Origin of the sequence: Microbacterium gorillae (assembly GCF_000826185.2) — a bacterium.
Classification (GTDB): Bacteria; Actinomycetota; Actinomycetes; order Actinomycetales; family Microbacteriaceae; genus Microbacterium; species Microbacterium gorillae.
The window spans coordinates 169,279-225,541 of sequence record NZ_LN648872.1 but is presented as its reverse complement, the minus strand read 5'-3'; the positions used below and the strand labels follow the sequence as shown (position 1 = coordinate 225,541).

50 protein-coding genes, 1 tRNA gene and 1 other RNA gene (1 of these 52 cut by a window edge) are annotated in these 56,263 nt (G+C 68.6%); 20 read left to right on the top strand and 32 right to left on the bottom strand.

Features of this window, described 5'->3' with window-relative positions; all coding sequences use genetic code 11:
* Positions 1-76: 76 nt before the first annotated feature.
* The 6 genes from BN1193_RS02985 to ffs all read right to left on the bottom strand — a co-directional run bounded on the left by BN1193_RS02985 (position 77) and on the right by ffs (position 8,733).
* Positions 77-1,468: an HNH endonuclease signature motif containing protein gene (locus tag BN1193_RS02985; RefSeq protein WP_052460367.1), complete on the bottom strand. Its 1,392-nt coding sequence runs from the start codon at positions 1,466-1,468 to the stop codon at positions 77-79.
* Between the two features lie 338 nt (positions 1,469-1,806).
* The gene (locus BN1193_RS02980; RefSeq protein ID WP_040163920.1) at positions 1,807-4,320 is read right to left on the bottom strand and encodes a glycoside hydrolase family 65 protein; all 2,514 of its coding nucleotides are present in this window, start codon (positions 4,318-4,320) and stop codon (positions 1,807-1,809) included.
* A gap of 51 nt (positions 4,321-4,371) precedes the next feature.
* Entirely contained in the window at positions 4,372-5,097 is a 726-nt protein-coding gene (locus BN1193_RS02975; RefSeq protein ID WP_040163919.1) for an HAD family hydrolase, read from the bottom strand.
* 98 nt (positions 5,098-5,195) lie between these two features.
* Positions 5,196-6,422, bottom strand: a complete 1,227-nt coding sequence (locus tag BN1193_RS02970) for an acetate/propionate family kinase (RefSeq protein WP_040163917.1) — start codon at positions 6,420-6,422, stop codon at positions 5,196-5,198.
* 37 nt (positions 6,423-6,459) lie between these two features.
* A complete protein-coding gene (gene pta / locus BN1193_RS02965) occupies positions 6,460-8,565 on the bottom strand; it encodes a phosphate acetyltransferase (RefSeq protein ID WP_040163916.1) in 2,106 nt (701 codons plus the stop codon).
* A gap of 71 nt (positions 8,566-8,636) precedes the next feature.
* Positions 8,637-8,733, bottom strand: an RNA gene (ffs, locus tag BN1193_RS02960) — signal recognition particle sRNA small type.
* 86 nt (positions 8,734-8,819) lie between these two features.
* On the opposite strand from ffs, the gene BN1193_RS02955 reads away from it, so the two are divergent.
* From BN1193_RS02955 to BN1193_RS02930, 6 genes are all read left to right on the top strand, one after another.
* A complete protein-coding gene (locus tag BN1193_RS02955) occupies positions 8,820-9,821 on the top strand; it encodes an AAA family ATPase (RefSeq protein ID WP_040163915.1) in 1,002 nt (333 codons plus the stop codon).
* A gap of 2 nt (positions 9,822-9,823) precedes the next feature.
* Positions 9,824-11,065, top strand: a complete 1,242-nt coding sequence (locus BN1193_RS02950) for a DUF58 domain-containing protein (RefSeq protein ID WP_040163914.1) — start codon at positions 9,824-9,826, stop codon at positions 11,063-11,065.
* Positions 11,066-11,105: 40 nt separating this feature from the next.
* The gene (locus BN1193_RS02945; RefSeq protein WP_195907784.1) at positions 11,106-13,424 is read left to right on the top strand and encodes a transglutaminaseTgpA domain-containing protein; all 2,319 of its coding nucleotides are present in this window, start codon (positions 11,106-11,108) and stop codon (positions 13,422-13,424) included.
* A 26-nt stretch (positions 13,425-13,450) separates the two neighbouring features.
* Positions 13,451-13,537: transfer RNA gene (locus tag BN1193_RS02940), tRNA-Ser, on the top strand.
* Positions 13,538-13,913: 376 nt separating this feature from the next.
* A complete protein-coding gene (locus tag BN1193_RS02935) occupies positions 13,914-14,339 on the top strand; it encodes a GIY-YIG nuclease family protein (protein ID WP_040163913.1) in 426 nt (141 codons plus the stop codon).
* A 24-nt stretch (positions 14,340-14,363) separates the two neighbouring features.
* A complete protein-coding gene (locus BN1193_RS02930) occupies positions 14,364-14,747 on the top strand; it encodes a DUF1304 domain-containing protein (RefSeq protein WP_040163912.1) in 384 nt (127 codons plus the stop codon).
* 64 nt (positions 14,748-14,811) lie between these two features.
* On the opposite strand, the gene BN1193_RS02925 is transcribed toward BN1193_RS02930, so the two are convergent.
* Positions 14,812-15,207 (bottom strand): YccF domain-containing protein, encoded by a 396-nt coding sequence (locus BN1193_RS02925; RefSeq protein ID WP_040163911.1) that lies wholly within the window; start codon positions 15,205-15,207, stop codon positions 14,812-14,814.
* A gap of 151 nt (positions 15,208-15,358) precedes the next feature.
* On the opposite strand from BN1193_RS02925, the gene BN1193_RS02920 reads away from it, so the two are divergent.
* Together BN1193_RS02920 and BN1193_RS02915 are read left to right on the top strand one after the other, a co-directional pair.
* Positions 15,359-15,718 (top strand): PadR family transcriptional regulator, encoded by a 360-nt coding sequence (locus tag BN1193_RS02920; protein ID WP_040163910.1) that lies wholly within the window; start codon positions 15,359-15,361, stop codon positions 15,716-15,718.
* Positions 15,715-17,073 (top strand): permease prefix domain 1-containing protein, encoded by a 1,359-nt coding sequence (locus tag BN1193_RS02915; RefSeq protein ID WP_141396608.1) that lies wholly within the window; start codon positions 15,715-15,717, stop codon positions 17,071-17,073. The genes BN1193_RS02920 and BN1193_RS02915 overlap by 4 nt, the downstream gene beginning before the upstream one ends.
* 145 nt (positions 17,074-17,218) lie before the next feature.
* On the opposite strand, the gene BN1193_RS02910 is transcribed toward BN1193_RS02915, so the two are convergent.
* Positions 17,219-17,857, bottom strand: a complete 639-nt coding sequence (locus BN1193_RS02910; RefSeq protein WP_094770235.1) for an NADPH-dependent F420 reductase — start codon at positions 17,855-17,857, stop codon at positions 17,219-17,221.
* A 98-nt stretch (positions 17,858-17,955) separates the two neighbouring features.
* Between BN1193_RS02910 and BN1193_RS02905 the strand changes: the two genes are divergently transcribed.
* The 5 genes from BN1193_RS02905 (at position 17,956) to cydC (ending at position 24,474) form a co-directional block, all read left to right on the top strand.
* Positions 17,956-18,585, top strand: a complete 630-nt coding sequence (locus BN1193_RS02905; RefSeq protein ID WP_040163907.1) for a helix-turn-helix transcriptional regulator — start codon at positions 17,956-17,958, stop codon at positions 18,583-18,585.
* 145 nt (positions 18,586-18,730) lie between these two features.
* On the top strand, positions 18,731-20,143 hold the full coding sequence (locus tag BN1193_RS02900; protein WP_040163905.1) for a cytochrome ubiquinol oxidase subunit I: 1,413 nt from the start codon (positions 18,731-18,733) through the stop codon (positions 20,141-20,143).
* A gap of 12 nt (positions 20,144-20,155) precedes the next feature.
* The gene (gene cydB / locus BN1193_RS02895; RefSeq protein WP_040163903.1) at positions 20,156-21,166 is read left to right on the top strand and encodes a cytochrome d ubiquinol oxidase subunit II; all 1,011 of its coding nucleotides are present in this window, start codon (positions 20,156-20,158) and stop codon (positions 21,164-21,166) included.
* Between the two features lie 9 nt (positions 21,167-21,175).
* Positions 21,176-22,819 (top strand): thiol reductant ABC exporter subunit CydD, encoded by a 1,644-nt coding sequence (gene cydD / locus BN1193_RS02890; protein ID WP_040163901.1) that lies wholly within the window; start codon positions 21,176-21,178, stop codon positions 22,817-22,819.
* Positions 22,816-24,474, top strand: coding sequence for a thiol reductant ABC exporter subunit CydC (gene cydC, locus BN1193_RS02885; RefSeq protein ID WP_040163899.1), 1,659 nt, complete (start codon positions 22,816-22,818; stop codon positions 24,472-24,474). Before cydD ends, cydC begins: the two co-directional genes overlap by 4 nt.
* 628 nt (positions 24,475-25,102) lie before the next feature.
* On the opposite strand, the gene BN1193_RS02880 is transcribed toward cydC, so the two are convergent.
* The 12 genes from BN1193_RS02880 to BN1193_RS02825 form a co-directional block, all read right to left on the bottom strand.
* On the bottom strand, positions 25,103-26,494 hold the full coding sequence (locus tag BN1193_RS02880; protein ID WP_040163897.1) for an HNH endonuclease signature motif containing protein: 1,392 nt from the start codon (positions 26,492-26,494) through the stop codon (positions 25,103-25,105).
* Positions 26,495-27,104: 610 nt separating this feature from the next.
* Positions 27,105-28,109, bottom strand: coding sequence for an SIS domain-containing protein (locus BN1193_RS02875; protein WP_040163895.1), 1,005 nt, complete (start codon positions 28,107-28,109; stop codon positions 27,105-27,107).
* A gap of 9 nt (positions 28,110-28,118) precedes the next feature.
* Positions 28,119-28,964 carry a carbohydrate ABC transporter permease gene (locus BN1193_RS02870; RefSeq protein WP_040164003.1) on the bottom strand — a complete coding sequence of 282 codons (846 nt, stop codon included), beginning with the start codon at positions 28,962-28,964 and terminating at the stop codon, positions 28,119-28,121.
* Positions 28,965-28,969: 5 nt separating this feature from the next.
* Positions 28,970-29,899 (bottom strand): carbohydrate ABC transporter permease, encoded by a 930-nt coding sequence (locus tag BN1193_RS02865; protein WP_052460374.1) that lies wholly within the window; start codon positions 29,897-29,899, stop codon positions 28,970-28,972.
* Positions 29,900-29,986: 87 nt separating this feature from the next.
* On the bottom strand, positions 29,987-31,288 hold the full coding sequence (locus BN1193_RS02860; protein WP_052460365.1) for an extracellular solute-binding protein: 1,302 nt from the start codon (positions 31,286-31,288) through the stop codon (positions 29,987-29,989).
* A 49-nt stretch (positions 31,289-31,337) separates the two neighbouring features.
* Positions 31,338-32,237, bottom strand: a complete 900-nt coding sequence (locus BN1193_RS02855; protein ID WP_040163893.1) for a BadF/BadG/BcrA/BcrD ATPase family protein — start codon at positions 32,235-32,237, stop codon at positions 31,338-31,340.
* Between the two features lie 128 nt (positions 32,238-32,365).
* Positions 32,366-33,571, bottom strand: a complete 1,206-nt coding sequence (locus tag BN1193_RS02850) for an ROK family transcriptional regulator (RefSeq protein ID WP_040163892.1) — start codon at positions 33,569-33,571, stop codon at positions 32,366-32,368.
* A 105-nt stretch (positions 33,572-33,676) separates the two neighbouring features.
* Positions 33,677-34,282, bottom strand: a complete 606-nt coding sequence (locus tag BN1193_RS02845) for a GNAT family N-acetyltransferase (RefSeq protein ID WP_040163891.1) — start codon at positions 34,280-34,282, stop codon at positions 33,677-33,679.
* A 26-nt stretch (positions 34,283-34,308) separates the two neighbouring features.
* Entirely contained in the window at positions 34,309-35,538 is a 1,230-nt protein-coding gene (locus BN1193_RS02840) for a multidrug effflux MFS transporter (protein ID WP_040163999.1), read from the bottom strand.
* Positions 35,539-35,822: 284 nt separating this feature from the next.
* On the bottom strand, positions 35,823-36,791 hold the full coding sequence (locus tag BN1193_RS02835; protein ID WP_040163890.1) for a carbohydrate ABC transporter permease: 969 nt from the start codon (positions 36,789-36,791) through the stop codon (positions 35,823-35,825).
* A complete protein-coding gene (locus BN1193_RS02830; protein WP_040163889.1) occupies positions 36,791-38,128 on the bottom strand; it encodes a carbohydrate ABC transporter permease in 1,338 nt (445 codons plus the stop codon). Before BN1193_RS02830 ends, BN1193_RS02835 begins: the two co-directional genes overlap by 1 nt.
* 101 nt (positions 38,129-38,229) lie before the next feature.
* Positions 38,230-39,570, bottom strand: a complete 1,341-nt coding sequence (locus tag BN1193_RS02825) for an ABC transporter substrate-binding protein (RefSeq protein ID WP_040163887.1) — start codon at positions 39,568-39,570, stop codon at positions 38,230-38,232.
* Between the two features lie 262 nt (positions 39,571-39,832).
* Between BN1193_RS02825 and BN1193_RS02820 the strand changes: the two genes are divergently transcribed.
* Together BN1193_RS02820 and BN1193_RS02815 are read left to right on the top strand one after the other, a co-directional pair.
* Entirely contained in the window at positions 39,833-40,846 is a 1,014-nt protein-coding gene (locus BN1193_RS02820; protein ID WP_040163885.1) for a LacI family DNA-binding transcriptional regulator, read from the top strand.
* Between the two features lie 57 nt (positions 40,847-40,903).
* A complete protein-coding gene (locus BN1193_RS02815) occupies positions 40,904-41,893 on the top strand; it encodes an NAD-dependent epimerase/dehydratase family protein (RefSeq protein ID WP_040163884.1) in 990 nt (329 codons plus the stop codon).
* A 49-nt stretch (positions 41,894-41,942) separates the two neighbouring features.
* On the opposite strand, the gene rplL is transcribed toward BN1193_RS02815, so the two are convergent.
* The gene (rplL, locus tag BN1193_RS02810; RefSeq protein ID WP_040163881.1) at positions 41,943-42,323 is read right to left on the bottom strand and encodes a 50S ribosomal protein L7/L12; all 381 of its coding nucleotides are present in this window, start codon (positions 42,321-42,323) and stop codon (positions 41,943-41,945) included.
* A gap of 51 nt (positions 42,324-42,374) precedes the next feature.
* A complete protein-coding gene (gene rplJ / locus BN1193_RS02805) occupies positions 42,375-42,863 on the bottom strand; it encodes a 50S ribosomal protein L10 (RefSeq protein ID WP_040163997.1) in 489 nt (162 codons plus the stop codon).
* A 321-nt stretch (positions 42,864-43,184) separates the two neighbouring features.
* Here rplJ and BN1193_RS02800 point away from each other — a divergent pair, with 321 nt between their 5' ends.
* The 4 genes from BN1193_RS02800 to BN1193_RS02785 all read left to right on the top strand — a co-directional run bounded on the left by BN1193_RS02800 (position 43,185) and on the right by BN1193_RS02785 (position 46,735).
* Complete coding sequence (locus tag BN1193_RS02800; protein WP_040163880.1) at positions 43,185-43,853, top strand: YqaJ viral recombinase family protein; 669 nt, start codon at positions 43,185-43,187, stop codon at positions 43,851-43,853.
* A gap of 223 nt (positions 43,854-44,076) precedes the next feature.
* Positions 44,077-45,747, top strand: a complete 1,671-nt coding sequence (locus BN1193_RS02795) for an MDR family MFS transporter (RefSeq protein WP_052460364.1) — start codon at positions 44,077-44,079, stop codon at positions 45,745-45,747.
* Between the two features lie 7 nt (positions 45,748-45,754).
* Entirely contained in the window at positions 45,755-46,255 is a 501-nt protein-coding gene (locus BN1193_RS02790) for a MarR family winged helix-turn-helix transcriptional regulator (RefSeq protein ID WP_052460363.1), read from the top strand.
* A gap of 9 nt (positions 46,256-46,264) precedes the next feature.
* Complete coding sequence (locus tag BN1193_RS02785) at positions 46,265-46,735, top strand: MarR family winged helix-turn-helix transcriptional regulator (protein ID WP_040163878.1); 471 nt, start codon at positions 46,265-46,267, stop codon at positions 46,733-46,735.
* Positions 46,736-46,793: 58 nt separating this feature from the next.
* Here the strand turns inward: BN1193_RS02785 and BN1193_RS02780 are convergent, their stop codons facing one another.
* From BN1193_RS02780 to BN1193_RS02770, 3 genes are all read right to left on the bottom strand, one after another.
* Positions 46,794-48,497 carry an AMP-binding protein gene (locus tag BN1193_RS02780; protein WP_040163991.1) on the bottom strand — a complete coding sequence of 568 codons (1,704 nt, stop codon included), beginning with the start codon at positions 48,495-48,497 and terminating at the stop codon, positions 46,794-46,796.
* A gap of 78 nt (positions 48,498-48,575) precedes the next feature.
* The gene (locus BN1193_RS02775) at positions 48,576-48,926 is read right to left on the bottom strand and encodes an iron chaperone (protein WP_040163877.1); all 351 of its coding nucleotides are present in this window, start codon (positions 48,924-48,926) and stop codon (positions 48,576-48,578) included.
* Positions 48,927-48,961: 35 nt separating this feature from the next.
* Positions 48,962-49,858, bottom strand: coding sequence for a LysR family transcriptional regulator ArgP (locus BN1193_RS02770; protein ID WP_040163876.1), 897 nt, complete (start codon positions 49,856-49,858; stop codon positions 48,962-48,964).
* A gap of 70 nt (positions 49,859-49,928) precedes the next feature.
* Here BN1193_RS02770 and BN1193_RS02765 point away from each other — a divergent pair, with 70 nt between their 5' ends.
* Positions 49,929-50,573 (top strand): LysE/ArgO family amino acid transporter, encoded by a 645-nt coding sequence (locus tag BN1193_RS02765; RefSeq protein WP_040163875.1) that lies wholly within the window; start codon positions 49,929-49,931, stop codon positions 50,571-50,573.
* A gap of 14 nt (positions 50,574-50,587) precedes the next feature.
* Here the strand turns inward: BN1193_RS02765 and BN1193_RS02760 are convergent, their stop codons facing one another.
* The 7 genes from BN1193_RS02760 to BN1193_RS02730 form a co-directional block, all read right to left on the bottom strand.
* On the bottom strand, positions 50,588-51,370 hold the full coding sequence (locus BN1193_RS02760) for an amino acid ABC transporter ATP-binding protein (RefSeq protein WP_040163874.1): 783 nt from the start codon (positions 51,368-51,370) through the stop codon (positions 50,588-50,590).
* Entirely contained in the window at positions 51,357-52,025 is a 669-nt protein-coding gene (locus BN1193_RS02755; protein WP_230206386.1) for an amino acid ABC transporter permease, read from the bottom strand. The genes BN1193_RS02760 and BN1193_RS02755 overlap by 14 nt, the downstream gene beginning before the upstream one ends.
* On the bottom strand, positions 52,025-52,837 hold the full coding sequence (locus BN1193_RS02750) for an amino acid ABC transporter substrate-binding protein (RefSeq protein ID WP_040163873.1): 813 nt from the start codon (positions 52,835-52,837) through the stop codon (positions 52,025-52,027). Before BN1193_RS02750 ends, BN1193_RS02755 begins: the two co-directional genes overlap by 1 nt.
* Positions 52,838-52,989: 152 nt before the next feature.
* Positions 52,990-53,676 (bottom strand): 50S ribosomal protein L1, encoded by a 687-nt coding sequence (gene rplA / locus BN1193_RS02745; RefSeq protein WP_040163871.1) that lies wholly within the window; start codon positions 53,674-53,676, stop codon positions 52,990-52,992.
* A 14-nt stretch (positions 53,677-53,690) separates the two neighbouring features.
* Positions 53,691-54,122: a 50S ribosomal protein L11 gene (rplK, locus tag BN1193_RS02740; protein ID WP_040163869.1), complete on the bottom strand. Its 432-nt coding sequence runs from the start codon at positions 54,120-54,122 to the stop codon at positions 53,691-53,693.
* A gap of 156 nt (positions 54,123-54,278) precedes the next feature.
* The gene (locus BN1193_RS02735; RefSeq protein ID WP_040163867.1) at positions 54,279-55,910 is read right to left on the bottom strand and encodes an AMP-binding protein; all 1,632 of its coding nucleotides are present in this window, start codon (positions 55,908-55,910) and stop codon (positions 54,279-54,281) included.
* Between the two features lie 27 nt (positions 55,911-55,937).
* Positions 55,938-56,263 carry the final stretch of an MFS transporter gene (locus BN1193_RS02730; RefSeq protein ID WP_230206385.1) on the bottom strand. Its footprint extends 925 nt past the window's final position, so only the last 326 of its 1,251 coding nucleotides appear in the window; its start codon lies off the right edge, out of view; its stop codon occupies positions 55,938-55,940.

Genomic DNA, 56,263 nt, shown 5'->3' with positions numbered 1-56,263 from the left:
CTCTCGCAGCTGCCGCACTGACAACCCAGCGGCTGGCGCTCGCTCAACGACCGGGAGGGCGTTGTGTTCGAGTGGTTCAGAAGGGTGGTGGGGTGTCGTCGGGGGTGGTGAAGACGACGGTGCGGGGTGGTTTGTCGGTGTAGGTGATGCCGAGGGGGCTGGTCCAGCGGATGAGTCCGCCGGGGAGGTTGTCGGCTCTCCACCTGGTGTGGTGTTTGAGGGTGTGGTGTCTCCGGCAGAAGTGGCCGAGGTTGCTGATCGCCGTCGGCCCACCCAGGGCGGCGTCGATGGTGTGGTCAGCGTCCGAGCGGGTGGCCGGGTACCGGCATCCGGGGAACCGGCAGTGCTCATCCCGAACCCGCAGGATCCGACGTTGGTCGGCGGAGGGCTGATACCGGTCGATCTCCAACACATGCCCCGTCGTCGGGTTCACGAACAGGCGGTCCCATCCCGGCGCGGCCCCGGCGAGCGCACGGGCCGTGTCCGAATCGATCGGACCATGCCCGACCAACTCCGCCACACCAGGAAGACCACCCTCAGGAGGAGCACCCCCTCCCTCGGCCCCGGTGCCGGTGCTGGTGCCGGTGAGGATGCTGGCGGGGATGTTGACCTGCACGTGTGCACGGATGGTGGCCAGGCCGTCGCCGGCGGTGGTGGGGTCGGTGGTCAGCAGGAGGTCGGCGAACACGTCGGCTTGGATCTGCGCCAACGTCCGCTCATCCCGCACCCCATCCCCACCCGAGCCCCCACCGGAGCCGGGGTCCGTGGGGTGGTTTTTGATGCGGCGGGCGTACCGGTGCAGGCGGTCGGCGATGCCGTGGGCCTGCACGGTGGGCAGGTGGGCGTACAGGTCGCTCATCCCGTCCGCCCCGTCCCTCACCTCCACACACCGCGCCGCGCGGGCGGCCTGGTGACGTTCGTCGATGCTGTCGGTGCGGGCCGCTTCGGCATCCATCACGATGCGATGCCGCAACCGTCCCGCCGACTCGTGTTCCGCGATCGTCACCGAGGACGCTTCGAACTGCCCCCGGGCGGTGTCATCACTGATCGGGCACCCGGCATCCATGATGGCCCGCACATGCGCCCAACTGATCCGCCCACCCGCCAGCGCGGCATGAGCGGCGGGGAACCGGTTCACCAGCTCCCAAGCATCCGAGATCCGAGACTGCACCGTCCGGTCACTCACCCGCAGGGCCGCCCCCACCTCCGCTGACAGGTCACGGATCGCCAGGTCGCGATCCCGCACCCGGGTCGGGGAGTCGGCGGTCATCTCCTCCGCGAGCTCGGACACCGCCGACAGCACACTCGCCTGCCGCGCCTGAACCCCCGCCAGCTGAGCCGCCAGAGCGACCGCCGCGTCAACCAGGGCCCGACGCCGCGCATCAAACCCCACCGGAACAGACCCATCCGACCGGTCCGGCTGGTCCGGTCGGTCGGGTTCGTCGGGTGCTTCGCCATCGAATGCCATACCCACATTCTCCCACGAAATGGGAACATAACTACGAAACTCAGTACGGAGACGGCCCGTGACACCCGAGCCCTGCGCGCCAGATCTCACCCCCGAGCCGGCCACCACACCCGATCACCGATGACCGCCCAGCCGCCCCGTCAAAACCACCCCACAACGCATTCCACCCGTAAAGAATGGCGCAGAAACGCGACCCGCGCCGAATTACGGGACCATCCGCGGAATCCGCCCATATCCAGCGCTCTGAACCGGATCACGCCGGAAGGAGGCCGAAAACAAAACTCTCGACTCGAATAACTATTCGATAGGGAAGCGACAGATCCGCGGACCCCGCGGTCTCACTCCCCCGAGGGCTCGTCCTCCACGAGTGGGACGGATCCGGTGACCACCGGCAACGTGGAGGTCGAGGTCGGCACCGACGCCGTGACGACACTGCCGTCGTCGCGACGCGTGTCGGTGATGTCACGCACCGACGGACGGCCCGCGAGCGCCGGACCCTGACCGTCCAGCGCGACGACCGCGTCCGAATCGACCGACGCCGTCAGGCGCTGCCCGCGCACCGCGAACGACACCGGTTCTCCGGAGCGGACGTGCACGCGCAGCTGATCCGGAGTCACGGTGACCTCGAGCATGGACCCGTGCCACTGCAGCGGGAACACCAGCTCGGGCCAGCCGTCCGGCAGACGCGGGTCGAAGGTGAGCTCACCGTAGTAGTCGCGCATTCCTCCGAAGCCGGACACCAGCGCCGTCCACACGCCGCCCGCTGACGCGACGTGCACACCGTCGGAGGCGTTGTTGTGCAGGTCTTCGAGGTCCACGTTCAGGGCGTGCAGGAAGTACTCCATCGCGAGATCGCGGTAGCCGACCTCGGCCGCGAGGATGGACTGCACGACCGCGGACAGCGTGGAGTCCCCCGTGGTGAGCGGGTCGTAGTAGTCGAAGTCGGCCAGCTTCTCCTCGTCGGTGAAGTGGTTGCCCTGCAGGAACAGCGCGAGCACGACATCCGCCTGCTTCAGCACCTGGAACCGGTAGATCACCAGAGGGTGGAAGTTCAGCAGCAGCGGACGCTGCTCCGGCGGCGTGTTCTCCAGGTCCCACACCTCACGGGAGAGGAACGCGTCATCCTGCGGGTGGATGCCCGACGCCTCGGAGTACGGAATGTGCATCGCGTCGGCGGCGGCGTCCCACCCCGCGGCCTCCTCGACGGTGACACCCAGTCGCGACGCCATCACCCGGAAGGCCTCGGGGTCGTCCGCCGCGAACTCGCGGATCGTCCGCGCCGCGAAGCGCAGGTTGAATCGCGCCATCACGTTCGTGAAGAGGTTGTCGTTGACGACGGTGGTGTACTCGTCCGGCCCCGTCACGCCGTGGATGTGGAACGATTCCTCCCCGTTCGTCCGCCAGAACCCGAGGGTCGCCCACAGGCGAGCCGTCTCCACCGCGATGTCGACGCCTTCACGCCGGAGGAAGTCGATGTCCCCCGTCGCCCGGACGTACTTCGCCAGGGCGTAGGTGATGTCGGCGTTGATGTGGTACTGCGCGGTGCCGGCGGCGTAGTAGGCCGACGCCTCCTCACCGCTGATCGTGCGCCAGGGGAACAGCGCGCCGCCCTCGTTCAGCGCACGAGCGCGCGTGCGCGCGGCCGGCAGCATCATCGAGCGCATGCGCAGCGCGTTGCGCGCCCACTGCGGCGAGGTGTAGGTCAGGAACGGCAGGACGTAGATCTCGGTGTCCCAGAAGTAGTGCCCGCTGTAGCCCGAGCCCGTGAGTCCCTTCGCCGGGACACCGGCGGCGTCGGCCCGCGCGGACGCCTGCGCGAGCTGGAACAGACACCAGCGCGTGGCCTGCTGGATGTCGTCGTGGCCGGTGATGCGCACGTCCGACCGCTCCCAGAACGCGTCGAGGAACTCGCGCTGCGCCGTGAACTGCTTCGCCACGCCCTCGGCCTGCACGCGGTCCAGCGTGCGGCGTCCGCGGTCGACGAGCTCGCGCGGAGGAACCCCGTGCGAGGTGTGGTACGCCACGACCTTGGTCAGGGTGATCGGCACACCCGCGCGGGCGCGGACGCGGTACACGCTCTTGGCGATGTCCCCCTCGACGAGCCCGCGTGCGGAGAAGTCGTTCTCCGTCTCCAACTCGTGGTCGGCCACCACGGCGATCGTCATTCCCGACTCGGTGACACGGTACGCCAGCGCCATCCGACCGTGCTCGTCGCGCCAGTACTCCTCCGGGTTCAGGACCCGCTCCGCGATGCGCTCGGTCTTGCGCGGGTCGAACGCCGCGCCATCGCCGGGCGCCGCCCCGCCATAGACGTCCTCGCCGTCCTGCCGGTTGACGACCTGACTGGAGATCGCGACCGGCACGTCCGCGTCCTCGACCGTGACGGTGAGGCGCTGGACGGTGAGGTGGCGGTCGGTGAAGGAGACCAGGCGTTCGAGGTCCACCCGCACGTGCACGCCGGCGGGGGTGCGCCAGCGGACGTGGCGCCGGAACACGCCGTCGCGGAAGTCGAGCTCACGCTGGTACTCCAGCAGTTCCGAGACGTCCAGGGCGAGCGGCTCATCGTCGACGTACACGCGCATGACCTTCGCGTCCGGAACGTTCACGATGGTCTGACCGGTCTCGGCGAACCCGTACGCCTGTTCCGCGTGCCGGATCGGCCAGGTCTCGTGGAAGCCGTTGATGAACGTGCCGTGCTCGTCGGCGCGGCGTCCCTCGGGGTGGTTTCCGCGCAGGCCGATGTAGCCGTTGGCGACGGTGAACAGCGTCTCCGTCAGCCCGGCGTCGACGTCGGAGGGGTGGGTCTCGATGAGACGCCACGGGTCAACGGGAAAGCGGTCGCGATCAAGCATGGGCAGGCCTTCGTGGAGAAGTTCGGTGTGGGGGGCGTTGGGTTGGGAAAGTCAGGCGAGGAAGTCGGCGAGGTCGTCCACGACGACGGTCGCACCCGCGTGCCGCAGGACGTCGGCTCCGGCACCGCGGTCGACACCGACGACGAGGCCGAAGGCCCCGGCGGCGGCGGACTGCACGCCGCTGACGGCGTCCTCGATGGCGGCAGCGCGTTCGGGTGCGACGCCGAGCTCTGCGGCACCGCGCAGGAAAACGTCCGGCGCGGGTTTGGACGGCAGGTGGTCGCGCTCGGCCACCACGCCGTCCACCACGACGGTGAACCGGTCGGCGATGCCCGCCGCGTCCAGCACCTCCCGGGCGTTCTTGGAGCTGGACACCACGGCCAACGGCACGCCCTGTCCGCCGAGCACATCCAGCAGTGCGATCGACCCCGGGTAGGGTTCGATGCCCTCGTCGCGGAGGATGCGGGTGAACACCACGTTCTTCCGGTTCCCGATGCCGCACACGGTGTCCGCGGACACGTCGTCGGACGGATCCCCCCAGGGCACCTCCACGTCACGCGAGCGCAGCACGGCGGCGACGCCGTCGTAGCGCTTCTTGCCGTCGACGTAGGTGAAGTAGTCCTCGCTGGTGTACGGGGGCTGCAGATCCCAGTCGGCGAAGAGCTCATCGAACATGGTCTGCCAGGCGTGCATGTGCACGGCCGCCGTCGGCGTCAGCACGCCGTCGAGGTCGAACAGCACCGCGCTGTACTCGGACAGATCGGGCAAGCCTGCCACTGCGCCTCCGTGTCGGGAATCCGGATGTGACTTCGTGCCACTCCACGAGCGTAATCGCCCGAGGGGACGGACACCACCGGAGCCCGACGGATGCCGTGTCATCCGACCGCGCGCAGCGTCTGACGCGCGATCTCCAGTTCCTCGTTCGTCGGGACCACGAGCACGGTGACTGGAGAATCGTCCGCGGAGATGATCCGGGTTCCACCCCCGCGAGCCTCATTGCGCTGCGGGTCCAGGCGGATGCCCGCCCACTCCATCCCGAACAGCGCCGCCGCGCGCACGGGTGCGGCGTTCTCGCCCACCCCGGCCGTGAACGAGACCACGTCCACGCCGCCGAGTACGGCGAGATAGGCACCGAGGTAGTGCCGCAGCCGGTGCACGTAAACGTCGAACGCCAGCGTCGCGGCGCGCTCACCCCGGCTGCGTCCGTCCAGCACGTCGCGCATGTCCGCGTGGCCGGCGAGTCCGAGAAGCCCCGATCGCTTGTTCAGCAGCGCGTCCAGATCGTCGATGGACATCTCGTGCCGCCGGGCGAGTTGGAACAGCACGGCCGGGTCGATGTCTCCTGACCGGGTGCCCATCACGAGTCCTTCGAGCGGAGTGAACCCCATCGAGGTGTCCACCGAGACGCCGCCGTCGATGGCGCAGGCGGAGGCACCGTTGCCGAGGTGGAAGACGATCTGCTTCAGCTCGGTGGTGTCCCGCGTCAGGAACGCGGCCGCGGTCTCGCTGACGTACTTGTGGCTCGTGCCGTGAAAACCGTAGCGACGGATGCGGTGCCGCTCGGCGAGGTCGTGATCGATCGCGTACGTGTACGCCGAGGGCGCGAGAGTCTGGTGGAACGCGGTGTCGAACACGGCGACGTGCGGGACCGTCGGGAACGCCTTCTTCGCGGCGATGATGCCGGACACGGCGCCGGGGTTGTGCAGCGGCGCGAGCATCGACAGGTCGTCGATGTTGATCTCGACGAGCGGCGTGATCACCGTCGGCTCGAAGAAGCGCGCGCCGCCGTGCACCACGCGGTGGCCGACCGCCACGGGCGGGTCCTCCGCGAGCGCCGGGCCGTAGATCGCGAACGCGTCGAGCATCGCCTGGAAGCCGGCGCTGTGGTCCGGGATCGGCAGTTGCCGCTCGTGCGTCGTGCTCGCGATGGCGGGGGCGACCTCGCCGGGTGCGGTGTGGCGGAACACGGTGTGCTTGCTCACGCCGAGCGGTTCGCCGATGCGCTCCACGAGTCCGGATGCGAGTTCGATCTCGCCGTCCATCTCCAGGAGCTGGTACTTGAAGGAGCTGGACCCGCTGTTGATGACCAGAACCGCGCTCATGAGGTGGCCTCCGCGGGCGTCGGGATTCGGGACACGCTCACTCCCCCTGGGCCTGGATCGCGGTGATCGCGACGGTGTTGACGATGTCCTGCACCAGGGCACCGCGGGACAGGTCGTTGATCGGCTTGTTGAGCCCCTGCAGGACCGGTCCGATCGCGACCGCGCCCGCGGAGCGCTGCACCGCTTTGTACGTGTTGTTGCCGGTGTTCAGGTCCGGGAAGATGAACACCGTCGCCTTGCCGGCGACATCGGAGCCGGGCATCTTCGCGGCGGCGACGGCCGCGTCGGCCGCGGCGTCGTACTGGATCGGACCCTCCACCGCGAGCTGCGGAGCGCGCTCACGCACGAGTGCCGTCGCTGCCCGCACCTTGTCCACGTCCGCGCCGGATCCGGACTCCCCCGTCGAGTACGACAGCATCGCCACGCGCGGGTCGATGTCGAACTGCGCCGCCGTCGCCGCTGAGGAGATCGCGATGTCGGCGAGCTGCTCGCTGGACGGGTCCGGGATCACGGCGCAGTCGCCGTAGACGAGCACGCGGTCCGCGAGCGCCATGAGGAAGACGCTGGAGACGACGGAGGTGTCCGGACGCGTCTTGATGATCTCGAACGCCGGCCGAATCGTGTGCGCGGTCGTGTGCGCGGCGCCGGAGACCATGCCGTCGGCCAGGCCGAGGTGGACCATCATCGTGCCGAAGTAGGACACGTCGGTGACGGTGTCGGCCGCGCGTTCCACCGTCATCCCCTTGTGCGCCCGCAGCCGGGTGTACTCCTTCGCGAACCTGTCGACGAGCTCGGGGTCGAACGGGCTGAGCACCTGGGCGTCGGCGAGATCGACGCCCAGTTCCGTGGCGCGCGAGCGCACCACCTCAGGGTCACCGAGGATCGTGAGGTCCGCCACTCCGCGCGCGAGGAGGGTGTCCGCCGCGCGCAGGATCCGATCGTCCTCGCCCTCCGGCAGCACGATCCGCTTCCGATCCGCCCGGGCGCGCTCGATCAGGCCGTATTCGAACATCAGCGGCGTCACCACGCTCGTGTGGGCGATGCCGACGACGTCCGCGAACACCGTGGGGTCGATGTGCCGACCGAACAGCGCCAGCGCCCGGTCGTACCGGCGGCGGGAGTCGGAGGCGATGCGACCGCGCGCCGACATGACCCGGACCGCCGTCTCGTAGGTGCCGAGGTCGGTCGCGATGATCGGCAGCGTCGAGGACAACCCGTCGATCAGCCGCGTGATGTCCTCCGGCAGGGGGAACGGACCGTTCAGGATGATCGCGGACAGCCGCGGAAAGGTGCCCGATGCGTTGGCGAGGAGCGTCGCCAGCAGCACGTCAGTGCGATCCGCGGCGATCACGACGGCGGCCTCCTCGGACAGCCGCGGCAGCACGTTGACCATGGACATGCCGGCGACGACCACCGAGAGCACCTCACGCGTGACCAGTTCCGGGTCCCCGCCCACGAGCGTCCCGTCGACGGCGCGCATGATCCCCCGGACGGACGGGGCGACCAGCGCGCGGTCCTCCGGGATCGCCCACACGGGCGTGTCCGGCGTGATCGCGGCGACGGCCGCGACGATCTCATCCAGGTGCTCCGCGTCGGCACGGTTGACGATCGTGGCGAGCAGGTGCGCGCGGCCATGCGCGAGCTCGGTCAGCGCCGTGGTCGCGGTCGCGACGATCTCCGCCGGCGTTCGCGACGTGGTAGTGCCCAGCTGCTCGCCCTGGTCCAGCTGCGAGCGTCCGCCGAGGACGAGCAGCACGGGAGCGCCGAGGTTCGCGGCGATGCGGGCGTTGTAGCCGAGCTCGGTGGGGCTGGCGATGTCGGTGTAGTCCGAGCCGAGCACGACGACCGCGTCACAGGCGGCTTCCACCGCTTTGAAGCGCTGCACGATCGTGGCGAGCGCCGCCTCCGGGTCCGCGCGCACGTCGTCATAGGTGACACCGCGGCACTGGTCGTAGTCGAGGTCCACGCCGTCCAGGTCCAGCAGCATCTCGAGGATGTCGTCACGCTCGGTGGCCGAGCGGGTGATGGGGCGGAAGACCCCCACCCGGGGTGTGGACCGGGACAGCAGATCGAGCGCACCGAGCGCGATCGCGGACTTGCCGGAGTGACCTTCGGCGGACGTGATGTAGATGCTCTTCGCCACGGCCCCAGCCTAGGCCCGCGTCCCGGCGGCAGTCCGGGACGACGGCCGTGGGAAAACGCCGTCCGGGCAAAAGAAAAGACCCTCCGCGCACCCGACAGAGCCTGGTTACCCTTGCTACGTTTCCGTCCTGGGGGAGTTGGCCTGGGTGTCGCCACGCGGAGAGCCGTCGAACAGTCTAGCAAGACCCCGGCCGTGCTCGGACCGGGGCGGGTTAGTGTGGACGGATCGACACCGCCGTCACCGGGAGGACAGCCGTGCAAGAACCGTCAGCGCAGCCGGAGCAGAGCATCACTGCAGAGGCCTTCAGCGAGGCGATCCGCGACCTCACCGGCGCCATCGAGCAGGTCATCGACGGCAAGCGCGGGGCCATCAACGCCGCGCTGGTGTGCCTCCTGGCCGAGGGACACCTCCTGCTGGAGGACGTTCCCGGCGTCGGCAAGACGATGCTGGCGCGCGCACTCGGTGCGTCCATGCACGCCGACGTGCGGCGTATTCAGTTCACGCCGGATCTGCTCCCCGGCGACATCACGGGCGTGTCGGTGTACGCGCCGCAGACGGGCCAGTTCGAATTCAAACCGGGAGCCGTGTTCGCCAACGTGGTGATCGCCGATGAGATCAACCGGGCCTCCCCCAAAACCCAGTCCGCCCTGCTGGAGGCGATGGAGGAACGCCAGGTCACCGCGGACGGCCGCACCCACCCGCTGCCGGATCCGTTCGTGGTCGTCGCCACGCAGAACCCGCTCGAGATGGAGGGGACGTATCCGCTGCCGGAAGCGCAGCGCGACCGCTTCATGATGCGCCTGTCGATGGGCTATCCGGACCTGGACGCGGAGCGCGAGATGCTGCGGCAGCGCGACCACGACAATCCCCTGACACGCGTCCGTCCGGTGCTCGGCGCGGCCGACATCCGCGCGCTGATCTCCTATGCCCGACGCGTCCACGTCTCCCCCCTCGTCGAGGAGTACGCGGTCCTACTGGCGCGCCGAACCCGCGAACATCCCGATCTGCGCCTCGGCGCGAGCCCCCGCGCGACCCTGCAGCTGGTGCGCGCCGCGAAGGTGTGGGCGGCCATCGACGGCCGCGACTTCGTGATCCCGGACGATCTCACCGACCTGCTCGAACCGGTCTTCGCCCACCGCCTGAGCGCCACGAGGACCTCTGCGGCGACGCGCGGCCGCGGCGGGACGGACGTCGTCTCCCACGTCCTGGAGCGCATCGTCGAATCGGTGCCGGTGCCGATCGCGACCCACGGCTGACCATGCGTCGCCGGTGGCCGCTCACCCTTCGCGGCACCCTCTCGCTGGTGCTGGCGTTCGTGGTGCTGGTCGTGTCCGCGCGGACCGGACTGATCCCGCTCGCGATCGCCGGCGTCGCCCTGCTGGTGCTGCCCGTGCTCGGGTTGGCGACGCTGTGGTGGGGACGCGGATCGGTCACGATCGCGCGCCGCATCCGGAGCACATCACCCTCCGTGGGCGATGAGGTCCCGGTCGACCTGCGTGTGAGCACGACGGTGGGCCTCGCGGCCGGAACCGCGCGCTGGGTCGACGGCCATGACGAGGGCTTCGGCGGCGCGGCATCGGGCGCTTTCCGCGGTGGCGAGCGGCTCGTCGGGCAGCAGACGTTCTCTGCGGGCTACGAGGTGACCGCTCGTCGGCGCGGCGTGCACGCCCTCGGCCCGCTCACGATCATCACCGAGGACGCGTTCGGACTGAGCCGGCGCGTGTCGGTCTACGGGGAACCGCTCATGGTGACGATCGCACCGGCCGTGGTCGAGCTCGTCGGTCTGCCGATGCGCGCCGCGGAGGCCAGCGGAGCGCTCAACTCCACGACCTCCCGCCTCGGCGAAGGCATGGACAACCTCATCGCCCGCCCGTACGCCGCCGGCGACTCGATGCGCCGCATCCACTGGCGCGCGACGGCTCACCACGGGGAGCTGATGGTGCGCCAGGAGGAGCGGGAGACGGCTCCGGAGGCGACGGTCGTGCTGGACTGCTCCGAGGCGCACTGGGATGCGGCCGCGCGCGCGTCTCCCGGCTCGGACCCGGAGTTCGAGGCGGCGGTCTCGCTGACGGCGTCGGCCGCGATCCGCCTCCTGCGCGACGGGTATCGCGTGCGCGTCCTGGATGCCGGTGGCGCAGCGTTCGTCCCCTTGCTGGCGGTCGAGGACGACGTCCCGGACATGCTGCTGACCCTGTCCACCGTCCGCGCGCACGGTGGCGCGGGTGCCGCGGAGCTTCGCACGGTGATCAGCGGCGCCGCACGTGGGCCGGTCATCCTCATCGTCGGGCGCATGGCCGAGGCGGACCGCGACGCCGTGGCTCGACTCGCCGGCGCCTCCGGGCTGCCCGTCCTGATCTCGGCCGGTATGCGCACCGCCGAACTGGCCCCGTTCCGCGCGCACGGTTGGCGTGTCGGAGCGTGCGCGCCGGCCGATCCGGACGGCGTTGCGAACGCCTGGGAGTCCGCCCGAACAGACGAGGGTCTCGATGACGCCCCGTGAACCCCGTGCCGCGACGACGCACCGTGAGACGGAATCCGCAATGACGTACCGCGAGCCCCGTGCCGCGACGACGCACCGTGAGACCGCCGCCGCGACGACGCGCCATGAGCCCGGTGCCGCGACGACACGCCGTCGCCCCCGGCCGGACGGACGCATCGCCGCGCTCACGGCGCTCGCGGTGAGCGTCTCGATCGCGCCGCTCACGACGGTTCTCAGCGGGGGCGGCTGGGAGCCGGTGACCGTGATCGCCATCGTCCTGGTCATCGTGGTCGGCTACCTGCTGCGCCGCACCCGGTTGCCACGCATCCTCGTCCCCATCGCGCAGCTCCTCTCGGTCGCCGCGCTGCTGATGCTGCTCTCCGGCGGGACGACCACGCTGTTCGGGGTGATCCCCACACCGCAGACGCTGCCGCTGTTCAGCGGCTACGCCACCGAGGCGGTGCAGCAGATCCGCGCCGGGGTCGCCCCCCTCGCGCCGACGCCCGCCCTGACCACGATGCTGGTGGCGGCGTTCGGCGTTCTGGCGGTCGCCATCGACGCGGTCACCGCCGTGGCACGCCTGCCCCTGGCGGCCGGCGCTCTCCTGGCCGTCGTGTGCTCGATCCCCGCGGTGTTCATCCCGGGGCCGACCGCCGGAGTTTCCGTGGTGGTCATCATGGTGCTCGCGCTGCTGATGGCGCGACGCGGCACCGTCGTGCGGGCCGAGGCCGACGACCCCGACCGAGTGCGCCGCGGCGGCACCCTGACGGCGGTGGTCACCGGAACCGTCGCTCTGCTGGTCGCGGTTCTGATCGCTCCGGCCGTTCCCGGGGGCACCGCGGCGGGAACCGGGTTCGCCCGATTCACCACGGTGGACGCCAGCCTCGATCTCGGCCGTGACCTGCGCCGGCCGGACGCGACACCGGTCCTGACCTTTCGGTCCGATCTGACCAGCGCGCCCTACCTTCGCCTGACCACCGTCACGGATTTCACCGGTCGCCAGTGGCAGCCCGATGAGTCCGACAAGACGGCGCTGGGCGTCCTCGCCCTGCCGGTGGACGGCGCCGACCACGTGTCCGCCCAGGCGCACGTCGGGACCGTCGAGGTCGGCGATCTGAGTTCGCAGTGGGCACCGGTACCGTACGCCGCCACCGCGGTGACGGGGATCTCCGGTGCTTGGCTGGCGCGCGGTGACAGCCGCACGATCTCGTCCGAGACTTCGGACGCGTCCGGCCAGCACTACGGGGTCGACTTTCTGACGTTGACACCGACCCTCGAGCAGATCGAAGCCGCCCCGGCCACGCGCTCCGGCGTGGGCGCGGATCCCGCGGTGTCGGCCATCCCGGCGGAGACCCCGCGAATCATCGCTGACACGGCCGCCGAGGTCACGTCCTCGGGCAAGACGGACTACGACAAACTCATCCTGCTGCAGTCCTGGTTCCGCGACGATTTCCAGTACTCCCTGACGGCGCCCATCGACGATGGCTTCGACGGCACCGGAATTGCGGCGATGGTGGCGTTCCTGCAGAAGCGCGAAGGCTACTGCGTGCACTTCGCCAGCACGTTCACGCTGATGGCTCGGACGCTCGGCATGCCCGCACGTGTCGTGGTCGGCTTCCTTCCCGGGGAGGCGACGAACGACAAGGTCGACGATCAGACGGTGTACCAGGTCACCAGCGACCAGCTGCACGCCTGGCCGGAGGTGTACTTCACGGGCATCGGGTGGGTGCCCTTCGAGCCCACCGCGACGCTCGGCACGCCGACGGCCTTCACCCCCGCGACCAACAGCACGGCCGGCCCGGAGCCGACGACCGGCCCGGCACCGGCACCGACGCGGTCGGTGAAGGACGACGCCGCGAACAACCCGCAGCCGACCGCGGGCTCCGGCACGGAGTCCGGCACCGTTTCTCCCGTCGTGTGGATCGTCCCTCTGGTCCTGCTCGGACTGGCGCTGCTGGCTCTCGTTCCGGCTCTTGCGCGCATCGCGATCCGCGCACGCCGGCGCGCCCGCGCCCGCGCCGGTGATGCGGTGTCCGCCTGGCGCGAGGTCCTCGCACAGGCACTGGACCTCGGTCTCGGCGTCACCTCCGCCGAGACGCCGCGGGCGTTCGCCGAGCGCATGTCGGAGCGCCGCGAGACCGCGACCGCACCGCTGCGGACCCTGGCCACAGCGGTGGAGCGCACGAGCTACGCCCACCCGGACGCGGATCGCCCACGGGTCGATCTGACCGCCGAGATGGACGCGGTGCGCGCCGCCTGGAGGACGATGGTCGATCCCGCGGATCGGCGACGGGCCTTCCTCCTGCCCCGCTCCCTGTTCCGGCGACCGCTGGGCGTGGATACCGCCGAGGCGTCACGAGCACCCTCTCGCACAGGGTAGGATTCTTGATGGCCCTTCGCGGCCGAGGAGAATTCGCCTAGTGGCCTATGGCGCACGCTTGGAAAGCGTGTTGGGTGTGAAAGCCCTCGGGGGTTCGAATCCCCCATTCTCCGCAGCGAGAGCCCCTGGTGCACACCGGGGGCTCTTTTGCGTCCCCGCCTCGTCCGCGTCACGGCGGCGGGAATGCGATGCCGCGGCTCACGAGGCGCGTGCGGGACCCAGCACCGTAGACGGGGGTCCCGCACGTCCCGCCGTGGGATCGGGCGGGAGAACATCGCCGACACCCAAGACAGGGTGGGGGATTCGACGATCCGTTCATCCGACACCTAATCATGGTCGGCAGATTCTTTCGCCGACTGATGTCGTATTTCCTCGCCAATGGTCAGGGAATGGCAGAAATGTCCCCCGAATGCCGGAAATCGGCATCTCCGACGGCCGAGCGGGAGAACTCGCGAAGCCGATGTCGGCACCCGACGCTACCCTCTCCGGGTGCCCCCTTCCACCGACGACCGCTCGCCGTGCCGACTGTGTGGGGCGACTACCGCCATCCGCACGCCGGACGGCCCGGCCTGCAGAGTCTGCGGTTGGCGGGTCGGCGACGCCCCTGATCCGGACCTCCCCCTCCCCCGCGTCGATGTCGTGTACTACCTGCGCTACGCGACGCGCGTCAAGATCGGCACATCCGGCACCCCGCGACGACGGCTCGCCGCGATCCGGCACGAGGAGCTGTTGGCGTTCGAACTCGGTGACCGTTCGGTCGAACAGCGCCGTCACCGCGAATTCGCCGCTCTGCGCGAGGGCGGCGAGTGGTTCGCCCTCACCGAGCCGCTGACCACGCACATCGCACGCCTGCGCGGAGACCGCGATCCGTGGCACGACTACGCCCGCTGGTTCGCCGACGCCCTGTGCCGCTGACCGTTCCGGAACTATGTTCAATACATGCTCGGCATCGGATTGATCTTCGCGGCGCTGGCCGCGGCGCTGCATGTGGCGATCTTCGTAATGGAGTCGTTCACGTGGACATCGCCACGCACGCGCCGCGTCTTCGGACTTCGACCGGAGCAGGCCGAGGCCACTGAGGAGATGGCATTCAATCAGGGCTTCTACAACCTGTTCCTCGCGGTGGTCACCGTGATCGGTCTGATCCTCGCCGCGCTGGGCCTGTTCTACCCGGGCGTCGCGCTCATGCTCGCGGGGACCGGTTCCATGCTGGCCGCAGCCCTCGTGCTCTTCTTCTCCGCGCCGGCCAAGCGCCGGGCCGCCGTCACACAGGGCGCCCTTCCCCTCATCGCGGTCGTCTGCACCGCCGCCGCGATCGTCTGACGCGCGTTCTCACTTCTCCGCGAACGGACCCCGACGCGTCGGCACGATCACGCACCCAGCACCCTCAGTTCTCCGCGAAAGGACCCCGACGAGTCGGAACGATGTCCTTGCCGAGCGGCATGAGCGAGACCGGGACCAGCTTGAAGTCGGCGATCGCCATCGGAATGCCGATGATCGTCACCGCCAGCGCGATCCCCGAGACGATGTGCGCGATCGCCAGCCACCACCCGGCGAGCACGACCCAGATGACATTGCCGAGGGCCGCCCCGAGCCCTGCCTTCGGCTTGCTGACGATCTCGCGTCCGAAGGGCCACAACGCGTAGACGCCGATGCGGAACGACGCGATCGCCCACGGGATCGTGACGATCGGGATGCACAGCAGCACGCCCGCCAGCATGTAGCCGAGGAACAGAACCCAGCCGGAGAGGATGACCCAGATGACATTGAGGATGAAGCGCACGGCCCCATGATGACATGCGAGGACCGCCGAGCGGCCGGACCGACGCCAGCCTGCGAGTGCGCCGGGAACGGTTTGCGGATGTTGACGAGGATGGTCCGTGGGACATACCTTGTGGTTCTAGGTACATAGCACCACAAGGGTTGGAGACCACATGCAGGTCGGCAAGGATCTGGTCGCGGCGACCGCGACACCCCTCGTGCTCGGCATCCTGGCGGAAGGCGAGTCGTACGGCTACGCGATCCTGCAGCGGATCGCCGAGCTGTCGGACGGAGAGCTGCAATGGAGCGACGGCATGCTCTATCCGCTGTTGCACCGCCTCGAACGGCTGGGCCACGTCGAGTCCGGGTGGCAGATCGCCGACACCGGCCGGCGGCGCAAGCTGTACCGCCTGAGCCCCAGCGGCCAGGCGTTGCTCGGTGAGCAGAGCGCGCAGTGGGAGATCGTCACGAAGGCCCTCTCCCGCGTCTGGCATGACGGTGGATCACCGCTGGTGGCGGGAATGGGGGCATGAGCATGGCGACCGTTGACCCGCAGGTCGAAGCGTCCATCACCGCGTGGCGGACCGACGTGAGCCGCACACCGGCAATCCGCGCGGACGACGTCGCGGAGCTGGAGAGCCACCTCCGCGACCAGATGGACGCGCTGATGACGTCCGGGCTGTCCGCGGCCGAGGCGTTCACCATCGCCCGTGGTCGGATCGGCTCCGCGAGCGCCGTCTCCTCGGAGTACGCACGCGAGCACGGCGACCGACTGTGGGGGCAGCTGCCGGCAGCGGCCGAGGAATCGCTGCCCTGGCGCGACCGGTTCCTGCCGGCTCTGGTGATCGGCGTTGTCGCCGCGCTCATCCTGCGCCTCCTCGCCCTGATGGACACCGGCTTCCTCGAGGGGACGTTCCTGGTGCGCATCGCACCGGTCGTGCTGGCCGCCGCGGTGGCCACCTACTTCCTGATCCGTCGACGGCCGCGACCGATGATCATCGTCGCGACCGTCGTGCTCCTGGCGCTACCGGCGGCCTTCGCCCTGGGCTACCCGTTCCAGATGCGCGGGGACAGCGTGATCGTGGCCTTCCTGCACCAGCCGGTGGCGCTGTGGCTGGCGGTCGGGCTCGCATACGTCGGCGATGACTGGCGCGAAGCGCGCCCACGAATGGATTTCATCCGATTCAGTGGCGAGTGGTTCATCTACTGCACGCTGATGGCACTCGGCATGGGCGTCCTGGCCGGCATCACCCTCATCGTGTTCAGCGTGCTGGGCGTCGACATCGCCGATGTGATCGGCCCGTGGGCGGCGGCGGTCTTCATCGGCATCGCGCCACTGGTCGCGGCCTGGCTCGTGGAGACGAAGAAGGGCGTCCTGGAGAACATCGCTCCGGTACTCGCGAAGATCTTCACCCCATTGTTCACGCTCCTGCTCGGCGGCATCCTGATCGCCGTCCTCGTGCAGGCCGGAACCGTGGCGGGATCGCGCGAGCTGCTCCTGGTCATCGACGTCCTGCTGCTGGTGGTCATCGGGCTCGTGCTCTACACGCAGTCCGCGCGCGATCCGCAGGCACCGGCCGGATGGTTCGACCGCTTGCAACTGGTCATGGTGGCCCTCGCCCTGCTCGTGGACGCGTTCGTCCTGATCGTGATGTTCGTCCGCGCCGGTGACGACTACGGCTTCACCGCGAACCGCGTCGCCGCGCTCGGAGTGAACATCGTGCTGCTGGTGAACCTCGCCGGCGCCGGATGGTTCATGCTGCGACTGGCGACCAGACACGGCCGCTTCACCGCCCTGGAGCGCTGGCAGACCGGCTACCTGCCGGTGTACCTGAGCTGGGCCCTGTTCGCGATCATCGTGCTGCCTCCGGTGTTCGGCTTCGCCTGATTCCCGTGCACCTGGGCTGAGTCACCGCCACGCCGGCTGGGCACGGCTCGCGATCATCACGCTGCCGCCCGTGTTCGGCCGAGTCACATCCACCTCGGCCGGGCACGGCTGGCGATCATCACGCTGCCACCGGTGTTCGGCTGAGTCACCGCCCGAGCCGCGTGCGCAGGGCGTCCGCCCCGAGAACGGCCCCGAACACCGGGCCGGTGGGCTCCAGCACGCGGCTCTCGGCGAGGGTCCCGGCGTAGACCGGGTCGAATCCGAGGCGGTCGACCAGGGACGACACCTCCGCGAGTGCGTTCGCGTCGTCGCCCGCGACGCCGATCGCGATGCGGTGCGGCGAGCCGGACGGACGGGCGTTCGCCTGAAGGTCCCGGAACGCGACGTGGTTGAACGCCTTGACCACGCGCGCCCCGGGCAGGTGCGCCTGCACCAACGTCGAGGTGGGGTGGGTGGGGTCGTCGAGGTCCGCACGCTCCCCGTCCGATTCCGGCCAGTAGTTCATCGCGTCGATCACGATCCGCCCGACGAACGGAACGGGATCGATCTCGGTGTATTCACCCAGCGGCATACACAGGGCGACGAGGTCGGCAGCGGCGGCGTCCTCGGTCCGGACCGCCTCGGCTCCGGGAGCGTACAGCGCCGCGGGTCGGCGCACGCGCACCGGCTCCCCCGACCCGGACACGCGGGCGTGCAGGCCGGACGCGATCGCCAACCGTGCCAGCGTCAGCCCGACGCGGCCGGCGCCGACGACGCCCAGCGTCCGCACCTCGTCCCTCACCACACCGCCACGCTATCGGCCTCGTGGCGCCTCCATGGGACGGCTCGGGCACGCGCGCGACATTCCGCGCAGCGACCACGTTTTTCTGAGAGGATGGGGCCATGGCCGCCCCCCACGGTTACAGCCCCATCTCCAGCGAGTCCCGCGTGCGAATCCTCGCGATGCTGCTCGAACGCGCCGACCGCACGATCGACGAGCTCACCGAAGCCACCGGGCTGCATCCGAATACGGTCCGCGAGCATCTGCAACGGCTCATCGAGAGCGGCTTCGTCCTGCAGTCCATCGAGCACCGCACCACCCGCGGACGGCCGCGCACGCTGTACCGTGCCGCGACCGGTGGTGACGGCTCCTCCAGCCCGGTGATCCGACGCAAGGCGACGGAAGCCGCAGAGCGCGGCGACATGATGCGACGCATCATGCCGGAAACGATCCCCGACGGCCTCGACGCCGACGAGCTGCATCAGCTCGACGCCGTCGTCGAGCATCTCGAGGAGAGCGGGTTCGATCCCGTGGTCGATGAGGTCGAGCTCACGGTCGACCTCAGCCCGTGCCAGCACGCCGCAGCGAGCGGACCGAACGGTACCCGGTGCAGCGTTCATCTGTCGCTGCTTCGCAGCGTGCTCACCGAAGTCGGCGGGCCCCTGGACGTCGGCGAGATGCGCCCGGCGTGCGACCCGACGGACTGCGTGATCCAGCTCATGCGTCGAAAGCCCGACGAGATCGCCTCGTAGCGGGGCTGGGCCGCGCGGCGATTCCGCGCTGACCAGGGGCGGGAGTTATTCACGGCTCCCGCCGCGAAACGTGCACCGGCCACGTGAATACCGTGGTCGATGAGCGTGGGGAGACACGCCCGCGCACGACACGGAGGTCGTTCCCATGGAACTGCTCGATCCGCTGGCGTTAGCGCGCTGGCAATTCGGTCTCACGACCGTCTACCACTACCTGTTCGTCCCCTTCACGATCGGTCTGTGCCTGGTCACGGCCATCTTCCAGACCGCGTGGGTACGGACGGCCGATGTGCGCTGGCTGCACCTCACGCGCCTGTTCGGGAAGATCTTCCTGATCAACTTCGCCATGGGCGTCGTGACCGGCATCGTCCAGGAGTTCCAGTTCGGGATGAACTGGTCTGACTACTCCCGCTTCGTCGGCGACGTCTTCGGTGCGCCGCTGGCCTTCGAGGGCCTGCTCGCCTTCTTCTTCGAAGCGACCTTCATCGGCCTGTGGATCTTCGGCTGGAACCGTCTGCCGCAGAAGATCCATCTGCTGACCATCTGGGCCACCTCGATCGGCACCATCCTCTCGGCGTACTTCATCATCGCCGCCAACGCGTTCATGCAGAACCCGGTCGGCTACGAGTACAACGCGCAGTCCGGTCGCGCCGAGCTGATCGACTTCGGCGCGCTGCTGATGAACAAGGTCGCTCTGTCCGCCTTCCCGCACACGCTCTTCGGTGCCCTGATGTTCGCGATGGGCATCGTCATCGCGGTGTCCGCGTGGCACATGAAGCGCAACAACCACTACGAGACGTTCCGCAAGAGCCTCCGCTTCGGCATGTGGGGCATGCTCGTCGCCCTCGTCGGCGTGTTCCTCAGCGGTGACTCACTGAGCCTTGCGATGGTCCAGACCCAGCCGATGAAGATGGCCGCCGCCGAAGCGATGTTCAACTCCGCCTGCGGATCCGACGCCTCCTTCTCGCTGTTCACGCTCGGCACCCCGGACGGCAGCCACGAGCTGTTCTCGGTCCGTGTTCCCTTCCTCCTGGCGTTCCTGTCCACCCACGACATCAACGGCTGCGTCGAGGGCATCAACGACCTGAACGCGCAGTACGCGACGCAGTTCGCCGGCACCGGTCTGACCGACTTCGCCCCCGTCCTGTGGGTGACCTACTGGGCCTTCCGCTGGATGATCCTCCTCGGCGTCGTCTCCGCCGTCATCGCCGCGTACGGCCTCTGGGCCACGCGCCGCAAGGCGAAGTACGAAGTCCGCACCTGGATGTGGAACCTGGCGATCTGGTCGGTTCCGGCTACCCTGCTGGCGAACCTCGTCGGCTGGGTGTTCGCGGAGATGGGTCGTCAGCCCTGGCTCGTGTTCGGGTTGATGACGACCCGGGACGGCGTCTCCCCGAACGTCTCCGGACTCGAGGTGCTGATCTCCCTGATCGCCTTCACCGCGATCTACGCCGCCCTCGCGGTGGTCGAGTTCCGCCTCATCATCAAGGCCGCGCAGAAGGGCATCGACCCGGACGAGACACCGTCCGAGGACAAGCCCGTCGAGTCGGTCGTCTACTAAGGGGTACGCATCATGGATCTCAACACTCTCTGGTTCTGGATCGTCGCCTTCTTCTTCGTCGGATACTTCGTCCTGGACGGCTTCGATTTCGGCGTGGGCATGTCCCTCCCCTTCCTCGGCAAGGACGACATCTCCCGCCGGCAGATCATCAACACCATCGGCCCGATCTGGGACCTCAACGAGACCTGGGTCATCGTCGCCGGTGCGTGCCTGTTCGCGTCGTTCCCGGAGTGGTACGCGTCGCTGTTCAGCGGCTTCTACCTCGCGCTGCTGCTGATCCTGCTGGCGCTCATCCTCCGCGGCGTCTCGTTCGAGTACCGCCACCAGCGCGACAGCGTGAAGTGGAAGTCCGGCTTCGACTGGATGATCGTGATCGGCTCGGCCGTTCCGGCGCTGCTGTGGGGCGTGGCGTTCGCCAACATCGTGCAGGGTGTGCCGCTGGATGCGGACCACAACTTCACCGGCACGCTGTTCACGCTGCTGAACCCGTACGCGCTGCTCGGTGGCCTCACCACCCTGCTGCTGTTCTTCACGCACGGCGTCATGTTCGTCGCGATGAAGACGGACGGACAGCTCCGTCTGGACGCCCGCAAGCTTGCGCTGCGGTCCGGGCTCGCGACGATCGTCGTGGCCGCGGCGTTCCTCGTCTGGACGCTGGTCGCGCACTTCTCGATCGCCGGGCTCATCCTCTGCGCGCTCGCCGCGGTCTCCCTCATCGCGTCCGTGCTGATGAACTACAAGGACAAGGAGGGCTGGGCGTTCTCGCTCGGCGCCGCCACCATCGTGTTCGCGGTGACCGGCCTGTTCGCCTCCCTGTTCCCGAACGTGCTGCCCTCCTCGACCGACCCGGCCAACAGCCTGAACATCTACAACGCGTCGTCCACGGACTACACGCTGCAGATCATGACGTGGCTCGCGGTCATCGCGATTCCGGTCGTGCTGGTCTACCAGGGCTGGACGTACTGGGTGTTCCGCAAGCGCGTCACGCGGTCCTCGATCGAGAAAGCGGTTCAGGCCCACTGAGCCTTTCTGATGCCTGAGAAGAGGACCCGTACGGGACCGGTCGACCCTCGACTGCTGCGGTACGCCCGCAGCAGTCGGGGGTTCTTCCTGGCCGCCGGCGCGCTGAGCGTGGCCCGGGTGGCGGCGACCATCGCGTTCGCGTGGCTGCTGACCGCGGCGATCACCGGGGTGCTGGATCGCACCGACGGGCTCGCGCGCACCCTGATGTGGCTGGGCGTTGTGGTGCTCGTCCGCGCCGCGCTGGTGTGGGCCGACGAGCGCGTCGCCGCGGGGGCGGCCTCCCGCGTCGGGTCCGAGCTGCGCCTGGCGCTGCTGGCGGCGATCCGTCGCCTGGGTCCGTCCTGGCTGGCCCGGCGGAACTCATCCGCGCTCACCGTGACGGCCGGTCACGGACTGGAGGCTCTGGACGTCTACGTCGGGCGCTTCCTTCCGCAACTGGTCGCGACCGTGATCATCACCCCGGTTCTGCTGGTCGTGATGTGGGGGCAGGACTGGATCAGCGGTCTCACCGCCGTGATCTGTCTGCCGTTGATCCCGCTGTTCATGGCCCTGATCGGCCTGGCCACGCGGAGCGTCCAGCAGAAGCAGTGGCGCACGCTGCAGCGCCTCGCCACGCGGTTCGCGGACACCGTGTCCGGTCTCGGGACGCTCCGGCTGTTCGGCCGCGAGCGCAAGGCCGTCGCGTCGGTCGAGTCCATCTCGGACGGTTACCGCCGGGAGACCATGACCGTGCTGCGCATCACGTTCGTGTCCGGCTTCATGCTGGAGTTCCTGGCGTCGATCTCCGTGGCCATCATCGCGGTGTCCATCGGCCTGAGGATGCTGAACGGCGAGATGGCGCTGTCCGTCGGGCTGTTCGTGCTGCTGCTGGCCCCCGAGGCGTTCTTCCCGGTGCGCCAGGTGGGCGTGCAGTTCCACGCCGCCACCGAGGGGCTCGCCGCGACCGCCGACGTCTTCTCGGTGCTGGATGAGGCCGCCGCGGTCTCCCCCGCCGACGATGCCGTCGCCGGTACCCCGGAGGGGCCGGGCGTTCTCGCTCTCATCGACGTCCGCGTGCAGCGGGATGAGCCGCTGCCACCGGTGTCGTTCACCGCCCGGCCGGGGACCGTCACCGTGCTGCGCGGACCGTCCGGAGCCGGCAAGTCCAGCGTCGTGGCGGCGCTGCGTCGTGCCGCGGAGTTCACCGGCACCGCCACGCTCGACGGCATCGACCTGCGCCACCTCTCCCCCGCATCCTGGCTGGCCTGGGCCGACCAGCGTCCGGGACTCATCGCCGGGACGGTCGCCGCGAACGTCGCGCTCGGTGACGATGCTCCGGCGGCGGACGACGTCGCCTGGGCCTTGCGAACGGCATGCTCGGACGCGGATCCGGACCGGGAGTTGGGCGCCCAGGGCGCCGGGCTGAGCGGCGGGCAGGCGCAGCGGGTGGCCGTGGCGCGCGCGCTGTACCGGCACCGCCGCGGGGCTGCACGGGTCATCGTGCTCGACGAGCCGTCCAGCGCGCTGGACGCGCACACCGAGGCGCGGCTGTGGCGGGAGCTGCGCGGCGTCGCCGATCGCGGCGCGACCGTGGTGGTCGTGTCGCACCGTTCCACCGCCGAATCGATCGCCGACGACGTCGTCCTCGTCGCCGGCGCGGAGGCCCGTTCATGACCACCACGCGCGACGTCCTTCGCACCGCACAGCCCCCGCTGCGGCGGTTCGCGGTCGGCGCCCTCTGGGGGCTGGCTTCCGCAGTCGGGGCGGTCGCGCTGCTTTCGGCGAGCGGGTGGCTCATCGTCACCGCGTCGTTCGCGACGTCGCTGGTGGCGCTGAACGTCGCGATCGTCGGCGTCCGCTTCTTCGCCATCTCCCGCGCCGTGTTCCGGTACCTCGAGCGCGTCAGCGGCCACGACGCGGCGCTGCGCCAGCTCGCCGTGACGCGCGGGGACCTGGTGCGACGGCTCGTGCCGCTGGCGCCGGACGGCATCTCGCGCACCGACCGCGGCTCAGTGCTGTCCACCCTCGTCGACGACGTCGAAGAGTTGCAGAACCTGCCGCTGCGGGTCGTGCAGCCGGTGGTCGTCGGTGTGCTGACGTCGATCGTCGCGGTGATCGCGATCTCGATCATCGCCCCGGCGGCCGGGCTCACGCTGGCGGTCTGCCTGGTGCTCGCGGCCGGTGCCGCGGCGCTGTGGGGCTGGCTCGCCGGGTCGCAGGCGGAGCGTTCCGTCGCGCCGGCCCGGGCGGCCCTGACGAGTGCGCTGGCGGACTACATCGGCAGTTTCGACGTGCTGGCCGCGTATGGCGCGGAGCCGGCGGCGCGGGATCGGGTGCGTGCGGCCGATGCCTCGCTGCGCCGCCATGTGACGCGCGCCACGAGTGCGCAGGGGGTGTCCTCCGCCGTGGTGTCGCTGCTGGCCGGGGTCGCGTCCATCGCGGCGGTCGCGGTGTGTGCGCCGTCCGTCGTGTCCGGGGAATCGGGCGCACTGATGGCGGTGGCGGCGCTCGTGCCGCTGGCGGTGTTCGAGGTGTTCGGTGCGGTGCCGCTGGCCGCGGCATCGTGGCGTCGCGTGCATGCGTCGGCGGAGCGCATCGCGGACGCCCTCCCGGCCGAGGTCCCCGATGAGCTGGTCGCGGACGATGTCGAAGCGGCGCCGAGTCGGCCGACGTTCGGCGACGGGCTGCGGCTTCGTGATGTGCACGCCGCGTGGCCGGGTGGGCGGGACACGCTGCGCGGGCTGGATCTCGATGTCCGGCCGGGCGAGCGGATCCTCATCACCGGTGCCTCCGGGGCCGGCAAGTCGACGCTCGCTCACGTGCTCGTCCGGTTCCTGCAGGCGCGGGGGTCGTACACACTCGGCGGCGTCGACGTGCACGGGCTGTCCGGCGCTGACGTTCGACTCGCGGTCGGGATGAGCGAGCAGCAGCCGATGCTGTTCGATGAGGACATCCGCCAGAATCTGCTGTTCGCCCGTGATGATGCGGACGACGCCGAGCTGGAGGCGGTGCTGGAACGAGTGGGGCTCGGCGACTGGCTGCGGCGCCGTGGTGGGCTGGACGCCCGGGTCGGCGAGGCCGGCGCGCTGGTGTCGGGTGGGCAAGCGCAGCGGTTGTCGTTGGCCCGAGTGCTGCTGCACGATGTGGACGTGCTGGTACTGGATGAGCCGACGGCGGGCATCGATCCGGCGCGGTCGGACGCACTGCTGACCGACATGCTCACCGCGGTGCCGGACCGGGCCGTGGTGCTCATCAGCCATATCGCGGTTCCGCCCGGTCTCGTGGACCGCTCGTACCGGTTGGAGGACGGACGCCTGGTCGCGATCTGAAGGCAGCGCACCTCTTCCGCCGCTCCGCCGCGGGGCCCTGGCAGTTGGGCGATCGTCGGCAGGACGAAGCGTTGGTCCGTGGGTGGCGGGGGGGTGCGCGTGTCGTGTTCCAGCGTTGTCGCGTGCTTTCGGCTTAAGACGACACGGGTTGTCGGGGCGGTTGGGTTCATCTGTCGGCGCGCGGATCTTGGGATGGTTGCGTCTTGTGCGCTCGGGATGCGGTCGGTGCGTTCCGTTCGGCGCTGCGGGCTCCGGCGGGAGTGGGTTTTCGGCTTAAGACCGGCCGTCACGGATCGGCTCTCGTCGCCGGGTCGCGTTCGCGGGGTGGTTGCCCTCGCGTCGGTCTCGTTCTCGTTGCTCGTCACGTGAGCGCGTCGAAGCGTCGCGGGGTGTGTGGCGCGCCCCGCTGTGTGGTGCGGGTCGCGTTCCGGCGTGGTCGGGTCTTTCTGCTGGGGATGGTGCCCGTCTGCTCGGCTTCGGTTGCCGGCTCGCGTTCGGGAGGGGGTCGCCACTGCGCCGTTCACGTTCTCGACGTGGTTCTCCTTCCCGGCCGTTGGACGAGCGGCGGTGAGGCAGAACGTCGCGGGGCGGAGGGTGGGTGTGGTGTGGGCGGAGTTCTCCCCGGACATCACGCACCCCGCTTCGGGCGAGGTACTGCCCGCGAGCCTGTGGGTTTCCAGGATTGGGTGGGGTCGATCCAGTCCGGTGGACGGACCTCGGGGACGCCGTCCGCCATCCGGATATCCCACCCCATCCGATCGATGAACCGATGGTGGTGCCAGCAGATCAGCACCCCGTTATCGACATCGGTCTGACCGCCGTTTGACCATTCCTTCACGTGGTGGATCTCGCACCACCGGGCTGGGGTGTGGCACCCCGGGATCACGCACGACCGGTCCCGGACGGTGATCGCTCGGCGCTGGTCCGGGGAGAAGAAGCGCTTGTCGATCGTGAGCTTCACGATCCGGCCGGTGGCGGCGGTGGTGAGGTGCTGGACGGTCCCACAGCACCCGACATGCTTCGCCGCGGCGAACGGCACCGGCACATCGGTACCCGTCGCATCGGCGCCGGGGATGGTGGCCCACCCTTCACCGGCACGGACGGTGTCTTCCGTCGCGTGGATCACCAGCACCGGTGCGCCGCCGCCGTTGGTCGGCATGTCCGGAGCATTGGGGACCGCGGCAAGGATCGTGCCGAGGGCGTCATGGTTCCGTTGCGCCATCGTGCGCGCATCCGCGTTCTCGTCGGATTCGTCCGAGGGCCGGAACTTCACGCCCGCGGGCTGGCCGTGGGGGTTGTTGATCGAATCCAGCAACACCGACAGTGCACCCGCGACATCCGGGACGAGTTGACCCGAGACGGGCACGAGCCCGTTCCGCTTCACCCCGAGCCGCAAGGCCCGACCCCGGAAGGACTTTTCTTCTTCATCCTCGGCACCGGTGATATCGAGGTCTGTGGCGAGCCGGAGGGAAGCGTCGCGGAGGGTGTCGCACATCACCGGCGCCCCGGTGGTCGTGGTCATCGCCGCGAGAACCTCGTCAACCTCCGCGAGATCCGTCGACGCGACGCGATCCTTGATCTCCCGCAGGGGCCGGGTCGCGGCCTCCAGGCCGTCCGCGCCGATCGCACCTGTGGTGAGCGCCTCACGGAGGGCAGGAAACTCCGCCGGCTTCTGCTCACCAGAGGACAGAACCCGAGCAGGCTTGATCGTCGCGGCCAGCCGGCTCCATCGCTTGACGGTGGTGGGGGCGGCACCGGTGGTGCGCTGCATCACTTCGTTCGCGGAGCGGCAGTCGGCGGAAACGTCGAAGCGCTCCGCCGCGGCGGAGCGCTTCTCGATCACACCGGTCAGTTCGATCGCGGCCGCTTCTGATTGCCGGAGCATGTCTCCGACGCTGATCGCGAACCCGAGAACGTCCTCCCGAGACGCCTCACCGAGGGTGCCGGAGGCGAGGATGGAACGGAGGTCGGCGACGGCGTGAGCCATCGTCTCCCGGGCCCGTTCCATCGTCGTGTTCATAACCCATATTTTACGCCGGGGCACCGACAGCGGACGTTGAATATCCCAGGCTGTGGATAGATTTCGGCCTGTGGAGATGAGGTTGCTCTCACCCCCGATCCCGCCATGAATCTCACGCCGTTTCGCCTCGCTGGCGCCCTCCCAGCGGGGCGCCCCCGACGCGGAGACGAGAACGCGAGCCGCCCTGCGAAACGTGACCATCCACGGCCCCGTCCCAAGCGAAGGAATCCCGACCCATCGCGAACCCGAGCCAACCCACGAAACGCCACCATCCACGGCCCCGTCACAAGCGTAGGAATCCGACCCATCAAGAACGCGAGCCGGCCCGCGAAACAAGACCATCCACGGCTCCTTCATAAGCGCAGGAATCCCGACCCATCAAGAACGCGAGCCAACCCGCGAAACGCGACCATCCACGGCTCCGTCACAAGCGTAGGAATCCGACCCATCGAGAACGCGAGCCAACCCACGAAACGCCACCCTCCACGGCTCCGTCCCAAGCGCAGGAATCCCGACCCATCGCGAACCCGAGCCGCCCCGCGAAACGCCACCCTCCACGGCCCCGTCCCAAGCGAAGAAATCCGGACCCATCGAGAACGCGAGCCGCAGCTCACTCCCCGATCTTCGTCCCGAGCCCGTCGTACAGGAACTCGTCCATGGAGACTCCACGAATCTCCGCCGCGGCGGCGGCGATCAGCTGGGCGACGACGGCCTCCACGGCTGCTCTGGCGAACGGGCTGAGTCCGGTGGGGATACGGATCACCCGGAGAGCTGCGGACGACTCAACCTCGTCCGAGGTCACCAGCACGGCCCGAGCCCCACCGCCGACGACGACTCGGGCGAGGTCGGCTTCGCGTCCGTCGCCGAATGCCACGACCACTGTTCCGTCCCTCGCCGCATCGATCGGACCGTGGAGGTACTCGAACGTTTCGAAAACCGCCGACCGCACGCGCGGCCCCTCACGAAGCATCAGACCGAACTGGCTCGCCGCAGCGAACGAGACCTGCTGGCCGACCACATCGACGATCGTCGCCGCCGCGATCCACTCGGCGGCGGCCCGCGCATCCTCCTCGTGGGCCTGAAGGGCCTCCGCGACAAGGAACGGCAGTTGCTCCACGTCCGGTGGAATCGCGTCCAGACCCCACGCATCGAACAGGTGAGCGTAGGCCAGAAGTGTCGCGAGATACCCTGCGGTGTACACCCCCGAATCGGCGATGTCGCCGAAATCGAGGGAGACGTCGGTGGCCGCCGCCAACGGGGAGCCGGCTTCGTTCGTCACGGCCAGACTCACCCGCGCCGGCAATCGGGCGGCGCTGACGGTCTCGGGGCTGCGCCCGGACTCGGACACCAGCACGGTGTAGTCCGCCGGAGCGATATCCCCGGGTCCGGCCTGAACCTCAGCCGCTGACGGATTCGCGGCACGAACACCGGCCGCGCGGGCGGCGGCCACGAATGCGTAGGCCGAATTGCGCGACGCCCCCATGCCGACCACGGACACCACCTCAGTGGGTCGAAGCGGTGGAACGGCGGGAGCCTCCCGCAACCGACGCAGGACCCCGGCGATCAATGCGGGCTGCGCACGCATGGCGTCCGCGAACGGAATCTTCTGGGCCATGGATACCTCCTACTTGATGGACCCGGACGACAGACCACTGACGATGTGGCGTTGGAAGATGATCGCGATCACGACGGGCGGTATGGCCGACAGCAGACCTCCGGCCGCGACGAGGCCGAAATCGGTCGTGTACTTGCCCGCGAACTCACTGATCGCCACCGGCAACGTCTTGGACGCATCCGACGAGGTGAAGATCAGCGCGTACATGAATTCGTCCCACGCCAGCAGGAACGCGAACATCAGCGTCGAGAAGATGCCCGGGCGCGCGGCGGGCAGCACGATGCGGAAGAGAGCACCGATGCGTGTCGTCCCGTCGACCCGAGCGGCCTCCTCGAGTTCCTCCGGAATCGTCGCGAAGTAGTTGCTCAACATCCACAGCACGAACGGCACGACCAGCGAGCAGTCGACGATCATCAAGCCGACCCGGGTGTCCAACAGGCCCACCGAGGAAAGGATCAAGTACGTCGGGATCAGCAGCGCGATCTGCGGCAGCATGTACGTCCCGAGGAACATGAACAGCACGGTCCGCCGGAACCGGAATCGCAGGCGGGCGAAGGCGTATGCGCCGAGAATGCCGACGACCATCGCGACCACGACCACGCCGACCGCGACGACGAGGGAGTTCACGAACGCGGCGCGGAACGTTTGTCCGACCGAGTCGGCACCTCCCGAGAAGATCGTCTCGTACCGCGAGAAGTCCAGCGTCTGTGGAATCCACCGCAGCGGCACGGTGATGAGGTCGCGCTGCGGGGTGACAGTGGCGATCAGCATGTACAGCACGGGTGCCAGCGTGCACACGCCCACGATGATCGCCGCGACATGCACGAGGACGCTGTTGCGGGTGCGGCGGCGCATGCGGCTCACAGGATGCTCATCTCGGAACGGCGCAGGAGGCGCAGATAGATCGTCGTCAGGATCAGGATGACGATGACGATAACGAGCGAAAGGGCGGACCCGACACCGAAGTTCTGGTTCGAGAACGCCGTCTCGTAGGCGAAGTAGGAGATCGTGGCGGTGCTGTTGGCGGGGCCGCCACCGGTCATCGCGTAGATGATGTCGAACACCTTGAACGCCTCCACGGTGCGCAGCACGAGGACGACGGCGATGGACGGCACCAGGAGCGGCAGGATCACCGACCGGAACGTGCGCCACCACCCGGCCCGGTCGATCTGAGCCGCCTCCAGAAGCTCCGGGGGAATCGTCGTCAGGCCCGCGAGCAGGAAGAAGGCCACCACCGGCGTCGTCTTCCAGGCGTCCGCGATGATGACGAAGTTCAGCGCCCACGAGGGATCTCCGAGCCACGCCTGATATTCGTCGATGATCCCCAGCTGGGACAGGAGCGCATTCAGCGGGCCGTACTGCGGGTTGTAGATCCCCTTCCACAGCGCTGCGTTCACGATCGTCGGGATCGCCCACGGCACCACCATGATCGTGCGGAACAACCACCGGGCCCGCAGCTTCGCGTTCAGGAGCCCCGCGATCATCAGCCCGAAGACCAGTTCGATCGCGGTTGACACGATCGTGAAGTACAGCGTGCGACCGAGCGACGCCCAGAACACGGGGTCCTGGGCGACCGCGATGTAGTTGCCGAGCCCGACGAAGGGCGTGTCGGTCGCGAGCGCCGAATTCACATCGAACAGCGACACCAGCGCGGTGCGGAAGATCGGGTACAGGACCACCCCGAAGACGGCGACCGCCGCCGGCAGGAGAAGCCAGAACGCCAGCCTCCCCTGCCGGTCGAACGACCGCCGCCGTCGCGGCTTCGACACAACCCGCACGTCCGTGTCCATCACGGGATCTCCCTCTTCACTGCCTGCGGTGCCGATGTCGGTTCGGACGCGCGCGACCATCCCCATCCGTCCGCGCGCCCGAACGCGCTATTTCGCCGCCTCGGCCTGCTTCTGCGCCTCATCAAGGGCGTCCTTCGGCGACTGCTTGCCGAGGAGGGCGTTCTGGATCTGGACCTGGAGGATCTGCGAGATCGCGTTGTAGTTCTCGACCTGCGGACGCGAGATCAGGTTGTCGTAGGCGGCACCGGCGGCCTTCATCACCTCGGGGTTCTCGGCCGTGACGGCGGCGTCGGTGTAGCTGGACTTCCAGTCCGACATCTGGCGAGCGATGTACTTGTTCTGGATCTCCTGGCTCGTGTAGTAGGTCAAGAACGTCCACGCGGCGTCCTGGTGCTTGGAGCCCGAGGTGATCGACCAGACCATCGACCCGTTCACACCCGGGTTCTTCCCCGAGGGTCCGGCGGGCGGAGCGGTGACGGCGGCCTTGCCCACGATGGTCGAGGACGACTTGTCATTCAAGTCCGCGAAGGTCGATTCCCAGTTCAGCTCCATCGCGGTGTTGCCCGCGGCCATCGACTTGCCCGTGTCGTTTTCGAGGTAGGTCACTGAGGCCGGATCGCTCAGACCGTCATCGATGGTCTTCTTCATCCAGGTCAGGGTCTGGACGGCTTCGGGCGAGTTCAACGTGAGCTTTCCGGACGAGTCCGTGAAGGTGCCGCCGAACGAGCCCAGCAGGTCGGCGTAGTCGCAGATCAGCGCCTCCGCCTGCGACCACGACCACGACAGCGGGTACTTCACCACGCCCGCGTCCTTGAGCTTCTTCGCCACGGCGAGCACGCCGTCCCAGCTCTTGACGTCGTCGGCCGTCGCTCCGACCTTGGCCAGCATGTCCGTGTTGTAGAAGAACAGCTTCGTCGAAGGCGCCCACGGGGCTCCCCAGTACTTCCCGTCGTATTCGGCGGTCGACAGTGCGCCACCGAGCATGTCCGTCTTCCAGTCGGCGGGGATCTTCGAGGTGACATCGGCGATCAACCCCTTGGAAGCGAACTCAGCCGGCCAGATGACATCCATCAGCACGACGTCGTACGTTCCCGCGGGCGCCGACGTGACGATCTTGTCGTGGAGCGCTTCATACGGCACCCACGTCGTCTTGACCTTGATCTTGGGGTGGTCCGCCTCGAACGACGAGATGATCGCCGAGACATCGCTCTCGTTGTAGCCGGCCTGCTTCATCATCAGCACGTTGATCGTTCCCGAGTCACCCCCGCCCCCGCCGGTGGGAGATGAGGCCCCGGTCACGCTGCAACCGATGAGGCTTGATCCGACCAGCCCCGCGGTCGCGGCGACGACGGCGCCGCGCGCGATCGCGCGTCGTGTGATTGCGTTCATTCTGTGTCTCCTTCGACTCCATTGCTGTGACTCATTCGGGCAGGGCTCCTCACGCGACCGACGCGAGCAGCTGTCGGGCCATGCGAACGGCACCGCCCACGGGTGGCGCGTCCAGCACGAGCGTCGAGAACGACAGCCCGAGCGCCGACAGCGCTTCCGTGAGCGCGTCGAGCAGTCGCGGCTGGTTCACGATGACGCCCCCGGCGCAGACGATGTGCGATCCCGTGGCACCGCGGCCGACCGCGATTCGCACGTCCCGGGCCAGCTGGGCCGCGGCGTCCGCGATCACCGCATCCGCGATCGGGCTCCCCGCCTCGGCCGCATCGAAGACGATCCCGGCCGCCTCCCCCCACGCGTGGATGTTCGGAGAGTCGTTGTACCGGTCGGCGAGTGCGACGAGATCCGCCGCACCGAAATGACGCATGAGTTCGTCCGTCACGACGTCGTCCGCCGCACCGGCGTCGTGAGCGAGCGTCGCGGCGCGAACGGCCGCGAACGTGAGCGCGGGTGCGCTCCCGGGATCGCCGACGAGGTACCCCCATCCGCCGACGGCCACGGTCTCGCCCTCGACGGTGCGTCCGATCACCTTCGAACCGGTACCGGCGACGACGGCGATTCCGGAGTCGAGTCCGGCCGCCGGCACCAGCAGCTCCGCGTCGTTGACCGCGCGAACGGGTCCGCGATGCGCACCCACCAGCTGGAGGCGGAAGTCCTCGATCTGACGCGCGCTGTCGAGCCCGTGGGCGCCGATGACGAGAGCCGCATCACTGATGTCGTCGTCGACGTGCTCCTGCGCCCAGGCGAGAAGACGGGCGGCGTTCTGGTCGTCACCGATGAGACCGCCGATCCGCCACTGGACGGTGGGCAGCACGGCGTCCAACAGCTGCTCGCCGGCGAACTCGACGCGAACGTGCGTTTTCGTTCCGCCGACGTCGATTCCCATCAACATCGATGTCTCCCGTGACTTTGTTGTCAGAGTGGTGATTAGTCATGAAGCGTACGAGCGAGCGCGCCGAACGTCAATGGGAAAGTGAAAGAACGCCGCGAGGATCGAGCGCGCAGCCCGCCGCCGCCGTGTCAGTACGCCAGGTAGGCGAACCGGTTCTCATTCGATGCGGCCAGCTCGGCCATTCCGACGAACACCCCGTCATCGCCGAACGTCGCCGGGACGATCCGGGGCGGCGCCATCACCCGGTCCCGCAGGCGAGCCTCGAGTTCCGGAATCGTGAAGTCCAGTGGCGCGAATCCCTCCCCGAGCACGACGACCTCGGGATCCAGCACACTCACGAGCGCCGCCGTCGCGACGGCGAGCAGGTCCAGAACGTCCTCGGCGACCGCCATGGCAGCGGCCTCACCGGCACTCGCCCGCCCGAGGACGTACGGCACCGACGCGGTCTCGTCCGCCCGGGGTCGCGCGTCGTGCCGGTCGAGCTGGTGGGCGAGGTACTCGGGGCTGAGCTGGCTCTCCAGCTCACCGCGCCGTCCGGCTGGTCCACTGAGCGCGCCCTGGCCGACCAGCAGGTATCCGACTTCGCCCGCTTCGAAGCGGGATCCTCGGTGCAGTCGGCCGTTGGTGACGATTCCTGCGCCGACGCCCTCCTGCACGATCATCGCCACCATGTCATCGGCACCGCACCCCCGCGAATGCTCCCCCACGGCGAGCGCGTTGGCGTCGTTCTCAACGGCGGCGGGGAGGGCGAACTCCGCACGGAGCAGCTCTCCGAGATCCATCCCGGCCCAGCCGATCTGGGTCATCGGCAGCGTCACGCCCGCCGTGTTCACCGGGCCCGGGACGGCGACGCCGATGGCGACGGCGGGAACACTCATGTTCTCCGCCTCGTGGATGAGAGACCGTACGAGCGATCGGATCACCGTCCACTGGTCCGCAGCCGGGCTCGCGCCCGCACCGGTTTCGGACCGGTACCGCGACGAACGGCGGAAGATCACCTCGCCGCCCATGTTCACGAGCGCGCCGGCAACGCGATCCGCATGGACCTGGACCACCGCGGAACAACGCGATTCACCGACATACCGGTAGAGCTGCGCGGGGCGCCCTCCCCCCGATGTCGCCGAACCCGCGACCTCAATGGTCCGTGCGGCGGTGAGCGTCGTGGTGAGACGGATCACCGTGGTCGCGCTGAGCGCCGTCCGTTCTGCGATCTGCTGCCGGGTCAGCGGGCCGGCCTCGCGCAGCAGCTCGATGAGCTTCGTCCGGTTCACGCGGGCGACGACATCGGTGCTCGCGGCGTTCCGCGACGCGGGCGACGATGACTGCTGCGACACGTCTCAATGATAGGAGTCGGGGTCGGTTGTGCCAGGCGGCGACCCACAGGCGATGACCGCGGTCATCGGATGATCAGAGGCCGCGCCAGGCGGTCATCCGGTCGGTCAGTCCACCAGCGACATGCCGAACGCCGCGCCGTCCGGGCCGGACGGGAGGCGGGTGAAGCCGATGTGGTCGTAGAAGGCCACCGCGTCGGTGTTCGCCGCCGAGGCCTCCAGGTGCACTCCCGGCACACCGCGACGCCGGAGTTCGTCCGACAGCGTGGCGATGAGCCGACGACCGAAACCGCCGCCCTGCGCCTCCGGCAGCAGGTCGATGTGCAGGTGCGCGGGATACGTCGCGGCGTAGGGCGACGGCGAGGCGCCGAAACCGTCCGCGTAGGCGAGCGCCTCCGCATCCTTCGGCCGCGCTCCACCGCCGTCGTACCGCCCACGCACGCTCGGCCACCAGGATGAACGGAACCAGTCGGCGAAGGCGATCGTGTCATCGGTCCCCACGGTGTAGCCGACGGCCGTGCCGGTGCCGTCGTCCACGACGAAGGCGAGCGCCGGATCGCGATCGGCGTACGGGACCGCCCAGATGTCGCCGGGCAGTGACGGGTACCGGTACAGCGCGGACGCGTCCCCACCGTCGTCAGCGGTGCGCAGGCAGATCTCGGTCAACGCGTCCCGATCGCCCGGACGATACCCGCGAATGAAGCGCTCAGTCATCCCCCCCATCCTTCCACCGCCACCGGTCATGGGTTGAGCATGCCGACCTGACGCGGACGCACGATCGTCCACAGCGCGACGATGCCGACCACGGAGCACCCGACCATCACGACCGCCATCGTCGTCGGCGTGATCCCGGCCCCGCGTGAGATCAGACCGACCACGGGCGAGATCACCGCGGCGACGGTGTTGTTGCTCATGCCCAGGACCGAGGCGGCCGTCCCCGCGGCGTTGCCGTGCCGGTCCAGGGCGAGCACCTGAACGCACGGGAAGGTGAACCCGCACGCGGTCATGAAGAAGAACAGGGGCACGATCGTCCCCCACACCCCGAGTTCGAGGGCATCCGTGGCCACGATCGCGAGCGACGCCAACAGGATCGCCGCCGTGGAGAACGCCAGCACCCACTGCGGTCCGAACCGCGCGGCCAATCGCGACGCGACCTGACTGCCCAGCACGATGCCCACCGAGTTCGCCGCGAACACCACGCCGTACTGCAACGGCGTGAACCCGTACGTCTCCTGGAACAGGAAGCTGGACGCGGACAGGTACGAGAACAGCCCGCTGAAGGTCATTCCCCCGATCACCAGCACGCCGAGGAAGACCCGGTCGGTCAGCACGGACCGATACCGCTGCCACACGGTCCCCGTTCCCGCGCCCCCGCGCCGCTCCTTCGGCAGCGTCTCGGGCAAACCGAACAGCGAGCTCACGAGCATCACGACGCCGTAGAGCGCGAGGACCACGAAGATCCCCCGCCACGGCATGACCGACAGCAGCGCCGACCCGATCAACGGCGCGGCGACGGGTGCGACACCGCTGACCAGCGCGAGCCGGGAGAGCATCACGACGAGGCGCTTGCCGCCGAACAGGTCCCGCACGATCGCCATCGCCACGACGCTGCCGGCTGCGGCCCCCATCCCCATCAGCACGCGCGAGAACCCGAGTAGCAGCAGGGTCGGCGCGAACGCCGCCGCGGCACTGGCCAGGATGTGCAGCCCGGTCGCCACCAGCAGCGGGACCCGGCGCCCGACCTTGTCACTGAGCGGACCGACGATCAGCTGGCCGAGCCCGAAGCCGATCATCGTGCCGGTCAGCGTCAGCTGGATCGCAGCCTCCGTGGCACCGAACTCCTGCCGCAGCGCGAGGAACGCCGGCAGGTACAGGTCCACCGTGAACGGACCGAGCGCGGTCAACGCCCCCAGCAGCACGACGTACGCCACGCGTCGCCGTGCGGAGATCGCGTCGCCGGGATGCAGCATGATCGGCGCCGTCGCAGGATTCGGGCCCAGCGTGCGGATCGCCCCGGTCGGGGTACCGGGCAGACGGATGGCGCTGGTCACGGCGCGGATCGCACCGGTCACGGGTCGGGGTCCGGAGGAGGTTTCGGGGGCGCGGTCGGTCACGAGAGCTTTCACAGGGGGCGGGAAAAGAGAAACGCCTCGATTCGTCATCGAGGCAGGCCACCCATGCTACCGGAGCAGCGCGCAGCGACACGACGACGGCGCCGTTCGGGTCTCCCCGAACGGCGCCGCCGTATCGAGCGTCAGCCCTTGGTCGCGCCAGCCATCAGGCCGCGGACGAAGAAGCGCTGCAGCGCGAAGAACACGATCAACGGGACGATGATCGAGATGAACGTACCCGCCGATTGCAGGAACCACCGGTTGCCCCAGGTTCCGGACAGCGAGTTCAACGCCTGTGTGATCGGCAGGGCACCGGGCGAGGCGAAGATCGTCGCCACCAGCAGATCGTTCCAGACCCAGAGGAACTGGAAGATGCCGAACGAGGCGATCGCCGGCATCGCCAGCGGCAGGATGATCCGGAAGAACACCTGGCCGTGACCGGCACCGTCCACGCGAGCGGCCTCCACGATCTCCCCCGGAATCTCCGAGATGAAGTTGTGGAGCATGAACGTCGCCAGCGGCAGTGCGAAGATCGCGTGCGCGATCCAGACGCGAGCGAAGCTGTAGTCGACGTCGTTCAGCCCGAAGCCCGGGAACACCTGCACGTCACCGATCGTGAGTCCGTCCGAGAACAGGCTCAGCAGGGGCACCAGGGCCATCTGCAACGGCACGATCTGCAGCGCGAAGACGAACACGAACAGCATGCTGCGACCCTTGAAGTCGATCCATGCGAACGCGTACGCGGCCAGCGCGGCGATGACGATCGGGAACACCGTGGCCGGGATGGTGATCGCCAGCGAGTTCACGAACGCCGAGGCCAGCGTGGTGGAGGTTCCCCCGGCGGTCAGCGCTTGAACGTAGTTGTCGAGCGTGAACTTCGGGTCCGTGAAGACGGTCCACCAGCCGGTGTCCTGCGTGTCCGCGCCGGGGCGGAACGAGGTCACGAACAGACCGAACGTCGGAATCGTCCAGAAGATCGCGATGATCGCGGCCGCGATCGTCGCGCCCTTCGACGTCAGCTTCTTCTGGGCGATCGCCTCGTTGCGGCGCGTCGCGCGAGCGATCTGGCCCTTGCTCCGGGTGTCGGCGGTGATGGTCTGCGTCGCGGACATCAGCGGACCTCCCTCTGCTTGCGCATGGACTGGGCGTTGTAGATGATCAGCGGCAGCACGAACACGAACAGCACGACCGCCAGCGCGGACGAGTGACCGTAGCTCTGGAAGCGCTGCTGCTGGTTGACCATCTCGAAGCCGAGCACCGTGGTGTCATCTCGGCCACCGGTCATCACCGCGACGATGTCGTACACCTTCAGCGAGGCGATGGTGATGGTGGTGAGAACCACGATCAGCGACGAGCGGATGCCCGGCACCGTGACGTTGATGAAGCGCTGCCACGCGTTCGTGCCGTCCAGCTGTGCCGCCTCGAGCTGCTCGGTGGGCACCGCCTTGATGGCGGCTGACAGGATGACCATGGCGAATCCGGTCTGCGTCCAGATGAACACGATCAGCAGCATCAGCGTGTTGATCAGCGGCTTGACCGCCAACCAGTTCACCGGGTCCCCGCCGAACAGCGTCACGATCGCGTTCAACAGACCGAGCTGGTCGCCCTGGCGGTAGTCATACATGAACTTCCAGATGATGCCGGCGCCGACGAACGAGATCGCGACCGGCATGAACACCAGGACCTTCAGCACCTTCTCGCCGCGAGCGCGGTCGATGAAGACGGCGTACGCCAGTCCGATCGCCACGGAGATCGTCGGAGCCAGAATGGCCCAGATCAGCGTGTTGACGACGGACGCGGTACCGGTCGGGTTGGTGAACACCCAGAAGTAGTTGTCGAACCAGACGAACTCCTTGCCGGTCTTGTCGAAGAACGACTTGAAGAAGGTCGAGATCGCCGGGTAGATCAGGCCGAGCAGCAGCATCGTCGCCGCCGGAGCCATGAACAGGATCAGCTGGAACAGGTAGCCCGCACCCTGCCGGGAGCGGTAGTCCGCGAAGAACAGCAACCCGCCGGCGAGCAGCGCGATCGCCACCACGTACAGCACGGCATTCGTGTACGGACGCAGCAGCATGAAGGCGAGCACCGGGATGGCCAGGCACGCGACGAGACGCATCACGAAGTAGCCTCTGCCGGGGCGGGGCGCGAACTCGATCAGCACGAGCACGATGCCGACGACGGCGGCGAAGATGAGCAGGATGATCGGGATCTGCAGCAGCGGGTGCAGTCCGCCCATCCAGACGAACAACCCGTTCAGCGAGACGCCGATGTAGAACGTCTTCGGGTCGTCGACCGGGCCGCTGAACAGCAGCAGGAGTATCAGCGCGATGATGAGGACGAAACCGACGATCACGACGACGCGCGTGACCGCGCGCCCCTTCGCGTCGGTTCCATGCGTCGTCACCGGAGGTTCAGTGGCCACCGGAGGATCAATGGTCGTTTGGGACATGGCTTCCCTTCTGAGCACGTCATCGGACTCGCGATCCGGAGACTCGGATGCGGGGCCCCTCGGTGAGAGACCCCGCATCCGGTCGCGGATCTGAGTTCAGACTAGTTCTCGTAGCCCGCCTGGATGTCGCTGAGGACCTCGTCCGTCGACTTTCCGTCGACCCAGTCGACCATGCCCTTCCAGAACGAGCCGGAGCCCACCGTGGACGGCATCAGGTCAGAGGCGTCGAAACGGAAGACCGTCTTCTCGTCCTGCATGATCTTCATGGCGTCCTGCAGGAACTGGCTGGAGGCCTTCGTCGGGTCGGCACCGCGGTTGGCGGAGATCACACCACCGAGCGCGACACGGGCGTTGGCGAAGTCCGCCGAGCTCATGAACTCGAGCACCTTCTGGACGTTCTCGTCGTCGGAGAAGCCGGCGACGAACTCGCCGCCACCCTCGACCTCGAGCGAGCCCTCCTTCATGCCCGGCATCAGGAACGCGTAGACGTCACCGTCGGGGGCGACCGTCGGCGTCTTGCCGGCCGCGTTCTTCACGTCGAGGAAGTTCGCCGACAGGAACGAGGCCTGGTGCGTCAGCGCGCAGCTGCCGTCCGCGACCTTCGCCGCGACGTCACCGAACGCGGTCGAGTTGATGCTCTTGACGTCACCGAAGCCGGCGTTGACGTAGTCCTTGTTCAGGATGATGCTGCCGACGGCGTCGAAGGCCTTCTTGATCTCCGGGTCCGTGAACTTCACGTCGTTCGAGACCCACTTGTCGTAGACGTCCGGACCGGACTGGCGAAGGACGAGGTCCTCGATCCAGTCGGTGCCCGGCCAGCCGGATGCATCGCCGGAGGCGAAGCCGACGCACCAGGGTGCGCCGCCGATCTTCTGCTTGATCGTGTCGGTGAGGGTGAGCATCTCGTCCCACGTCTTGGGGACCTCGACACCCCACTCCTTGAACTTCGCCGGGGAGTACCAGATGTAGCCCTTGACGTTCGCGAGCATCGGAGCCGCGTAGAACTTGTCGTCGAAGGTGCCGTAGTTCTTCCAGTCCTTCGACCAGTTCTTGTCGACGTTGTCGACGACCGCCTTCGGCGCTTCCTTGACCTTGCCGGTGTCGACGAGGGTCTTCAGCAGACCCGGCTGCGGGACGATCGCGATGTCCGGGGCGTCGCCACCGGTCACCTTCGTGACGATGTTGCCCTCGAAGCTCTTGTCACCGGTGTACTCGACCTTGATGCCGGTGTCCTTCGTGAACTGATCGAACGACTTGTTCAGGTCGTCGGCCTCGGATCCGGTGATACCACCGGAGATGCGGACGGTCTTGCCGGACGATCCTGCTCCGCCGGTGCTACCGCTGCCGCTTTCTCCGCCTTCGGCGCAACCGGCCAGTGCGAGGCCGAGGATTCCTGCGATGGCGAGGGGTGCAAGCATACGAGAGCGCTTGGACATGCCCATTCGTTCCTCCTTTGGACAGCGCGGGGAGCCCTTCCACGCGCTCCGGTTCTGTTCAGGAACCGCTTCCACTCACGCTACGGGTTCCAGGACCGACCCACAACGATCACCATGTCACAACTCGGTAACCACGTTTTGGGACCGCTCCCATGAGCTTTTCGGGCCTCCGAGCGGCCCAAAGCGCCGCATGTAACCCTGGAACCGGTTCCAGGTTTTCCGCGGACGTGCCTTAGAGTTCACACGAGCAGGTTCGAAAGGTGGGCTGATGAGCGGGATCGCGGACGTCGCACGTCGTGCCGGGGTGTCCAAGTCCACGGCGTCTCGGGCCCTGAGCGGACGTGGGTATGTCTCCCCTGCCACGCAGCGGCGCGTCCAGGCCGCGGCGGACGCCCTCGGCTACGTCCCGTCCACGAGCGCCGTCAGCCTCGCCACCGGCCGGACGCAGACGGTCGGGGTCATCGTCCCGCACACGACGAACTGGTACTTCGGGGAGGTGCTCGCCGGCGTACAGCACGCTCTGATGGAGCGCGACCTCGATCTCGCGCTCTATTCCGGACATCCGGGAACCCTGGAGCGCGCGCGGGTGTTCGAGACCTACCTCGGCCGAAGCCGGTTCGACGGCCTGATCACGGTGGGCATCGAACCGGACCAGCAGGAGCTGGAGCGGATCGCGGCGCTCGGCAAGCCGTTCGTCTCCATCGGCTCGTACGACGTCGGCAACAGCGCCGTCTCCATCGATGACGAGGCCACCGCACGGCTCGCGACCGAGCACCTGCTGGCACTGGGGCACACCGACATCGTCTTCCTCGGCGGCGAGGTCGGCGGAACCTGGCCGAGCTTCGGCGATGCGCGGCGATTCCACGGCTACGCCGAGGCGATGCGGTCCGCGGGCTGGGACAGCGCCATCCGACGCATCTCGTCGGAGGTGTCCATGCCCGGTGGTTATGACGCCGCAGTCGATCTGCTCAGTGACGCGCGTCGCCGCCCCACCGGCATCGTCGCCGTGGCCGATGAGGTCGGGATCGGCGCGATCATCGCGGCCCGGCGGATGGGGGTCGGGGTGCCGTCCCAGGTCAGCGTCGTCGGCATCGATGACCACGCGAACGCCGCGATGTTCGCCCTCACCACGTTGCGGCAGTCCCCGCGTGAGCAGGCCCGGCTCGCGGTCGAGCTGCTGCAGCGCCACCTGGAGGATGCCGCCGCGACCCCGAAACGGGTCTGGGCTCCGACGCGCTTCATCATCCGCAACTCCACCTCCGCTCCCCCCGCCTCGGCCTGATCTACGCTCCGGGCGAACCTGCTGTCACCACCCCGCGCCCCCTGCGACGATGCCGGGATGAAGATCCTCATTCTCGGCGGCGGGCACTTCGCCGGTCCCGCACTGGTCACCGCCGCCCTCGCGCGGGGTGCCGAGGTCACCGTCCTCAATCGCGGCGAAAGCGCCGCTCCCCCTCCCGGCGTGGAGCACCTGATCGCCGACCGCACCGACCCCGCGGCGATGCGCGCGGCCGTCCGGGGACGATCCTGGGACCTCGCCGTGGACACCTGGTCCGGCGCCCCGCGCATCGCGGCGGACTCGGCGTCCGCACTGACGGAAGCCGTTGGACGCTTCGCCTACGTCTCGACGTCCTCCGTGTACGTCTGGGGAGAGCACACCGACGAGCACTCCCCCGTCGTCGACGCGGATGCCGAGGCGGACGCGACGGAGTACCCGGCCGACAAGCGGGGCGCCGAGCTCGGCATCCTGCAGTCCTTCCCGGACGCGCTGCTGGTGCGCCCGGGCGTCATCCTCGGGCCGGGCGAGGACGTCGGTCGCCTGCCGTGGTGGTTGACGCGGATCGCGGCCGGCGGAAGGTTCGTCGCGCCGGGTGACCCGGCTCGCCCGCTGCAGTTCATCGACGTCCGCGACCTCGCGGAGTTCACGCTGCACGCGCTGACGACCGGCCTGCGTGGCCCGTACGACGTCACCGCACCGCCACGATCCGTGACGATGGGCTCGTTCCTGGCCGACTGCATCGCCGTCACGGGCGCGGACGCGACACCGGTCTGGATCCCGGAAGCGGCGCTCGAGGCCGCCGGAGTCCAGCCGTGGATCGAGCTCCCGTGCTGGGTTCCGGACACCGCCGAGTTCGCCGGCTTCCTCGAGCACGATCCGGCGCACGCCACGGCCGCGGGGCTGCGCACCCGTCCGGCCGCTGCCACGATCGCCGCCACCTGGGACTGGCTCGGCCGCGCCGGCACTCCCCCACAGCGTCCCGATCGTCCACCGCACGGCCTGCCGCCGGGCAAGGAGCGCGCGCTACTCGCGGCCGCGACGCGGGAATGACGAAGGGCCCCGGGAATCCCGGGGCCCTTCGTGCGTACGAGACGCTGAATTACTTCAGGGTCACCGTGGCGCCGGCGCCCTCCAGGGCCTCCTTCGCCTTCTCGGCGGTCTCCTTGTTGGCGCCCTCAAGGACGGCCTTCGGAGCACCGTCGACGACACCCTTGGCCTCGCCGAGGCCGAGCGAGGTGAGCTCGCGGACGACCTTGATGACCTGGATCTTCTTGTCGCCGGCAGCCTCGAGGATGACGTCGAACGAGTCCTTCTCCTCGGCCTCCTCAGCAGCACCGGCACCGGCACCGCCGGCAACGGCGACCGGGGCGGCAGCGGTGACGTCGAACTTCTCCTCGAACGCCTTCACGAAGTCGCTGAGCTCGACGAGCGTCAGGTCAGCGAACTGGTTCAGCAGCTCTTCGGTGGTGAGCTTCGCCATGATGTATCTCCTAGATGAATGGGGTTTGTGGGAACGAGATTCGCCGACCGCTCACGCGGCTTCGGCGGTCTCCAGCTTTTCGCGAAGCGCGTCGATGGTGGCGGCAGCCTTGCCCATCGTCGCCTTCATCATGCCCGCGGCCTTCGCCAGCAGAACCTCACGGCTCTCGAGCGATGCGTACTTGTCGATCGCGGCGGCGTCGAGGGTGTTGCCCTCGAAGATTCCGCTCTTGATGACGAGGTGCGGGTGAGCCTTGGCGAAGTCACGGATGGCCTTGGCGGTGGCGACGAAGTCGCCGTGCACGAAAGCGACGGCGGACGGGCCCTTGAGGTCCTCGTCCAGCGTCGTGATCCCCGCGTTGTTCGCGGCGATCTTGGTCAGCGTGTTCTTCACCACGGCGTACTGAGCGTCCTGACGGATCGCGTTGCGGAGCTGCTTGAGCTCGGCAACCGTCAGACCGCGGTACTCGGTCAGCAGGACGGCGTTCGAGTTCTCGAAGTTCTTCGTGAGCTCGACGACCGATGCATCCTTCTGCGCCATGGTCACTCCTTTGGTGGTGATGACACCCCGCGGGTGCGGAATGCCCACCTCGGACCACTCCTGAATCAACAGATCCACGACAAACAAAAACGCTCCGGCGCAAGCGCACGGAGCGTGGAACGTTCTGTGTCACCTGCGCGGGCCTCTGCTGTCGCAGTGCTTCGATCTCGGCACGTTCGCACGCGCTTCGATGACCAGCGGTCTTCGGTTACCCCAAACTCTACCGGCACGGCGGGGATCTCCCAAATCGTGCCGTCCGGACTCGTCGAACGGCGGGGTGTCCGGTCCGGTCCCGTCCAGCGGTGAGCGTAGGGTCGGAGGGTGACCCCGGAACTCCAAGCGCGCATCGTGGCGGACTCCCGCGATCGCGTCGGCTGGCTCCGGGCCCGTTCTCGTGGCATCACCGCGACGGACGTGGCCACCCTCACCAGCGAGAACGCGATCGCGCGCGCCGCGGACGCGAAGCTCGGCGGCGGAGCGAGCTTCGGGGGCAACGCCTACACCGACCACGGCCGGCGGCGGGAGCCGGAGATCGCCGCCTGGGTGGCGGCGACGCACGGCATCCAGCCCTCCAGCGCGCTCTTCCGCGCCGAGATCGAGCAGCGCCACCTCGCCACTCCGGACGGGATCATGGTCGACGGCGGCGGCACGGTGACGCTGGCCGAGATCAAGACGACGAACAAGTCGTGGCGCTCGATCCCCCGCAACTACCTCCGCCAGATCTGGTGGCAGCAGTACGTCCTGGGGGCCGAACGCACCCTGTTCTGCTGGGAGGAGCACGTCGACTTCGTGCCCGTCCATGATGAGCCCCGCTCCGTGTGGGTGGAGCGCGACGAGGTGGAGATCGCCAAGCTCATCCGGCTCGCGAACGGCCTCATCGACGAGCTCTACCACCGCACGACCGGCAATCCCGTTCCGGAGCGGGCTCCACTGCCGACGCGTCGGCGCCCGGAGCGCAACATGTATCGCGCTCTCGCCCTCAGCGACTGACTTCCCCATCGCTCCCACTCGCGACACTTCCGCGGCCCGATTCCTGCCGCGCAAGAGAGCGTCCGCGACGTCGCTCTCACTACCGACGCTTCGGCGCGCGCGGAAGTGACGCGAGTGAGAGCGAGGGCGCTCAGCGGATCCCCAGCGGCATTAGTTGCGCAAAGTCAACGAATGTCATATAGTTGACGCTTCTCAACTAATACGCATCGTTCTGAAAGCCGCTATGACAGTCACAAATCCGCCCGCCCAGATGACGCACCGCCAGGTGCTCGAGGCCCTCTCCGGCCTCCTCCTCGGCATGTTCGTCTCGATGATCGCCGGAACCGTGGTCTCCACGTCGCTTCCCGTCATCGTCAGTGACCTCGGGGGCAACCAGACCACCTACACCTGGGTCGTCACCTCCACTCTTCTCACCACGGCGATCTCGACCCCGGTCTGGGGCAAGCTCGCCGACCTCACCAACCGCAAGCTGCTGATCCAGATCGCGCTCGTGATCTTCGTGGTCTCCAGCGCCACCGCCGGGTTCGCGCAGGACCCGACGATGCTGATCGCCTCGCGCACCGTGCAGGGCATCGGCGCCGGTGGCCTCGCCGCCCTGAGCCAGGTCATCATGGCCGACATCATCAGCCCGCGTGAGCGCGGCCGCTACATGGGCCTGTTCGGTGCCGTCATGGCCGTTGCGACGGTCGGTGGACCGTTGCTCGGCGGTTTCATCACGGACACCATCAACTGGCGCTGGAACTTCTTCGTCGCCGTGCCGTTCGCCGTCGCCGCACTGATCCTGCTGCAGACGACCCTGCACCTGCCCAAGCGTGCCAAGGGTCGCACGCGGATCGACTACCTCGGTATCGTGCTGCTCTCGGTCGCCGTCTCGCTTCTGCTGATCTGGATCACCTCCGCCGGAACCGACTTCGAGTGGGCCAGCTGGACGACCGTGTTCATGACCGGCGGTGCCGCGCTCGCCGCGATCGCCTTCGTCGTCGTCGAGCTCCTGGTCAAGGAGCCGCTGATCCCGCTGACGATGTTCCGCAACCGCACGTTCACGCTCGCCGTGGTGGCCTCGATCGCGACCGGCGTCGCCATGTTCGGCACCTCCGTCTTCCTCAGCCAGTACATGCAGATGTCCCGCGGCGCGACCCCGACCGAGGCCGGTCTGATGACGCTTCCGATGATCGGCGGCCTGCTGATCAGCTCGATCATCGTCGGACAGCTGATCACTCGGTTCGGGCGGTGGAAGCCGTACATGATCGCCGGTTCCGTCATGCTGCTGGCCGGCATCTCGCTGCTGTCGACGATTCACTACGACACGAACTTCGTGCTGCTGTCGGTGTTCATGTTCCTCACCGGCGCGGGGGTCGGCATGACCATGCAGAACCTCGTCCTGGTCGTGCAGAACACCGCCAAGCCGTCCGAGATGGGTGCGGCGAGCTCCGGCGTGACCTTCTTCCGGAGCCTCGGTGGAACCGTCGGCGTCTCGGTGATGGGAGCGGTCGTGGCGTCCTCGCTGACCGGCCTGTTCACGGACAACAAGCAGCGCATCGCCGAAGCGATCGCGAAGCTCGCCCCGGCGGACGCGAAATCGGTCTCGGAGATCATGGCGTCCGGGTCCCTGCCGGTGGTGCACTCGCTGCCGGACGGTTTCCGCCAGATCATCGAGGACATGTACGCGCAGGCGATCGGTCACTCGTTCCTCATCGGCATCCCGCTCGCGGTGATCAGCCTGATCGCGATCATCTTCCTGCCGAACCGCTCGCTGACTCGTCAGACCACCACGGAGCGTCTGGCGACCGACGAGGCGATGGCGGTCAGCGCCGCCACCGGTTCGATCCCGGTGATCACCGGTCCGGTGCCCACCACCGGACCCATTCGAGGCGCGGCGCCGAGTCAGGGCTGATCGGACGATGTTCCTCTCCGATGTCGCCGGTTCTCCGGAGCGTGCCACCGCGATGCACGCTCTGGAGACCGGCTTCAGCGAACTGTTCGCGCAGATGCGCCGTCTCTACCTGGAGATGGCGCACCGGGTCTCCCCCGGACTGCTGCCCGGCTCGTACAAGGTGTTCTCGATCATCGCCCTGCGCGACGGTGCGACGCTGTCCGCTCTCGCCGAGGCGCTGCACGTGGACAAAGGACAGATGAGCCGTACGATCCGGGACCTCGACGAGCACGGGCTGGTCGAGCGCACCCCGGACCCGAACGATGGCCGGTCCGCGCTGATCACGCTCTCGGCGCTCGGTCGCGACCGCCTGGAGATCGCACGCAACCCGTCCTACAACCGGCTCGCGCACGTCCTGGATTCCTGGACCGTCGCCGACATCTCCTCGCTGGCGGACCTCCTGCACACGCTCGCGTCCGAGTCCGCCGCGCGTGTGGACGAACCGGTCGCCGAGCCACGCGCATCATAGGATCGTTCCGTGCCTGACACCCGCGCCCACGAGGACCGCGCCGCGATCCTCCACGACCTGGAGACGGCCTTCAGCGACCTGTTCGCGCGCACCCGCGCACTGTTCCGCGACACCGCAGAGCGCGTCCACCCCGGAATGCTGCCGGGCACCTATCGCGTGTTCTCCGTCATCGTCCGCCACGGACCGGTGACCGCGTCCGCGATCACCGAGGCCCTGGTGCTGGATAAGGCTCAGGTGTCTCGGACCGTGCGCGAGCTGGTCGACCTCGGTCTGATTCACCGTGCACCGGATCCCGCCGATGGCCGCTCCTCGCTGTTGTCGGCCACGGACGCGGGCCGCAGGCGCCTGGACGAGGCGGTCCTGCCCATGAAGAGCGACCTCGAGGGCGGACTGTCCCGCTGGCCGGACGAACAGATCCGCGAGTTCACCGAGATGCTCATCGCCTTCACCGAACGCCGCTCCCCCGAACCCCGCGACTGACTCGGGACGTCACGACGTCTCGAGACCGTTCCACGACCGCGCCGCGGCTGCGGCGGCGTCAGCCGCGCAGGTCCGGGAAGTCGTCGTACCGGAAGTCATCGCCGCGTTCATCCGCGTCGTAGCGGCGGCGCTCTTCGATGCGCAGCTCCGCGCGACGGATCTTGCCGGAGATGGTCTTCGGCAGGTCCGCGACGAACTCCACGCGCCGCAGCCGCTGCCACGGCTCCAGGTGCTCGCGACCGAACCGGAGGACCTGTTCGGCGACCTCCGCTGAGGGCTCCGTCCCGGCGACCAGGGTGATGTAGGCCTTCGGCACGGCGTGCCGGACCGGGTGCGGGGCCGGGACCACGGCGGATTCGGCGACCACCGAGCACCGCATCAGCACCGATTCGAGTTCGAACGGCGAGATCTTGTAGTCGGACGCCTTGAACACATCGTCCGTGCGGCCGACGTAGGTGACGTAACCGTCCGCGTCGCGAGCGGCGATGTCGCCCGTGTGGAAGAACCCGTTCGCGAAGGCCGCGGCGGTGCGCTCCGGGTCCGCGACGTACTCGGTCATCACCGCGAGCGGATGCTGGGCGAGGTCGAGGCAGATCTCGCCCTCGCCGACACCGTCGACGACCTCCCCGGTCTCCGGGTCCACGAGCACGGATGCGACGCCCGGCAGCGGCATGCCCATCGAACCCGGGCGCACGCGCATGCCCGGAGTGTTACCCAACTGCGCGGTCGTCTCCGTCATGCCGTACCCGTCGCGGATCTCCAGTCCCCACGCGGACCGGACGCGCTCGATGACCTCGGCGTTCAGCGGTTCTCCCGCGCCCACGACCTCACGCAGCGACTCCGGCTTGGCGCCGAGGTCCGCCTGGATGAGCATGCGCCAGACGGTCGGCGGCGCGCACAGCGTGGTGACATCGAGCACGTGCAGTTGACGCAGGAATTCACGCGCATCGAAGCGGTGCGTGTTGTAGACCATGATCGTCGCCTCGGCGATCCACGGGGCGAAGAAGCTGGACCAGGCGTGCTTGCCCCAGCCCGGGCTGGACACGTTCAGGTGCACGTCGCCGGGCTGCAGTCCCAGCCAGTACATCGTCGGCAGATGGCCGATCGGGTAGGACGCCTGCGTGTGCTCGACGAGCTTGGGACGCGACGTGGTTCCGGAGGTGAAGTACAGCAGCAGGCGGTCATCCGGTCCGGTGCCGGGATGCTCCGCCGGCGGCACGTCGGCGGTCGCGGCCGAGGTGAAATCCTCCCACCCGTCCACCGCGCTCGTGCAGATGCGCAGCACGCCCGGCGCGATGCCGTCGAACTTCGCTGCGTCCACGGCGTTGCACAGCACCGCCTTCGCGTCTCCGCGCTCGATGCGGTCGGCGAGATCGGCGGTTCCGGCCGCCGTGGCCGTCGGCATCAGGACGGCACCGAGCTTCATCACGCCCAGCATCGCGTCCCACAGCTCGATCTGGTTGTCGAGCATGAGCAGGACGGCGTCGCCCCGCCCGATCCCCCGGTCGGCGAGGTAGCGCGCGACCGCGTCGGATCGACGCGCCAGCTCATCGAAGCTGTACCGCTGCATGGTGCCCGCCTCGGCGGCGATGACCAGCGCGGGGTTGTCGTTCCCGCGCGCGATCGCGTCGAACCAGTCGATGGCCCAGTTCCAGCGATCGCCCACATCGGGATAGCGGAACCGCTCGCGCGCGGCCTCCCTGTCCAGACGCAGCTCCAGCAGCAGATCGCGGGCGGCGCGGTAGGCGGCGGTCGACGTCATCGTCATCCCTCTCCCTCGGGTTTTCGTTCTCCGAGCCTATGCCGCTCGGAGGGGAGGACCACCTCCGGATGGGGGTGATCAGGATCCCTCGATCTCCTCCCGGCGCATCTCGACGATGCGGCGCAGCACGTCATCCGGTGGCAGCGCGTCGGGCTGGAAGCGCAGGGTTCCGGGTGAGCCGTCGTAGTCCCCCAGGTCCTTCGCCAGCACCGGCAGGATCCTGCCCGAATACGGGTAGAGGCCGAGATGCTTCCGCGTGCGCATCACGCTGATCAGCCCCTTCCCCCGGTGCACCAGGGCCGGCATGGCGTACTTCGTTCCCTGCACGGCCTCGGGCACCACCTCCGCCGCGATCGCGTACACGTGCGCGATCGCCATCCGCGCGGTCTCATCGTCGAGCTCGGCGAGGTAGTCGTCCACGGTTCCCATGGGTCCATCCTGAACCCGTCGCGGACGGAGGTCCATCACGCCGACGGTGCCGCCACCAGCGTGCGGTGCGCCTGCGCGACGATCTCCGCGCCGACGGCATCCAGCAGCGTGGACCGAACGTTCCACTGCTGCCAGTACAGCGGCACGTCGAGGTGTGAACCGTCGAGCGCTCGCACCTCCCCCGCCGCCAGAGGCGCCTCCAGCTGGAACGGCAGCAGCTGCCCCCACCCGAGACCCATCAGCACCGCCTGCGCGAACTCGCTCGACGCCGGAACGCGGTGACGTGGCGGCGCGGAGGGGTCCACGCCCCGGGCCACCAGCCAGCTCGTCTGCAGGTCGTCGCGCGAATCGAAATCCACCAGCGGCGCATCTCTCAGGGCATCAGCGGTGGCACCGTCCGGGAACCACTGCTCGTGGAACGCGACCGTCGCCACCGGGGTGTACCGCATCGCCCCCAACGGGGTCACTCGGCACCCGGCGATCGGATCGGCACGAGAGGTCACCGCGCCGAGCACCGTCCCGGCCTCCAGCATTCCGACCGTGAAATCCTGATCGTCGCGGCGCAGGTCGAAGGTCACCGGGTACTCCGCTGCGAGATGGCCCAGCGCGGGCAGGAACCACGTCGCGAGAGAGTCCGAGTTGACGGCGATCGGGAGCGATGCCCGGCCGTTCGCGGCGAGACCCAGTTCCGTGAGCGCATCCGCCTCGAGATGAGCGATCTGCCTCCCGTAACGGACGACCGCCTCCCCCGCAGCCGTCGCGCGAACCGGCCGAGAACGCACGAGCAGGACGCGGCCGACGAGCGATTCCAGTGTGCGCAACCGCTGACTCACCGCCGGTTGGGTGACGCGAAGGCGGCGGGCTGCGGCCTCGAGGGTTCCCTCGTCGACGATGATGGCGAGCGTCTCAGCGAGGTCGGGCGGAATCCGCATATCAGCCACACTAATGCTTCCAAAGAAATCATGTCTCGCGCTTCATCTCACCTCGGCCTAGCGTGAGAGCATGCCCTTCCTCACCGGCCTCGGCACCGGCCTGTCCCTCATCATCGCGATCGGCGCGCAGAACGCGTTCGTGCTTCGTCAGGGCATCCGGCGCGAGCACCTCCTGGCGGTCGTCCTGGTCTGCGCGCTGTCGGATGCGCTGCTGATCAGCCTCGGCGTGTCCGGGGTGGGCCTGGCGCTGCAGGCGGTGCCGATGCTGGTGGTCGTCGTGCGCTGGGTGGGCGTGGCGTTCCTCGTCAGCTATGCCGTCCTGGCCCTGCGCCGCGCGTGGCGTCCGTCCGGCGACGCGCTCTCCGCCGAAGACGCGGGCACAGCCGACGGCGGTGCGGCGCGCACGACGACCACACGAGTCCGAAGCACCACGCTGACGGCGACCGTCCTCACGACCCTGGCGATCACCTGGCTGAACCCGCACGTCTACCTCGACACGGTGTTCCTCCTCGGTTCCATCGCGCAGGCGCAGCCGAACCGTCTCCTCTTCGCGCTCGGCGCGATCAGCGGGAGCTTCCTGTGGTTCTTCGCGCTCGCCTACGGGGCGCGCCACCTCGGGCGCTGGCTGTCTTCGCCCCGGTCATGGCGGATTCTCGACGTCGTCATCGCCGTCATCATGCTGGCCATCGCGGCCTCGCTCGCCCTCGGCCACTGACGGGCAGCCTGGCCTCAGTCCAGCGGTCGCAGGATGCGATCGAGGAACTTCCGGGTGCGCTCCTGCGTCGGCCGGGTGAAGATCTGCTCGGGAGTCCCCTCCTCGACGATCACCCCGCCGTCCAGGAACACCACCCGGTCAGCCGCCTGGCGCGCGAACGCCAGCTCGTGCGTCACGATGACCATCGTCCAGCCCTGGGCAGCGAGCTCGGCGATCACCTTGAGCACCTCGCCCACGAGCTCCGGGTCGAGGGCGCTGGTCGGCTCGTCGAAGAGCAGCAGGTCGCGACGCAGTGCGAGAGCGCGCACGATCCCGACGCGCTGCTGCTGGCCGCCGGAGAGTTCGAACGGCCGCGCCTGCGCCTTCTCGGCGAGCCCGACGCGCTCCAGGAGCTCACGCGCCTGGGCCTCGGCTTCGGCGCGGGGCACCCGCTGCACCCGGACGGGACCCTCCACCACGTTCTGCAGCACCGTCATCTGCGGGAACAGGTTGTGCTGCTGGAAGACCATCGCCGACCGGTCGCGGAGGGCATCGCGAGCGGACTGCCCGACGCCGACATCGAACACGATCGGGGCGTCGGGACGGATCTCGATCGTGCCCTCGTCCGGAACCTCCAGGCCGTTCAGCGAGCGCAGCAGCGTGGTCTTACCCGAACCGCTCGGCCCGATCAGGACGACGACCTCGCCGCGCTGCACCTCCAGGTTCACGCCGCGCAGCACCTCGTTGTCACCGAAGCGTTTGGTGATGCCGGACGCGGTCAGCAGCGGCAGGGTGGGGTCCAGATCATCGAGCGACACGGTTCTCCAGCTTCCTCTCGATCCGACTCTGCCCCCACGAGAGCACCAGACAGATCACCCAGTACACGGCCGCCGCCTCGATGTAGATCGCCAGGAACTCGTAAGACGCCGAGGCGATCTGCTGCGCCTGGCGGAACAGTTCCGTGACCAGCACGAGAGAGGCGAGTGAGCTGTCCTTCACCAACGAGATGAAGGTGTTCGACAGCGGTGGGATCGCCACGCGGATCGCCTGCGGCAGGATGATCCGCCACAGCGTCTCGCCGCGTGACATGCCGATCATGAAGCCGGCTTCCCACTGCTCCTTGGGCACCGACAGGATGGCGGCTCGGATCACCTCGGCGGCGTAGCCACCCACATTCAGCGCCAGCGCGAGGATGGCGCTGGGCCACGGCGGTACCGTGACGCCGATCGAGGGCAGGCCGTAGAAGATCACGAACAACTGGACCAGCAGTGGCGTGCCGCGGATCACGGAGACGTAGGCCCGCGCCAGCCAGCGCAGGAGCGCGTTGTGCGACAGCCGCATCAGGGCCACGCCGAACGCGATCACGAGACCGATCGCGAACGACGCCAGCGACAGCGGGATCGTGCCGGTCAGGCCCCCCAGGACGATCGGGCCGAGGGAGTCCCAGAGCAGCTGGAGCAGGCTCCCGTCCACTACTCGGAGACGTCCTGGCCGAAGTACTTCTCGCCGAGCTTCGCGAGGGTGCCGTCTGCGCGCAGCTTCTCCAGCGCGCCGTCGATCGCCGCCATGAGCTTGTCCTCGTCCTTCCGCGCAGCGAACGCGGCTTCGCCGGCGTCGTCGGTCTCCGCCGCGATCTTCAGATCCTTGGCACCGTCGATCTTCTTGTAGTCCAGGAAGGTCAGCTCGTCATTGATCGTGGCGTCGACGCGGCCCTGCTGAAGCAGGGCGACGGCCTGCGCCCACCCCTCGACGGCTTCGACCTTCGCGCCGGACTCGACGGCCAGATCGTGCCAGTTGCTGCTCAGCGACTGCGCTGTGGTCTTGCCCTTGAGCGAGGCGAACGAGGTGATGTCGGAGTTGTCGCCCTTCACCACGATCACGCCGTGGGAGACCGTGTACGGCGCGCTCAAGGCGTACTTCGCCTTGCGCTCGTCGTTGATCGTGACCTGGTTGGCGATCACGTCGAACCGCTGCGCATCCAGGCCGGCGAAGATCGCATCCCACTGCGTCTCCTTGAACTCCACCTTCAGGCCGAGCTCATCGGCGACCGCACGCGCGATCTCCACGTCGTAGCCGGTCAGTTCCCCGCCGCCGTCCTCGTGGAAGCTGAAGGGGCGATAGGTGCCCTCCGTCGCGACGGTGAGGGTGCCGGACTCAACCAGCCCGTAGTCCTCGGTCGCCGCGCCGGTGGCATCGCCCGTGGAGCTTGAAGCCCCCGCGCAGCCGGCGAGCGCGAGCGCGGTGACGATCAGCACGGATGCGGCGGTGAACTGACGACGGGACATGGGGCTCCTTCACGTCGCCGGGACTCGAAGCGGCGACGGTTCACCGTAGCCGCCGAGCCCCCTCCGAGTCAGGGAACATTACCCTGCATGACCGCGCCCGAACGACGAAGGCCCCCGCCGAGTGGCGGAGGCCTTCGTGCGAGTCAGCAGACTCAGATGGCGTTGACGTCCAGCGGGATGCCCGGGCCGAACGTGGTCGACACGGCGCCCTTCTGGATGTAACGGCCCTTCGAGCTCGACGGCTTGAGGCGGACGATCTCGTCCAGCGCAGCCGTGATGTTCTCGTTCAGCTGCTCAGCCGAGAACGAGGCCTTGCCGACGATGAAGTGCACGTTGGCGTGCTTGTCGACGCGGAACTCGATCTTGCCGCCCTTGATCTCCTCGACGGCCTTGGCCGGGTTCGGGGTGACGGTGCCGGTCTTCGGGTTCGGCATGAGGCCACGCGGACCCAGCACCTTACCGAGGCGACCGACCTGGCCCATCAGCTCCGGCGTGGAGACTGCGGCGTCGAAGTCGGTCCAACCGCCGGCGACCTTCTCGATCAGCTCGGTCGAGCCGACCTCGTCAGCGCCCGCGGCGATGGCGGCCTCAGCGGCCGGACCGTTCGCGAACACGATGACGCGCGCGGTCTTACCCGTGCCGTTGGGCAGCATGACCGTGCCACGAACCATCTGGTCCGCCTTGCGCGGGTCGACCGAGAGCTTGAGCGCGACCTCGACGGTGGAGTCCGTCTTGGTCGAACCGGTCTCCTTCGCGAGAGCCACGGCCTCGCTCGGAGTGTAGAACTTGCCGTCCTCGATCTTGGCGAGGGCAGCGGTGTAAGCCTTGGACTTAGCCATTGTCGTTATTCCCCTCAGTCCTCGACCGTGATGCCCATGGAGCGGGCGGTTCCGGCGATGATGCGCGAAGCGTTCTCGATGTCGTTCGCGTTCAGGTCGGGCATCTTGGTCTCGGCGATCTGACGAACCTGGTCCTTGGTGAGCTTGCCCACCTTGACCGTGTGCGGCGTCGCGGAGCCCTTGGGAAGACCGGCGGCCTTCTTGATGAGCTCAGCGGCCGGCGGGGTCTTCAGGATGAACGTGAAGCTGCGGTCCTCGTAGACGGTGATCTCGACGGGGATGACGTTGCCGCGCTGCGACTCCGTCGCGGCGTTGTACGCCTTGCAGAACTCCATGATGTTCACGCCGTGCTGACCGAGCGCAGGGCCGATCGGCGGGGCGGGGTTGGCAGCGCCGGCCTGGATCTGAAGCTTGATCAGGCCGGTCACCTTCTTCTTGGGTGCCATTCCGTTTCCTTTCTCCGAGCGGACCGGACGGCCCGCTCTCCCACGTCACCGGCGAGTCCGGCACGTGGTGCTGTCCGTGCGCACGCCGAAGCGGCGCACAAACCACACAAGTCTACCCCATGGACGCCGGCCGCTTCGACCGCGAGAGCTCCCGGCTCAGGCGGCGGCGAGGTCGATGGCGCGGGAGCGCAGTTCGAACTTCTGCACCTTGCCGGTGGACGTGTGCGGCAGCTCAGCCAGGAAGACGAACCGGTCCGGCACCTTGAACGCGGCGAGACGACTGCGGGTGTGAATGCGCAGTTCCTCGGCGTCCACCTCGTGTCCGGCGCGCAGCACGACGAACGCGACCGGACGCTCACCCCACTTGTCATCCGGACGCCCGACCACGGCGGCCTCGAGAACGGCGTCATGCGACACCACGGCCTGCTCGACCTCGACCGTTGAGATGTTCTCTCCGCCGGAGATCACGATGTCCTTCGCGCGGTCCTTCAGCTCGATGTAGCGGTCCGTGTGCATGACCCCGAGGTCACCGGTGTGGAACCAGCCGCCCCGGAACGCCTCGGCGGTGGCGCGGTGGTCGCGGAAGTACTCCTTCATCACGTTATTGCCGCGCAGCACGATCTCACCGATCGTGATGCCGTCCGCCGGCACGTCATTTCCGTCGGCGTCCACGACGCGCGCCGACTCGGCCTGGACCATGCCGACGCCCTGGCGAGCGAGCAGACGAGCCCGCTCGGCGGCGGGCAGGCCCTCCCACTCCTCCTGCGGCTCGCAGATCGTGAACGGGCCGTAGACCTCGGTGAGTCCGTAGACGTGCACGACCGTGATGCCGAGCTCCTGCAGCGTCTCGATGATCGTCGGCGACGGCGGGGCACCGGCCGTCGTGATCCGCAGCGGGCGCTCCACGACGTGAGCGCGGGGTGACTCGGCGATGACCGAGCACACCGTCGGCGCGCCGCACAGGTGCGTGACGCCGAGGCCGTCGATGAGGTCCCAGATCGGGTCGGCGCGGACAGCGCGCAGCGCCACGTGCGTCGCGCCCGCCGCCGTCACCGCCCACGGCGTGCACCATCCGTTGCAGTGGAACATCGGGAGGGTCCACAGATACACGGAGGACGGCACGAGCTGCTGGTGGAAGATCTCACCGAGGGAGTTCAGGTAGGCGCCGCGGTGGGTGTACACGACGCCCTTCGGCTTCCCGGTGGTCCCGGAGGTGTAGTTGATCGAGATGGGGGCGCGCTCGTCCTCGATGTGCCAGGACACCGCCTCGCCGGCCCGGGTGAGGTAATCGGCGTAGGAGATCTGGCCGACCTCGACGTGCCCGCCGGGCTGCCCGAACTCCTCGTCCGGCACCTCGACCAGCGTCTCGACGGACGGCACCGTCGCGACGATGTCCCCGATCGAGGTGAGCAGCTCCGCGTCGATCACGAGGATGCGGGCGCCGGAGTGCTCCAGAATGTACTCGATCTCGGCCCGGCTGAGCCGGGAGTTGATCGCGACCAGGACACCACCGGCCAGCGGAACGGCGAAGTGGCCGATCAGCAGCTCCGGCGTGTTCGCGGAGAGGTAGGCGATCCGGTCGCCCGGCTCGATCTCCGCCGCGAACACCTCCGCCAGCCGCTCCGCCTCCGCGGCGAACCCGGCGTACGTGTACGTCCGGGCGCCGTAGGAGATCGCCGTCTTCCGCGGGAAGACCTCCGCCGAGCGCTGCAGGAACCGCAGCGGGGTCAGCGGCTCGTCATTCGCGGAGAGGACGTGCGGTGCGCTCTGGCCGGTGGTGATGGTCATGGGAGGGGTTCCTTTCGGGTGAGGAGGTCAGTCGCGATCGCGCAGTGATGCGCCGCGCGTCTCACGGAGCACGAGGATGCAGATCACGCTCACGACTGCGACGCCGGCCAGCAGGAGGCCGATCGCGTTTCCGCCGAACGAGCCGGCGAGCGATGCCGCGACCAGCGGCGTGATGCCACCGCCGACGAGGGCGGCGAGGTTGTAGGCCATGCCCGCACCGGTGTAGCGGTAGCGCGTGGCGAAGAGCTCGGGCAGGTACGACCCGACCGGACCGTACGAGCCGCCGGTGATGAACATCGTCACGGACAGTCCCACACCGAACGCCCACAGCTCACCGATGTCCAGCAGCGGGA

Coding starts and splice junctions, on each gene's coding strand:
- BN1193_RS02920 (WP_040163910.1), top strand. CDS start 15,359: ATGCAGGTCGGCAAGGATCTGGTCGCGGCGACCGCGACACCCCTCGTG.
- BN1193_RS02900 (WP_040163905.1), top strand. CDS start 18,731: ATGGAACTGCTCGATCCGCTGGCGTTAGCGCGCTGGCAATTCGGTCTC.
- BN1193_RS02930 (WP_040163912.1), top strand. CDS start 14,364: ATGCTCGGCATCGGATTGATCTTCGCGGCGCTGGCCGCGGCGCTGCAT.
- BN1193_RS02950 (WP_040163914.1), top strand. CDS start 9,824: ATGCGTCGCCGGTGGCCGCTCACCCTTCGCGGCACCCTCTCGCTGGTG.
- BN1193_RS02860 (WP_052460365.1), bottom strand. CDS start 31,288: ATGAACGCAATCACACGACGCGCGATCGCGCGCGGCGCCGTCGTCGCC.
- BN1193_RS02820 (WP_040163885.1), top strand. CDS start 39,833: ATGAGCGGGATCGCGGACGTCGCACGTCGTGCCGGGGTGTCCAAGTCC.
- rplA (WP_040163871.1), bottom strand. CDS start 53,676: ATGGCTAAGTCCAAGGCTTACACCGCTGCCCTCGCCAAGATCGAGGAC.
- BN1193_RS02865 (WP_052460374.1), bottom strand. CDS start 29,899: ATGGACACGGACGTGCGGGTTGTGTCGAAGCCGCGACGGCGGCGGTCG.
- BN1193_RS02825 (WP_040163887.1), bottom strand. CDS start 39,570: ATGGGCATGTCCAAGCGCTCTCGTATGCTTGCACCCCTCGCCATCGCA.
- rplK (WP_040163869.1), bottom strand. CDS start 54,122: ATGGCACCCAAGAAGAAGGTGACCGGCCTGATCAAGCTTCAGATCCAG.
- BN1193_RS02845 (WP_040163891.1), bottom strand. CDS start 34,282: ATGACTGAGCGCTTCATTCGCGGGTATCGTCCGGGCGATCGGGACGCG.
- BN1193_RS02855 (WP_040163893.1), bottom strand. CDS start 32,237: ATGTTGATGGGAATCGACGTCGGCGGAACGAAAACGCACGTTCGCGTC.
- BN1193_RS02875 (WP_040163895.1), bottom strand. CDS start 28,109: ATGGCCCAGAAGATTCCGTTCGCGGACGCCATGCGTGCGCAGCCCGCA.
- cydB (WP_040163903.1), top strand. CDS start 20,156: ATGGATCTCAACACTCTCTGGTTCTGGATCGTCGCCTTCTTCTTCGTC.
- rplL (WP_040163881.1), bottom strand. CDS start 42,323: ATGGCGAAGCTCACCACCGAAGAGCTGCTGAACCAGTTCGCTGACCTG.
- BN1193_RS02915 (WP_141396608.1), top strand. CDS start 15,715: ATGAGCATGGCGACCGTTGACCCGCAGGTCGAAGCGTCCATCACCGCG.
- BN1193_RS02795 (WP_052460364.1), top strand. CDS start 44,077: ATGACAGTCACAAATCCGCCCGCCCAGATGACGCACCGCCAGGTGCTC.
- rplJ (WP_040163997.1), bottom strand. CDS start 42,863: ATGGCGCAGAAGGATGCATCGGTCGTCGAGCTCACGAAGAACTTCGAG.
- BN1193_RS02905 (WP_040163907.1), top strand. CDS start 17,956: ATGGCCGCCCCCCACGGTTACAGCCCCATCTCCAGCGAGTCCCGCGTG.
- BN1193_RS02830 (WP_040163889.1), bottom strand. CDS start 38,128: ATGTCCCAAACGACCATTGATCCTCCGGTGGCCACTGAACCTCCGGTG.
- cydC (WP_040163899.1), top strand. CDS start 22,816: ATGACCACCACGCGCGACGTCCTTCGCACCGCACAGCCCCCGCTGCGG.
- BN1193_RS02750 (WP_040163873.1), bottom strand. CDS start 52,837: ATGTCCCGTCGTCAGTTCACCGCCGCATCCGTGCTGATCGTCACCGCG.
- BN1193_RS02840 (WP_040163999.1), bottom strand. CDS start 35,538: ATGCTGCATCCCGGCGACGCGATCTCCGCACGGCGACGCGTGGCGTAC.
- BN1193_RS02970 (WP_040163917.1), bottom strand. CDS start 6,422: ATGAGCGCGGTTCTGGTCATCAACAGCGGGTCCAGCTCCTTCAAGTAC.
- cydD (WP_040163901.1), top strand. CDS start 21,176: ATGCCTGAGAAGAGGACCCGTACGGGACCGGTCGACCCTCGACTGCTG.
- BN1193_RS02945 (WP_195907784.1), top strand. CDS start 11,106: ATGACGTACCGCGAGCCCCGTGCCGCGACGACGCACCGTGAGACCGCC.
- BN1193_RS02770 (WP_040163876.1), bottom strand. CDS start 49,858: ATGCGGATTCCGCCCGACCTCGCTGAGACGCTCGCCATCATCGTCGAC.
- BN1193_RS02775 (WP_040163877.1), bottom strand. CDS start 48,926: ATGGGAACCGTGGACGACTACCTCGCCGAGCTCGACGATGAGACCGCG.
- BN1193_RS02835 (WP_040163890.1), bottom strand. CDS start 36,791: ATGTCCGCGACGCAGACCATCACCGCCGACACCCGGAGCAAGGGCCAG.
- BN1193_RS02880 (WP_040163897.1), bottom strand. CDS start 26,494: ATGAACACGACGATGGAACGGGCCCGGGAGACGATGGCTCACGCCGTC.
- BN1193_RS02780 (WP_040163991.1), bottom strand. CDS start 48,497: ATGACGTCGACCGCCGCCTACCGCGCCGCCCGCGATCTGCTGCTGGAG.
- BN1193_RS02870 (WP_040164003.1), bottom strand. CDS start 28,964: ATGCGCCGCCGCACCCGCAACAGCGTCCTCGTGCATGTCGCGGCGATC.
- BN1193_RS02735 (WP_040163867.1), bottom strand. CDS start 55,910: ATGACCATCACCACCGGCCAGAGCGCACCGCACGTCCTCTCCGCGAAT.
- BN1193_RS02980 (WP_040163920.1), bottom strand. CDS start 4,320: ATGCTTGATCGCGACCGCTTTCCCGTTGACCCGTGGCGTCTCATCGAG.
- BN1193_RS02790 (WP_052460363.1), top strand. CDS start 45,755: ATGTTCCTCTCCGATGTCGCCGGTTCTCCGGAGCGTGCCACCGCGATG.
- BN1193_RS02985 (WP_052460367.1), bottom strand. CDS start 1,468: ATGGCATTCGATGGCGAAGCACCCGACGAACCCGACCGACCGGACCAG.
- BN1193_RS02765 (WP_040163875.1), top strand. CDS start 49,929: ATGCCCTTCCTCACCGGCCTCGGCACCGGCCTGTCCCTCATCATCGCG.
- BN1193_RS02815 (WP_040163884.1), top strand. CDS start 40,904: ATGAAGATCCTCATTCTCGGCGGCGGGCACTTCGCCGGTCCCGCACTG.